Genomic DNA, 57,398 nt, shown 5'->3' with positions numbered 1-57,398 from the left:
CTCGCCCTGGATGTTCAGCGAAACGGCCCGCTCGATGCGCACCGTGATGCCCTTGCCGTTCACCGAGACGGATGCGCATTCTCCCGACAGCAGGAACGTGCGCGATTGCCCGTCCAGCTCGATGGACGTTCCAGGAGCGCACGTATGCCTGCCTCCCGTTGAGAGGTGAGTGGTGGCGTCGACCGGAGGGGCAGCCGCCGTGCAGGCGGTCAGACCGAGAGCGAGAACGCCCAAGATGATGGCGGACACGGCGCGGGATAGTGCAGTGGTGCGCGTCGGCATCCGCCCATCCTGGCAGATCGATGCGTCCCCTTGTCCAGGGCACACTTCAGTGACGGATGCTCATGCTTCGCCCCGGATTCGCTGGGCTCACGAACGGACGCAAAAGGCTCCGAGCGTGCCGTTCGGCAGTCTCGGAGCCAGGAGAGGGGATGACGGGAATCGAACCCGCACCATCAGTTTGGAAGCTTGGACAATTCGCTCTCGGAGCGACCAGTCAGGTCGCGGAATTTCCCGCTTCTGACCAGCGGATTAAGCGTATCAGAATCCCGACAGGGGGTGACTCAAGCCGACGTGAATCGACACCAGCCGACACCGAGATAGCCCACGTTAGCCCACGACTGATGACCGCGATTTCGGCGTCTCCGAGTCGCTGCTACCGTCCGTGTCATGACAGTGGCATATGCCGATGGCGATGGCATGACACCGGTCGTTTGGATGACGGTCGAGCAGTACTGCGCGGCATCCGGTGCGAAGGATCGCACCGTGCGGCGGTGGTTGGCGGCTGGCGAGCTCCAGGGTGCGCAGCTCGTCGACGGCAAGTGGAGGATCCCGCCTGGCGCGCACCGCGTGCCGGCGCCTGCGGATGTCGTCGAGCGGATCGAGACGACAGCGGTCTCCTCGGATGCCGTGGCGATCATCACTGCGGCGCCTGAATTGGTCAGGGCGCCGCTGTGCGGCCTGTACACGCTCGAACAGGCCGCGGATGCCCTCGGGACTACACCGGCGGTCGTTCGACGTCTGGGGAGGGCGGGGAAGCTCGATCTGGGCCGTTACGGGCCACACGGCGCGCTTGCGGTGTGGGCGGACGCGTGATTTACGCGGCGCGTGCGTCCTCGGCGGCTTGGAGTGCGACGCGTGCGGCGGTGTATTCGGGCGCCCACTTGGTGGTGGGTGCGAGGTCTTCGGCGATGCGGATGCAGAGCGCTTGGTATTGCTCGCGCGCGTCGCGTGCGGCTTGGGAGCGAAGCCATGCGGCGTGGAGGTCGGGCGTGCGCTTCATGCCGTCCCAGAACTCCATCTGATCGTGCGATGGCGAGGGTAGGCCGGCCTGCCGAGTGGTGTGATCGATCTGGTAGAGCGCTTGCCGTTCGGTGGGCGCTTCGATGATCTGCCCGTCGGCGAGCCGGATGCGAAGCGGCGCACCGTCGGATGCGTCGTCGACGAACACGGCGCCCTCGAGGAACTGATGCACGACTGCCCGCTCGAGGCGTACACCACTTAGGCCGCCGAGTCGGTGCTCCCGCATGAACGATTCGTACCGGTCAAGGTGCTTATGAAACTCGTTGTAGAGGCGTTCCGCTTCGGGGGTGTGGGCGGTGGTCCGCTCTCCGTTGCCGACGTCGATGTAGGCGGGCAGCAGCGCGTAGATGGCCTCGAGCTCGGCCGCCGCGGATGCAGGAATGCGGGCGACGACCTCGGGTGTGTCGATGAGGCGGGGGAGTCGGACGGAGACGGTCTTGGGGTGCATGGGAGGCAGTTAAACACCCGCCGCTGACGGCATCCGTAGAGAACGCGCGATAGTGCGACGGTTCGCGACTCACTCCCAGCGAACTCCCAGAGCGGGTCGTGAATGCGCCGCCTTCAGGTGGTCCGTGGGTCGGGCCGCTCGAGGTCGCGACGTTGGCGTGGTCGATGCCGACGGCGAGTGTGCGGGAGCCGATGCGGGGATCCTCCGCGAACGCGGAGAGCTCGAGTGATCCGTCTGCGTCATCCATCGTCGCGAGTCTCGATACTCCCGGTGCCGCGCATCCGCGCCGCGCGGGCAGTGTCGCCGGTGACGCCGAGGAGCGCGCCGTGCGCAAGTGCGCGCAGCGTTTCCCGGATCTGCCCCGCCCATGTCGTTGTATCGCGGTGCATTGCGCTGCGGAACGCGGCCAGTCGTCGTGATGAGTCCAACTTGATCGTCTCCGTGCCCTGGGGGAGGTGGGGGAGAGGCGGGAACAAGGGGTTGTTCATCGGACGCCGAGGATTGTCGCCTCGGTGTAGGCGGGGGTGTTGACCAGGGCGACGTGGTGTAGGCGGGCTTTGGTGATGACGCGGAGGCCGGCTTCGCGGTGTTCTTCTTGCGCGACGAAGCCGATGCTGCATCCGCCGTAGGTGTTCTCCATCGCGTTTTCGAGTGCGCCGCGACCGGAGGGGGTGTCGTAGAGCCTAAAGCTGCCGTAGAGGCCATCGGCGCGGTCTTGGAAGTGTTGCGCGACGCCGACGGGCCGGTTGCTGATCGCGTGGTCTTCGACGAGTCGGATCTTGCCGGGGTCCGCGGTGGTGACGGACGCGAACGCGTGGGTGGCGATCTTCTCCGGCGGCTTCGTGTACATGGTGGGCGTGTTGTACGGGACGCATCGCAATTCGATGTAGTGCATCCCGTCGGCCGATCGCACCTCGAGGCCGGCCAACGCCGTCACGAGCTGCTCGGGTGCGTGCCGCGGCTCCAACGCCAGCGGTTGCGCGGGCGCGTAGACGGGCTGTGGGACGTCGAAGCTGGGGAGCGTTGCTTCGTGGCCGAGTAGATCGAGCTCGAGCGCGTACGGGCCGGGGACGGCGTGCCAGGGCTGCCCGCCGGGTCGCGTCGCGAACACTTCGGGGCCGAGGAATCCGCGCACTTCGGAGCCGGTGAACGCGGGCGAGGGGACGAGGGATGCTTCGTGCACGGCGGCGCGGCTGCTGCGGGTTGCTCGCCGATAGCCGATGGAGAGTGCGTCGCTGCCGTCTCTGAGCGCGTCGAGGACCGCGATGCGCAGGGTGGGATCGTTCTCGATTTCCCAGAGGACGTCGAGGCCGGCGGGGGTCTCCTCGATCTGGACGGAGCGGCCCACCATTTGTCCGTCGTGCCCGATGGTGAGCGGGATGCCGTGGTCGGGTGACCATTCGGCGGAGGTGACGATTTCGCCGTCGTTGCGGCTGCGGGTGCCGTAACTGACGGCGCGGCCGTAGACGAAGCTCTTCCGGAATCGGTCGATCCCTGACGAGGCGATCGTCTTCGCGACCGCACTGAGGCCGGGCGTGCCGATTCGGTACAGCCTGCCGGTGTCGATGGCGGGCATGGATCCTCCAACCCTCGGGGTGGTGGCCGTACCGGGATGCTCTCGCGCACCGCGTGCGCCGGCGATTCCCCTACTCCGGTCGTGCCAATGGTGCCCAGCCCGAACCGGGGGCCATGACCCCGGTTGTGCCCGAGGTAGTCGGGGCCGCGGTGCGGCTGGACAAAGATGCTCGGCCATCCGTCGATGGCGTCGCGGGTGCACGGTCCACTACCTGGGCCGTACGGGTCGCCCTAAAGGCTGGCCGGCTTTGCCCTTGCGACGCCGCCGGTTGCTTCCGAGTCTGCTCGTCACGTGTGACAGGCAGCTCGCGACACGCTGTGCTGATCGTCAACATTCGTGCTCGGATCGTTGACGACGAGAACAATACGGCTATCGGTTGCCTGCTGCTCGCTGGGCCCGGTACCGCGCTTGCCGGCGGGCCCGGTTGAGGCGGTGTGCGTGGAGCGCCAACTGCACGATGCCGGCAAGGACGGGATTGTCGAGGTCCGGCTTCGGTGACACGCCGATGACGTTAGAGGTCTCACACCCGAACAGGTCGACCAGCTGGGTCAGCGCCCTCGTGCGGGTGCTGTCGCGGAACAAGATCTCTGACGTGAACCTCGCCGACTCGAGCACGTAGTCGGTGCGGCACCGCGGCTCCACGTACCAGGTGCCACCCTCTTCGTCCCAGTCGGCCAGTGGGTAGTTCGCCGGCGGTTCGACCGGCGCGCCCGCGTCGACGCCCGTCGTGGCGTCGGTCATGATGCGTCCGCCTTGCGTGCTGCCCAGTGGTTGACGAACTCGGCGGCGGCCTCCCGTCGGGTGCGTCCGTCGGGGAGCCGGTATCCGGCGCGCAGCTCGTCCTCCACCAGGGTGACGCAGCCGGCGCAGACACGGCGGGGTCCCGGCAGGTCGGGGACGGCGCCGGCCTTGAGGTCGCGCCAATACTTGTCGTCGGAGACCAGGCCGCACACCGGGCAGGGACGGACGTGGATCCGCGCGTACTCGGCCGCGTGCTGCCGGTTCTTGACCATCCGGTCCGCTTCGGCGAGCCGGCTGCGGTGCAGCAGTTCGTCGTACGGCATCTCCTGACCGCGGGGACCGAACGCGTCATCGGCCTGCCGGCGTATCTTGTCGTGCTGGATCTGCATCTTGTTCACGTTTGCGGCGCGGTATTCCTCGCGGCGACTCACCGGCACGAACCACTTGGCGTCCTTGCCCGTCTCCGGCGCCCAGTCAGTGAACGGGTAATCGATGGGCGTCACCCGGACCGGGTTGCGGTGAGGGTCGGTGTCGCCGGCCGGATGTATCGCCGTGCGGTGATTGTCGAGCATGCTCATGGTCGCCAGGATCCTCACGAATCCGAACATGCCGGGCCGCACGCCTCGGTGTGTCGCCGGCGGCGGAGAATCGGGAACATGAGCGTGGACAAGCTCGACGATGCCGCCCGGCTGGCGCTCGACCGAGCGCGGAGCTGCCCGCGATGCGGTAGCCGGCCCGATCGCGTCTACCAGTACAGCTGGCACGGATCGCAGCTGCGTCGCGCGTACTGCGGCAGGTGCCGGCGGACGTACTCGCTGACACAATTCGGCAGATGACCACAGATCCAACCTGATCGCCACGCCTTTTCGAATTCGCCCGATTTTGTGGGGGCTTCCCGGGAAAAAACGAATCAGCGCGGGCTGACGGCGGCCGTCCTCGCCTCAGAAAAACCGGCTCAGAAGGCCGTTCCGCTCAGGGTGTGCCGGGACGATGTTGGATGCCGGGGCCACAATCGGGGCGCGCACTCCCCGGCATCCACTCGATCGACCGATCGAACTTGCAGCACCTCCCGGCTTACCCGGGACCACCGACGGACCGTCCTCGAGCTCGTCATCCATCGGCTGAGACTGCTGAGTCTGCATCGGTCGGCACCAGGCGGGTCAGCCGATACAGCAGCAGCGCCTTGGGATCCCTGATTCGACCGCCATCCATGGCCTCGTTCGTGACTGCGTCCATCCGTTGCCATCCTGCCCAGGGATCTCCCTTGCCGATCCGGTACGCCCATGCCATCAGCTGATCGACCGACAGCGGCAGCTTGCGAGGTCCGACAACGCTCTCGATCTTGCGTCGAGCATTGCTGTCGTGCTCGTGCTCGGGATATCCATCCCGTGCCTCGAGGAGCTTCTTGTTTCGCATGCTGCCCTTCAACCCACGGGGGGTAGGGGGGTTAAGGGGATGGAAGGGAGGGGAAGGGCGGTGACCGCTTTCCGCGGTCAGGTCGGCGGTCAGGTCGGCGGTCAGGTCGGCGGTCAGGTCGGCGGTCAGGTCGGCGGTCAGGTCGGCGGTCAGGTCGGCGACCGGAACGTGACCGCTTTCCGCGGTCAGGTCGGCGGTCAGGTCGGTCAGGTCGGCGAAGATGACGTGACCGCTTTCCGCGGTCAGGTCGGCGAAGAGGAATCGGAATCGCGTGCGCCGGCCAGTCCTTTCACGAGCGAGAATCGGCGGACGACCGTCGGTCCCTTCCACCATCGAGCGCACTGCGCGGAGCACCGACGACCGAATGAGTCCGGTCCACCCGGCGAGGTTGTCGTAGGTAGGCGTGGATGTCTGCCCGTTGTACGAGTCGAGAGCCAGCCAGGTGAGCACTTGACGCTCGGCGTCCGTGAAATGCCACCGTGCCCAAAGCGACGGAAGCAACTCGATCGCCGGACGATTCTCGAGGATCATCTGATCCGTCATGGTCACCGGTCCGCGTTACGATCATGCGAGGTCTGGCGGACCGCTTCTTGGGCCCCGGTCGCTTCCGGCGGCCGGGGCCTTTCCTTGCCCGATCGGTTTCCGGTGCGGCTCACGCACAGTCGCTCCAGCTCGCGGCGCGAGCACGGGATGCGGCCGGGGTAGGAAGCGTAGATCGCTGTGCGAAGCTGGCGGCCGCGCGGGTGATCGAAGAGTGCCGGGTCGATGCCATCGAGGACGCGCTCGAGCTGCGCGTCTTCGGCCGGCGTCATGAGCTTGCCTTGACGTCGGCCCAGTCAATGCGCCACGCGGCGCCGACCTTGCGGGCCGGGAGTTTGCCGGCGTGGATCAGCCTGTAGACGGTGTTGTAGTGGACTCGCCAGTACCGGGCCACCTCTTCGATGGTCGCGAACTGGTCGGGCTCTGGCTTGCCGTCGTCTGGCGTCGCTGGAGTGGTCGTTGTGGTCACGGGGTTGCCTCTTCTCGAGAAACACGAATGGGGGATCGTGTTGGTCGAGCGCGCGACAGCACGCGGGGATCCATTCCCCGGGAGCGGTGCTGTCGATGCGGTCGACCGCTAGTAAGCGGCCGGCGCGCGAGGTGCTAACGCGAGTGTGACGTGATGTCTTGGCGGTGGTGTTGGCGGGTCGACGTTGTGGCGGCGGTGATGCTCCGGACTCGTTTCTTCGGCCCATGTCGATGATGTCGACTGTCGAAGCTCCGCGTGAAGTGCAGCGATCCGTTCTTGCGCGTTGCGCAGGAACGTACGTGCCATGCTCACGGCGCGCTCCCCGGCGGCGTCATCGCCAGTGAGCTTGCTGCGCAGATCGATGGCCAGAAGCGCAGTCGAGTCCCACGGATGGAAGCTGTACGCGAACCTGATTCGGAGGAGCGCGCGACGGCTTAGGCCATGACCGAGGATTCCCGGTAGGTCGTCGACAGGGCGGGATCGCAGCTCGCGGGCCAGGAAACGCGCACGGATCTGTCTCGACGGCGGGATTGGGTGGCGTGCTCTCATGGAAATGTCCGGCTGCTATGCGGTGTGACCGATGGTAATCACAGGTGCGTCGGCTGAAGCTGTCGACCGCAGCGTGTCGAGGCCAGCGGCGATCGCGGCGTCGGCGTCTTCGGCGGCGTGGGCGTAGATCATCGCGGCGGCTGTCGTGGCGTGTCCGAGGCGATTCATGACGGCGCGCTGCGATGCGCCCGTGCGGTAGGCGAGCGTGGCGCCGGTGTGCCGGAGGTCGTGCCACGTCACTTCGGGCCGATCGATCGCTTGCAGCGCGGTCTTGAGCCTTCGGCTGACGAAGGTGCCGGAGACGGGCCCGCCGGTCGAGGCGATCGTGAAGATGAGAGCGTTCGGGCCGAGGGCGGTGTGGTGCGCCATGTGGGTGCGGAGCTCGTTGATGACGAACCCGGGCAGGTGCACGATGCGCTGCGACTTCGCGGTCTTCGGCTTGCCGAACTTCGTCGTGTGGCCGGCGCGGGCGACGAGGGCACGCTCGACGCGCACAGTGCCGGCCGCGAGGTCGATGTGTCGGCGGGCGAGCGCGAACAGTTCCCCGTAGCGCAGCCCGGACCATGCGGCGAGGTAGACGGCGGCGCGCAGGCTCGTCGGGCGTGGACCGAGGAAGGTGTCGGCATCGATCGCGGCGGCGACGGCTTCGACTTCGGCGGCGGTGAGGATCGTGCGCTCACGGCGTTGCACGGTGCGGGCGCCGCGCACCTGGCAGGGGTTCTTGTCGATCAGCCCGTCGCGTTCGGCGGTGGCGAGGATGGTGTGCAGCAGCCGGTACGCCTGCGCGGCGACGGTTCGGCCGGCGTCGTCGGTGTCGGGTACCGGCGTTGGGGATCCGGCTGCCTTCCACGCCTGAAGCAACCGGGCAGGCATCTTGCCGGTCGGTGCCACCGCGTGGCCGTTGGCCTGAGCCCACAGGCGGGCAGGGTGGATGCGGCCCCGGCGGCCGGCGGCGCGTTCCTGGCCGGCGTCGCGAGTGGCGTTGACCAGGTGCCCGTGCCAAGTGGCGACCATCGCCGAGGTGATCGCGCGCAGAGGCATCCGGCCGAGCTCGAGGCCGTGCAGCTCGTCGGTCGACACGCGGGGGAGTACCCAGCGATGCAGGGTGTGACGGTAGAGGTCGAGGGTGCGGGGGCGGAGGTCGGCGCGGTTGGCGATCCAGGTCGCCGCATAGTCGCGCAACAGGATCCGATCGGCGTCGGGGTCGCGCCACGTACCGCGGGCGCGGTCGGCCCGCTCTTGCGCGAGCCACGCGGCCGCCTCTGCGCGCGTGTCGAACGTGCGCCGGCCAGGCGGCCGATACGTGGTCGTGACGCCCGTGTCCGGGTCGGTGATCCGGTACGAGGCGGAGAACCGGCCTGAGCGTTCCTGGCGCACCGTGCCGAGGTCGCTGGGGGATCGGCGCGCCTGGCGCTTGCGGGGGCTCATGGTCACTCCTTCGACAGCTGCTACTCCCGCCGGAATACTCCGGGAGGGAGTGCGCACGAGTGTGCGCACAGACTGCGAAAGGGGCCGAGCTCGTCATTCACAGAGTGGAAGAAAACCGCCTGTTACCAGGTGTTTCCTCCGTGGAGGGGATGACGGGAATCGAACCCGCACCATCAGTTTGGAAGACTGAGGCTCTACCATTGAGCTACATCCCCGAGCGACCCGGATGACGGATCCTGGGAGCGGTCGATGACCGCGCTGGCAAGCATAGTGCATGCCGGCTGGGGGTTCGGAATCGGCGGGATCTGCACCGCACCGGGCGTCCTCTATCATTCGCTAGACTGTTCGAGGTCATTTCGGCTTGCTGTACGCCTGGCGCGTGCCCGGCTGGTCGGACCTCGCGGGTCCACCACGATCCGGGGCGTAGCTCAGCTTGGTAGAGCGCCCGCTTTGGGAGCGGGAGGCCGCAGGTTCAAATCCTGTCGCCCCGACAACGTCGAGACTGACCGAACCACTTTCAATAACAGGAGATCTCCCACGTGAAGACCACGGTCGAACAGCTGAGCCCGACGCGCTCGAAGCTCACCATCGCAGTGACCCCGGAGGAGCTGCAGCCCAGCATCAAGCACGCCTATGAGCACATCGCCGAAGAGGTGAGCATTCCGGGCTTCCGCAAGGGCAAGGTGCCGCCGCCCATCATCGACCAGCGAGTCGGCAAGGCCGCCGTTCTCGAGCACGCGGTCAACGAGGGACTCGAGGGCTTCTACCGCACCGCGGTCGAGGAGAACGATGTGCGTCCGGTGGGCCGTCCCGAAGCGGACATCACCGAGTGGCCCAGCGACAAGGATTTCTCCGGTGACCTGATCGTTGCGATCGAGGTCGACGTGCGTCCCGAGATCACGCTTCCGGAGTACAACGGACTCGAGCTCACGGTCGAGGCGGCCGAGGTCACCGACGAGGACGTCGAGGCGGAGCTCGAGCGCCTGCGCAGCCGCTTCGGCACGCTTGTCACCGTCGACCGTCCGGCCAAGAAGGGCGACTTCGCCCAGCTCGACCTCGTCGCGGCGATCGGCGAGGAGCAGGTCGACACGGCGAGCAACGTGTCCTACGAGGTCGGCTCCGGCGAGCTGGTGGACGGCATCGACGAGGCGCTCGACGCCCTGTCCGCCGGCGAGACCACGACGTTCACGTCGAAGCTCCTCGGTGGTGACCACGAAGGCGAAGACGCCGAGATCACGGTCACGCTGAACGCCGTCAAGGAGCGCGAGCTTCCGGATGCCGACGACGACTTCGCGCAGATCTCCAGCGAGTTCGACACCATCGCCGAGCTCCGTGAGTCGCTCCGTGGCGAAGCGGCCCGTGGCAAGACCTTCAACCAGGGCAACGAGGCACGCAACCTCATCGTCGACCGTCTGCTCGAGCTGACCGAGATCCCCGTTCCCGAGGGACTCGTCGAGGACGAGGTGCACCGTCACCTCGAGGCCGAGGAGCGCCTCGAAGACGACGTGCACCGCGCAGAGGTCAAGGAGGCCAGCGAGAAGGCCTTCCGCACGCAGGTTCTCTTCGACGAGATCGCGCAGAAGGAGAACATCCAGGTCAGCCAGGATGAGCTCAACAACTACCTCGTGCAGGCCGCTGGCCAGTACGGCATGGACCCGAACGAGTTCGTGCAGGCGCTCGGCGAGAACGGTCAGCTCGCGCAGATCTTCGGCGAGGTCGCCCGCAACAAGACGATCGCCGTTCTGCTCGGCCGCGCGGTGGTCAAGGACAGCAACGGACAGCCGGTCGACCTGGCAGAGTTCGCCGCGGTGAACGAGCCCGTCGAGGAGTCGGCGGATGACGAGTCCGCCGAGACCGAGAACGCTGCCGGCGACGCTGAGCCAGCCGCCGACGAGGCGGAGGCTGCCGACGAGAAGCCGAAGAAGAAGGCCGCGAAGAGCGCGAAGGCCTAGCCGCGATAGAGTCGTGCAAGGGGGTGGATGCTCGGCATCCGCCCCCTTTTCGCGTCCATCGGCCCGGCTCCGGCTGGTCCGCGGATGCGTGTGCGGCGATGGTGCGAGACGAGTGCGGAGGGTGCAGCGGTGACCGACTGGGACAGCCAGTTCGACGCGGTCTGGGCGGACGAGGAACTGAGCGACGCGGAGCGAATCGAGCGTATCGACCGCCTGGCCGGAGTGTGGGGCGACAATGCGATCGCACTGTTCCACAGGGCGGGAGCACGGGATGCCGCCGGACGCGAGTCCGAGGCTGAACCCCTCTATCGCAGAGCGCTCCTGATCGGACTCGACGATGACCACAGGGTGAGAGCAGTCGTGCAGCTGGCGAGCACGCTGCGCAACCTCGGACGGGTCCACGAAGCCGTGTGGATGCTCGGCGACGAGTACACGAAGCACGCCGATTCGCCTTACCGGGACGCGGTCGCCGCGTTCTACGCGCTGGCCCTCGCCTCAGCGGGGGAGTCGCGTCGTGCCACGTCAGTCGCGCTGATGGCGTTGGCGCCGCACCTCCCTCTCTATACGCGTTCCGTTTCCGAGTACGCACGCGAGATCGCGTACTGACGCCATCTGATCTCCGTCGCAGGTCGAGGCTGTTGAAACCACTGCAGGGTTGCCGCGGTTTCGACAGGCTCGAGCCGCGACCGACGGATCGTCGGCCCCGCTCTTCCGAAGGCCCGTGCTTGTCCGGTTCACCGACGGCACTGTGCTGGTCCGGTTCGCCGACGGCTCTGCCGACGGCGAACAACGCCGTGGGCCCGTGACCCCTTCGATAGATTCGAGAGCACGTACGAAGAAGGAGCACGTTCATGGCCGAACCGACACTGCAACCCAGTGTTTTTGACCGACTGCTGAAGGATCGCATCATCTGGCTCGGCTCGGAGGTGCGTGACGATAACGCCAATGAGATCGCCGCGAAGCTGCTGCTGCTGGCGGCGGAGGATCCGAAGCGCGACATCTACCTGTACATCAACTCTCCCGGTGGTTCGATCACCGCTGGCATGGCCATCTACGACACCATGCAGTTCGTTCCGAACGACATCGTGACGGTCGGCATCGGCATGGCGGCGTCCATGGGGCAGCTGCTGCTGACAGCAGGCACGAAGGGCAAGCGGTACATCACGCCGAACGCCAGGGTGCTGCTGCACCAGCCGCACGGTGGATTCGGCGGAACGGCCAGCGACATCCAGACGCAGGCGCAGCTCATCCTCGACATGAAGAAGCGTCTCGCCGAGATCACCGCGTCGCAGACCGGGAAGACGGTCGAGCAGATCAACTCCGACGGTGACCGCGACCGCTGGTTCACTGCGCAGGAAGCCCTGGACTACGGCTTCGTCGATCACATCCGCGAGTCGGCGACCGACGTCATCGGCGGCGGCGGAACCCAGGAGTAGGCGAGAGAGAAACGAAGGACACGACACAGATGGAAACCCCGAACTTCTCGTCTCTGGCCGGCGCATCACGCGTCGCCATGCCGAGCTCCCGCTACATCCTGCCCAGCTTCGAGGAGCGAACGGCCTACGGCTACAAGCGCCAGGACCCGTACGCGAAGCTCTTCGAGGACCGCATCATCTTCCTCGGCGTGCAGGTGGACGACGCCTCGGCCGACGACATCATGGCGCAGCTGCTCGTGCTGGAGAGCCAGGATCCCGACCGCGACATCGTCATGTACATCAACTCTCCCGGCGGATCCTTCACGGCCATGACGGCGATCTACGACACGATGCAGTACATCCGTCCGCAGATCCAGACGGTCGTGCTCGGTCAGGCGGCGTCCGCCGCCGCCGTGCTCACCGCGGCAGGCACGCCGGGCAAGCGACTCGCGCTGCCGAACGCGCGCATCCTCATCCACCAGCCCGCCGTGGGCGAGGCCGGGCAGGGGCAGGCGTCCGACATCGAGATCCAGGCGAACGAGATCATGCGCATGCGTACCTGGCTCGAGGAGACCCTCGCTGCGCACACCGGCAAGGATGTCGCCCAGGTGAACAAGGACATCGACCGCGACAAGATCCTGTCGGCCGAGGAGGCCCGCGAATACGGGCTCATCGATCAGGTCCTGACCAGTCGCAAGAGCCTGCCCGCACTGACCGCGAAGTAGGAGCACGACCCGCGGATGACGGCGGAGGACGACATGTCCTCCGCCGTTTCGCGTCCTCTCCGCACCGTGCCACACCGGTGTGGAGAGCTACCCATCATTGTCTGCACCACAGGTTAGGCTCGTAAGAAGCAGCCCACCCGGGAGGTTCCATGGCTCGCATCGGAGAAAGCGCCGACCTGCTCAAGTGCTCGTTCTGTGGCAAGAGCCAGAAGCAGGTCCAGCAGCTCATCGCGGGCCCCGGCGTGTACATCTGCGACGAATGCGTCGAGCTGTGCAACGAGATCATCGAAGAGCGGATGGCGGAGTCCGGTGAAGAGAACACCGGCCAGTTCGACCTTCCCAAGCCGAAAGAGATCTTCGCCTTCCTCGAGGAGTACGTCATCGGTCAGGAGGCCGCGAAGAAGGCGCTCTCCGTCGCCGTGTACAACCACTACAAGCGGGTGCGCGCGCGCACCACGCTCGGTCCGGCCGAGCAGGTCGGCGAGGACATCGAGATCGCCAAGTCCAACATCCTGCTCATCGGTCCGACCGGGTGCGGCAAGACCTACCTGGCACAGACGCTCGCGAGGCGGCTCAACGTGCCGTTCGCCTTCGCGGACGCGACGGCGCTCACCGAGGCCGGTTACGTGGGAGAGGATGTCGAGAACATCCTGCTGAAGCTCATTCAGGCCGCGGATTACGACGTCAAGCGGGCCGAGACCGGGATCATCTACATCGACGAGGTCGACAAGATCGCCCGCAAGGCCGAGAACCCGTCCATCACGCGCGATGTCTCCGGCGAGGGCGTGCAGCAGGCACTGCTGAAGATCCTGGAGGGGACGGTGGCGTCGGTTCCGCCGCAGGGTGGACGTAAGCATCCGCACCAGGAGTTCATCCAGATCGACACGACCAACGTGCTGTTCATCGTCGCCGGCGCGTTCGCGGGACTCGAAGACATCATCTCCTCGCGCGCAGGCAAGAAGGGCATCGGCTTCGGCGCCCCGCTGCACAGCAAGGGCGACGACATCAACATCTTCAGCGAGGTGCTTCCGGAAGACCTGCACAAGTTCGGCCTGATCCCGGAATTCATCGGACGCCTTCCCGTCGTGACCACGGTGACGCAGCTCGACCGCGAGGCGCTCATCCAGATCCTCACCGAGCCGAAGAACGCGCTCGTCAAGCAGTACCAGCGCATGTTCGAGCTCGACGGCGTCGAGCTCGACTTCGACCAGCCGGCGTTGGACGCCATCGCCGACCTCGCCGTGCTGCGGCAGACCGGCGCCCGCGGCCTCCGGGCGATCATGGAGGAGGTGCTCGGGCCGATCATGTTCGAGGTGCCTTCCAGCGACGAGGTGGCGCGCGTCGTCGTCACGCGTGAAGCGGTGCTCGACAACGCGGCACCGACGATCGTTCCGCATCGTCGTACCCGCCGCGAAGAGAAGTCGGCCTGATCGTCAAACCGCGGCGGTTGCGCCCGGGGGACCGGGTGGCGATCGTCGCAACATCGTGGCCGGGATCGACAGTCTTCCCGCACGTGTACCGTGCGGGGCTCGCGACGCTCGAAGACCGGCTGGGACTGATTCCGATCGAGTATCCGTCCACACGTCTGACCCCCGACGAGGCGTGGCGGAGTCCGGAGGCCAGGGCCGCAGACGTGAATGAGGCGTTCGCCGATCCGCAGATCTCCGCCGTGTTCAGCGTGATCGGCGGAGACGACTCGATCCGCATCGTGCCGCATCTCGACGTGGATGCGATCGCTCGGCATCCGAAGATCATGCTCGGCTATTCCGACACGACCACTCAGCTCATCTGGCTGGCGCAGCATGGACTCGTGACGTTCAACGGACCTTCCGTGATGGCCGGATTCGCTCAGGCGGCCAACCTCCCCGGAATGCTCGAGCACGTGCGCGACATCCTCTTCACTCCAACAGACGCCTACGACTACCGACCGTTTCCTCAGTGGTCGGCCGGATATCCGGACTGGTCCCAGCAGGACGGAACGCGGGTGAACCGGCTGCGCCGGAACAGTGGATGGCGGTGGCTCCGCGGATCCGCTCCCCGAAGCGGTCGCCTCTTCGGCGGATGCATCGACGTGCTCGACATGATGGTCGGCACGTCGTTCTGGCCGGCGCCCGAGTTCTTCGACGACACGATCCTGTTCCTGGAGACCTCCGAGGACAGGCCGTCGCCCGCTCAGGTGGGCTATTGGCTGCGCAACTACGGTGCGCAGGGAATCCTGCAGCGGATCGCCGGCCTCGTGATCGGTCGGCCGAACGGATACAACGCCGACCAGGTGCGCGAGCTGGATCGGATCATCCTCGAGCGGCTTGACGAGTGGGGAGTCGGCGGCATTCCGGTGCTTGCCGGCGTCGACATCGGCCACACCGACCCGCAGTTCGTCGTGCCGAACGGCCTACGTGCCGAGCTGGATCCGGTCCGCGGACGATTCCGGTTGCTCGAAGCCGCAGTTTTGTGAGCAGGACCGTGGTGGGCGACTCCGGGCCCGGCGTAGCATCGCCGGTGACATCTCGATTCGCTTCAGACACGGGGGACCCGATGAACACGAACATGACAGCCGAAATGATGCAGAACATGTCGATGGATGCGATCGGCATGCCGGCGATGGATGCGATGACGATGCAGGCGTGTATCGAGGCGTGTTCGGCGTGCGAACAGGCGTGCACGATGTGCGCGGACAACGACATGGCCGACGGCATGATCAAGTGTGCTTCGATGTGCATGGACTGCGCCGACGTCTGCAACACGATGATGCGCATGATGATGCGCCCGAGCGGATACGACATGACGGCCATGCAGGCGATGCTGCGGGCCTGCATCGCCATGTGCTCCGCCTGCGCCGACGAGTGCGGGAACCACGCGGAGATGAGCGAGACCTGCCGCATGTGCGCGATGGCGTGCACGGAGTGCATGAACGCGTGCCAGGCCATGCTCGACATGATGCGCGACGCCGAGACGGTCTGAGCCGTCACAGGCGCTTGCCTCCGGAGCCGAGACGATTCAGGCTGCGGAAGCCAGGACGTTGAACCGACGGGATCCTGCGGCGAGCACGTTGTACATCGTGTGCAGCGCGATGGGCTCGCCCGGGGTGACCGAGTCCGTCAGGTCGCCATGGTTCCAGAGGGACACGACGGATCCGTCGAGAGTGACGACGTCGACCCAACCGTCACGCACGCCGACGACGAGGGCATCCCGCCAACGCGACGGTGTCGCCGCGGCAAGGCGGAGCTGCAGCGCGTGCAGGCCGTGCCCGGGACGGATGTCCGCGCACATCAGCCCGGACTCGCACGCGCACGTTGCGGTGTGATCGAGTTCGGGGAGCTGTGACATGGCTTCTTCCTGAGCTGTTCGTCAGTCTGCGGATGGGATGTCGCGGCGGATCATCCACCTGACGACCTGATCACAGTACGAAAAGCGGCGCGAGCGCGCACGTCGCTCCGTCACGCTCCGCAACAAACGGGCCGGCAGACGTCGTGTCCACCGGCCCGTTCCACGCGGATCGGATCAGTCGAGACCGCGCCGGCGCAGCAGGGGATCGATCACCGCATCGCGCCCGCGGAAGTCGCGGTACGCCTCCAACGGATCCTTCGAGCCACCGACGCCGAGCAGCCTGCGCCGGAAGCGTTCGCCGCCATCCCTGGAGAGTCCGCCGTTTTCCTTGAACCATTCGACGGTGTCAGCATCGAGTACCTCGCTCCAGATGTAGGAGTAGTACCCGGCGTCGTAGCCGCCGGAGAACGTGTGCGCAAAGTAGGTGCTGGAGTACCGCGGCGGCACTGCCCCGTCATGTACGCCCGCCTCATCGAGTGCCGCCGACTCGAAGTCCTCCACGGAATCGACGACCGTGTCGGCGTCGATGCGATGCCAGGCCTGGTCGAGCATCGCGGCGGCGAGGTACTCGCTCGTCGCAAAGCCTTGGTTGAAGGCCTCCGATGTGTGGATACGCTCCACGAGTTCCCCCGGCATCCGCTCTCCGGTCTCGTAGTGTCGCGCGTAGTTGTCGAGCACCTCCGGCCAGAGCATCCACATCTCGTTCACCTGGCTGGGGAACTCGACGAAATCTCGGAAGACGCTGGTTCCCGCGAACTTCGGATAGGTGGTGCGACCGAAGAGCCCGTGCAGCGCGTGCCCGAACTCGTGGAACAGGGTGCTCACCTCGTCGTACGTGAGCAGTGTGGGCTCGCCCACGGCAGGCTTCGGCACGTTGTGGTTGTTGACCACGACCGTGCCGCCGCCCAGCAGCCCCGTGCGCTGTGCGAGGTCGTTCATCCAGGCACCGCCGCGCTTCGAGTCGCGCGTGTACAGGTCGTAGAGGAAGAGCCCGAGGGTGGAGTCGTCCGTGTCGAAGACCTCGAAGACGCGGACGTCGGGGTGGTAGCCGGTGAGCTCGGGACGTTCTTCGAAGCGGATGCCGTACAGCCGGTTCGCCGCGAAGAACACGCCGTCGTGCAGCACGCGCTCGGCTTCGAAATAGGGTCGCATCACGGCGGTGTCCACGTCGTACTTCGCCGCGCGGACCTTCTCGGAGAAGAAAGCCCAGTCCCACGACTCGATGTCGAATCCCGCGGCCTCGCGGAGATCCGCCTTCTCGGCTGTGGCGTTGCGGGCGGCGGCAGGGGCGAGGCGTCCCAGCATGGCGGCGACGGCATCCGGGGTCTTCGCGGTCTGGGAAGCGGTGACGTACGCTGCGTGGTTCGTGAAGCCGAGGAGCCGGGCGCGCTCAGCGCGCAGCGCGGTGATGCGCAGCACCAGCTCGCGCGTGTCGTGATCACCGCCGTGGATGCCGCGGGACCGTGACGCCTCCATCACGCGCTCGCGTACGTGCCGGCGGGTGAGCCTGGCCAGGTACGGGTGGCCGGTGGGGAGCACCAGAGTGATCAGATATCCGTCCAGCCCGCGATCGGATGCAGCAGCCTCGGCCGCAGAGATCTCGGCGGCACTCAGGCCGTCGAGATCGGCGACATCGGTGATGTGCACGGCGAGGTCGTTGGTGTCGGCGAGCAGGTTCTTCTCGAACCGGGTGGAGAGGATGGAGAGCTCGGCGTTGAGCTCCTTGAGTCGATCCTTCTCGGGCTCCGCGAGGGCTGCTCCGGCGAGCGTGAACTCCTCGTGGTACCGCTCGACCAGGTAACGGGATTCCGCGTCGAGGCCGAGTTCGTCGAGTCGCGAATGGATGGCGTCGATACGGGCATACAGGCGCGGATCCAGCCGGATGGCATCCTCGTGTGCGGCGAGCTTGGGAGCGAATTCCTCCTCGATGGCGCTGACCTCGTCGTTCGAGTCGGCGGAGCTCTTGTTGTAGAACACGTCGGCCACGCGTCGCATCAGCTGTCCGGATCGCTCGAGGGGGAGGAGCACGTTCTCGAACGTGGGCTCGGCGGTCTCTGCGGCGATGGCCTCCACCTCGTCGCGCTGCTCGGCCATGCCCTGTTCGAAGGCAGGCGCGTAGTGCTCGTCCCGGATCTCGGAGAACGGCGGAAGTCCTTGCGGCAGCCCGCTAGGGGCCAAAAGCGGATTGGTCGTCATAATCACCAGCCTAAGCGGGCCGATTTCCTAGGCTGGGCCCATGGCATCCCACGACAACGAGCGCTACCTTCACGGTCACCACGCGAGCGTCCTGCGGTCTCATTCCTGGCGCACGGCGGAGAACTCGGCCGCCTATCTGATTCCGCATCTGTCGCCGGGGTCGGACGTGCTCGACGTCGGCAGCGGACCAGGCACCATCACGCTCGACCTCGCCCGGCTGGTCTCGCCGGGACGTGTCGTCGGCATCGACGCGTCAGAGGAGGTCGTCGCGAACGCGAACGGTCTGGCGTTCGACAACGACCTCCACAACGTGGAGTTCCGCACGGGCGACGCTTACGCGCTCGACTTTCCGGATGCCACATTCGACGTCGTGCACGCGCACCAGGTGCTGCAGCACCTCGCGGATCCGGTGACTGCGCTCCGCGAGTTCCGGCGGGTGCTGAAGCCCGGTGGCATCGTGGCGGCGCGCGACGCGGATTACGGAACGCCTGCCTGGTATCCGCTGCTTCCCGGCATCGCCGAATGGCTGCGGATCTACGTGGACGCCGCGCACACCAGCGGGGGAGAGCCTCTGGCGGGGCGGCGTCTGAAGGCATGGGCGCTGCGAGCGGGGTTCGAGGAGGTGGCGGCATCCGCTTCGGTGTGGTCGTTCGCCTCGGATGCGGATCGCGAATGGTGGGGCTCGTCGTGGGCCGAGCGGACCACAGAGTCGGACTTCGCGACGCGGGCGATCGAGGGCGGGCACGCGACCCTGAGCGATCTGCAGGGCGTGGCAACAGCGTGGCGCGAATGGGTCACGGCGAAGGACGGATGGTTCGCGTTGACCCACGGGGAGATCATCGCCCGCGCCTGAGCCCGCGCACTTCGGAACGGGATGCGCGGAGTGCCCGTGCACCCCGCTCGCCACCGCTCCACAGCTCTTCTTGAAAAGAGCAGTTTGCAAAGGAAAGGTTGCAAAGAGATCCTTGCAAAGAACTCTTTGCAAGAGTAGCCTCGTCTCATGAGCACAGAGGACGAAGGCCGGGCACGGGCTGTCGAGCAGCCGCGCCGCCTGGATGCGACAGCGCTGAAGGCGCTCGCGCATCCGCTCCGCATGCAGATCTTCGAGGAGCTCGTGCAGTTCGGACCTCTCACCGCCAGCGGGCTCGGCGAACGCCTGGGGGAGTCGAGCGGGTCGATGAGCTATCACCTGCGCGAACTCGCCAAGCACGGTTTCGTGCAGGAGGTCGAAGGCAAGGGCACTGCCCGCGAGCGGTGGTGGGAGCGCACCCCGGGTGCTGTCGCACTGAGATCGTCGGACGAGCAGAGCGAGGCCGAGAACGCGGCCGCCGACCTCATAGCCACGACGTGGCATCGCCGCTGGTTCGGCCAGACCATGCAGTTCATCGAACAGGGCGACGAGGTGTTGCCGAAGCGCTGGATCGAGGCGAGCACGATCAGCCACACCTCGCTGCCGCTCACCATCGACCAGCTCGAGGACCTCAAGACGGAGCTCGACTCGCTCTTCCTGCGTCTCAGCGACCGCTATCGCGGCCAGGAGGCCGACGGCACGCGCCGCGTGCAGATCCAGTTCAACGTCTACCCGCTCATCGATCCGAAGGAGACCAGCTCATGAGCACCGCAATGCTGCACTACAGGGAAGCGTCCTTCGTCGAACGCACTGCCGTGCGACTCGGCGCGCTGATGGTCGAGTGGGGCAACGCCAGTGCCCAGCGACGCGAGGACCGCGCGGAGCATGCCACACGTGTCCAGGCCCGTCTCGACGAGGACGCGGCACGCCAGGCGGCAATCTGGGGACGCATGATGCCCTGACGATCGACCCGCGCATCCGCTCGTCCTGTGCTCGGCCGGCCGCATCGGCCGCCGAGCACAGTGCGTCAGTCGGCGTCGAGCGCTTCCTCGTCGGGCTGTGACACTGTCGCAGAGTCTTCTTCGGGGTGATACCGGATGACGGTGCCGTCGTCCAGCTCGACCACCGGTCTGCCCTCGAGCCAGGTCAGCGTCCAACGCCACGTCGATGCGTCGACGTCGAGCGCCTCCAGCTCGTCCTCAACGGATCGGACGGCCGACACGACCACGGACGGCAGGGCTTGCGGCGCCGCTCCTCCGACCGGCCAACGGGTGCCAAGCTGCATGGCTCAGCTCTCCGTCGTCGACGAGTCGGTCGTCTGGCTGTCGGCCGGGGAATCGGATGCCGAAGCATCGGTCGTCTGCGCGTCGGACGCCGCGTCACCCTGCGCAGTGTCACCTTGCGGAGCGTCACCCTGAGCAGCATCGGCGGAGGCGTCGTCCGCTGCGGCTGTCTCGACGGCGTCGTGCGTCGAGGAGGCTCCGACGGCGTCGTCGTCCGTGGTGACGTCATCGGCGGACGGCGCTTCGGCAGAAGCCGGCTCGACCGGCGCCGGCTGCGCGGTGCGAAGCCGGTACACGACAACGCTCGACGCGTCGGCGATCTCGTCGTAGAAGCTGCGAGCATCCGGATCGTCCGGCTTCGCCAACCATTGGACGAGCGGTGTGCCGAACTCCGCGCCGACCGTCGCGACCGCCTCGATCAACGCGCGTCCGTAGCCCTGCTCGCGATGCTCCTCGAGGACGAAGAGGTCGTCGATGTGCAGAGCGTGGTCGCCGTCCAGCGGGCGCGGAACCTCGTGATAGTGCACGAGTCCGATGAGCGCGCCACCATCGTCGACCGCGACGAGACCGCGTTCGGCGCGGGCGGCATCCGTCAGCCAGCTCCAGACGAGTAGAGCTCCCTGGTCGGTCAGCGCGCGTTCGTAGTAGGTCGCGTAGTCCTCGTAGAGGGCGAGCCACGAGAAGAAATCGCCCTCCGCGGGCTCGCGAATCGTGATACCCATCAGTCCCCCTCCGTGTATTCCGACGTTGGAATGTACACCGTGATGTAAAACCTAGTTGCCGAACGTGCGGCTGAGCTATGCCGTCTGCTCATCATCGGCAAGCTCGACGTCGACGGACAGTTCCTCGCCCGGCACGAACTCGAGCGTCGCGATGCGCCCGACCGCGCGGATGTCGGCACCCGCCTGCTCGATGGCCCACAGCTCTTCCTCCGGTGCCGTGACCACCGCACGGGCGATCGGAGCCTTCTGCGACGCCTTGGCAGCGGTCTTGGCGCGACGGATGCCGATCAGCACACCGGATGTGGCTGACAGCACCAACGGCGTCGCCTCACCGGCGGCCTCGCCGACCTGGTCGGCCGACGGCCACGGGGCACGGTGAACGGAACCCTGCTGGAACCACGACCACGATTCCTCGGTGGCGAAGGGGATGAAGGGCGCGAACAGTCGGAGCAGTGTGGACAGCGCGAGTCGCAGTGCGGCGGCCGCGGACGCAGCGCCGGGACCCTCGCTGTACGCGCGCTCCTTCACCAGCTCGAGGTAGTCGTCGCAGAACGTCCAGAAGAAGGACTCCGTCAGCTCGAGCGCGCGGGCGTGATCGTAGTTCTCGAGCGCCTTCGTCGCCTCGGCGACCACCACGGACAGCCGCGCGAGCATGCTGCGGTCGAGGGCCTCGGTGATGGCGCCGTCTGCGGACGGGAATCCGAGGATGAACTTCGCTGCGTTGAGCACCTTGATCGCGAGCCGGCGGCCGATCTTGATCTGCGTCGGATTCTGCGGGTCGAAGGCGGCATCCGTTCCGAGGCGACTCGATGCGGCCCAGTAGCGTACGGCATCCGATCCGTGCTGCTCGAGGATGTCCGCCGGCGTCACGACGTTGCCCTTGGACTTGGACATCTTCTTGCGGTCCGGGTCGACGATGAAGCCCGAGATGGCCGCGTGCGCCCAGGGGGCGACGCCGTCCTCGAGCTGCGCGCGCAGCAGGGTGGAGAAAAGCCAGGTGCGGATGATGTCCTGTCCCTGCGGGCGCAGATCGTACGGGAACACCGCCTCGAACAGCTCAGGATCCCGCTCCCAGCCGCCCGCGATCTGCGGCGTCAGCGACGAGGTCGCCCACGTGTCGAGGATGTCCACCTCGCCGACGAATCCGCCGGGGACTCCTCGCTGTGACTCCTCGTAGCCCGGTGCCGTGTCGATGGTCGGATCGATGGGCAGCTGCTCGCGCGCGGGCAGGATAGGTGCGTCGAAGACGGTCTCGCCCGCGTCGTTCACCGGATACCAGACCGGGATCGGCACACCGAAGAAGCGCTGCCGGGAGACCAGCCAGTCGCCGGAGAGGCCACCGACCCAGTTCTCGTAGCGCACGCGCATGAAGTCCGGATGCCAGTCGATGCCCTTGCCGAGCTCGATGAGCCGGTCAGCGAGCTTCTGGTCGCGGGCGCCGTTGGTGATGTACCACTGGCGCGTGGACACGATCTCCAGTGGACGGTCGCCCTTCTCGTAGAACTTCACCGGGTGGGTGATCGGTTTCGGATCCTCCAGCAGGTCGCCGGATTCCTTCAGCAGCTCCACCATCGCCTGCTTCGCGGAGAACACGGTCTTGCCTGCGAGCTGCGCGTAGGCATCCTTCGCCGCTTGGGTGGCGAGCGCCTCTGGCGGCTCGGGCAGGATGCGACCGTCGAAGCCGATGATCGGACGGGTGGGCAGGTCGAGTTCGCGCCACCACGTGACATCCGTGATGTCGCCGAAGGTGCAGACCATGGCGATGCCGGTGCCCTTGTCGGGCTCGGCGAGGTGGTGCGCGAGCACGGGCACCTCGACGCCGAACACCGGGGTGCGCACGGTCTTGCCGAAGAGCGGCTTGTACCGCTCATCGCTCGGGTGAGCCACGAGGGCGACGCAGGCCGCGATGAGTTCGGGGCGCGTGGTGGCGATCACGACGGGGTCGGCGTCGCCGTGGAACGAGATGGTGTGGAAGGCGCCGGGCTGGTCGCGGTCCTCGAGCTCCGCCTGGGCGACGGCACTGCGGAACGTGATGTCCCAGAGCGTCGGAGCCATCGCCTGATAGGCCTCGCCGCGCTCGACGTTGCGCAGGAACGCGAGCTGCGAGACGAACAGGGACTCGTCGCCGATCGTGCGATACGACTGCTGCCAGTCCACCGACAGGCCGAGCTTGCGCCAGAGCGCCTCGAACTGCTTCTCGTCCTCGACGGTGAGCCTGGCGCACAGCTCGATGAAGTTGCGGCGCGAGATGGGCTTCTGGTCGGCCGCGCGCGAGCTCTTGTTGTCGCCGCCCTCGTACGGCGGCACGAAGTCCGCGTCATACGGCAGTGACGGATCGCAGCGCACGCCGTAGTAGTTCTGCACGCGGCGCTCGGTCGGCAGGCCGTTGTCGTCCCAGCCCATCGGGTAGAACACGTTCTTGCCGTTCATGCGCTGGAAGCGCGCGGCGATGTCCGTGTGCGTATAGCTGAACACGTGGCCGATGTGCAGTGACCCGGAAGCGGTCGGCGGCGGGGTGTCGACGGAGTAGATGCCGCCGCGGCCCGCTGTCAGGGCGCCCTCACGGTCGAAGTGGAACGTACGATCACGGCGCCACCGCTCATCCCACACCTGCTCGAGGCCCTCGAGCGCCGGCTTCTCGGGGATCCGCCCGAAGGTGTCGGTCGTGGCTGCGGACGAGGCTGCGTCGGCGGACTGGGCGGCATCGGTCATGGCGGATCTCCGTTGCGGTATGTACGGCACCGTGTCAACTGGTGCCTGAGTGTGGGATGCCCGTCAGTCTACCGTGCGCACGTTCCGCTCCCTGAGAGAGCGGCAAGACCCGCCCGAACCGTGATCAGGCCGGTGTCGCCTCCGCCAGCTCCTCGTCCTGGAGCACGTCTGTCGCGTCGGCGGTGTCCTCGTGGCGCCTTCTGGCGATGTACGCCGCTGCCAGAGCCGCGACGAGCGTGATGGCGGAGAGCACGGCGAGAACGACCCCGGGGTGCCACCACGCCTGATGCGTCGCGTTTCCGAACGCCTCCGTCACCAGTGGGATCAGGCCGGACAAGGCTGCCGCGATCGCGTACGCGATCGACAGTGCGCTGTAGCGGATGGACTGTCCGAAGATGTCGGCCATGAGGCCGCCGAGGCCCGCCCAGCTGAGGGTGGGGAAGATGCCGCCAACGATCATCGTGCCGACGAGGATCGCGAACGTCGCCTGCTGCAGCAGGAAGTACATCGGGAACGCGATGATCAGCGTGGTGAGCGCACCGATCCACACGACCCGCGCCGACCCGATGCGAGTCGCGAGCACGCCGAACAGCGGGATGGTCACGAGCTGCAGCAAGCTTCCGATGGTTGTCGCGATGAAGAGCTGCGTGTAGTCGAAGTGCAAGACGGACACGCCGTAGCTGATCGTGTACGTGTTCATCAGGGAATACGAGCCGATGCCCAGCATGGCGGCGCCGACCGCGACCAGAAGAGCCACCGGCTGCTTCGCGAACACGTCGGCCACAGGGATCCGCGTGCGCTTCTTCTCCGCCACCAGATGGGAGAAGACCGGGGTCTCGTCGATGGAGAGCCGGAGGTAGAGCGAGACGGCCAGCAGCGGCAGGGCGAGCAGGAACGGGACGCGCCAGCCCCACGCGAGCATGGCGTCCTGCGGCAGATTCAGGCTGAGCGCGAGGTACAGCACGGCGGTCACGATGGTGCCGATGGGAGAGCCGAGCTGGGGGAGCGCGGCGTAGAAGCCGCGCCGCTTCGCCGTCGAGTGCTCGACGCCCACCAGAATCGAGCCGCCCCACTCGCCGCCGAGCGAGATGCCCTGCACGACGCGGAGCGTGACGAGCAGGATCGGCGCTGCGATGCCGATCGTCGCGTAGCCGGGCAGAACACCGATCAGCGCCGTCGCGACACCCATGATGCCGATGGTCCAGATGAGCGTCGCGCGTCGGCCGATGCGGTCACCGAGGTGTCCGAAGATGATCGCGCCGATCGGGCGGACGAAATACGAGGTTGCGAGGGTGAGGAAAGCGAGAAGAGTTCCGGCGACCTTGTCCTGAGTGGGAAAGAAGACCGCGGCGCTGAACACGGCGCTGAAATAGCTGAAGACATAGAAGTCGTAGGACTCGAGGGACGTGCCGACGACGGAGGCGAGGGTCACCCGCCAGGCGTTGCGGTCGGCGTTGCGTGCTGCGATGGCTGTGGAATCGGTCACGGGCTCCAAGTGTGGCGGGAGTTCGCCGTCGCGTGGCGAATGTTTCCTCCAGCGTTACGCGGCGTCGGTTGTGGCGAGTTCCCAATCGTCGGCGCCCCAGGGGCTCGCCGCACCGGACGACAGGCACCGGGGAGTCGGGAGCCGTCAGATGGAGGCGTCCAGCCAGGTGAGCACAGCAAGGACGCGGCGGTGATCCGCGCCGGAGTCCTCGAGCCCGAGCTTCACGAAGATGGACGTCACGTTCTTCTCGACCGCTCCCACTCCGACGTGCAGTCTGGTGGCGATCGCGGCGTTGGTGCGGCCCTCCGCCATGAGCTGCAACGTCTCGCGTTCGCGAGGCGTGAGGGCGGACAGCGGGTCGGCGCGACGTCCGACGAGCTGGGCGACGACCTCGGGGTCGAGCACGGTGCCGCCGGCGGCGACGCGGGTGACGGCATCCGCGAGCTCGTCGAGGGAGGCCACGCGATCTTTCAGCAGGTACCCCATGCCGCCCGCTCCCGCGCCGAGAAGCTCACGGGCGTACGTCGTCTCGACGTACTGGCTGAGCAGCAGCACGCCCGCCTTCGGATGGCGTGTGTGCACTTCCAGCGCCGCGCGGACGCCCTCGTCGCGGAACGTGGGCGGCATCCGCACATCCAGGATGGCGACGTCGAAGGGGACCGTCTGCGTCGCGGCAAGCAGGGCGTCGGCGTCACCGAATGCGCCGACCGTCACGAAGCCGGCCTCGTCGAGCACGCGGCTGAGCCCTTCGCGCAGCAGTACGGAATCGTCCGCCAGGAGTACGCGAAGGGCATCGGTCACGCGTTCACGATATCGGCACGCTCACCGACACCGTGGTTCCCGTTGGGCCGGAGGTGATGCTCGTCGTTCCGCGCATCGCCGTCACCCGCTCGCGGATTCCGGACAGCCCGTGTCGCGGGCTCTCGCCGACGCCGCCGACACCGTCGTCCGAAACGGTGAGCGTCAGCGTGTGCCCCGCGACGCCCAAGGTGAGCCGGGCCCCGGCGGACTGGGAGTGCTTCGCCACGTTCGTGAGCAGCTCGGCAGCGACGAAGTACAGATTGCGTTCCACCTCGGGCGGCAGCGCCGTGTCCTTCGGGACGTCGTTCGTGACGGTCACGGGAACCGTGCTGCGTGCGGCGAGGGAATCGATCGCGACAGCGAGTCCGCGATCCTGCAAGATCGGCGGCGCGAATCCGCGGGACAGCGCACGGAGCTCGTCGAGGGCGTCCTGGGCGCGGCCCCCCGCCTCGTCGAGGAGCCGAGACGTGGCATCCGGGTCGTCGCCGAGGCGCCGTTGCGCGGCCGCGATGTCCATGCGGAGACGGATGAGCTGCTGCTGCGGTCCGTCGTGGATGTCGCGTTCGAGGCGACGCAGCTCGCGATCCTCGGCGGCGACGGCAGCAGCACGAGAGGCCGACAGCTCGTCCACCTCCTCGCGCAGACGGTCGGACGACCAGGATCCGAGCAGCCCGTGGGCCACGGCCCAGTGCACGGTGATGAGCCCTCTGGTCACGAGCGGCAGCGTGAACAGGCACAGCAGCCCGACGATCAGGTAGAGCACCATGTCGCCGGTGACCGGATCGAACGTGGCGGGCGTCCGCGTCGCCCACTCCCAGATGACCGTCGACAGCCACACGGAGCGGCCGCCCTGCGGGATGAACCCTCCCCAGATCCAGTAGGTCGTGCCGCCGAGCGCCGACGACACCCAGGCGATGAGGATCCCCCAGGTGACAGTGGTCACAGCGATCTGGGCGATCATCGCGTCGAAGAGGTAGACCCAGTAGTGTCCGTCGGCGAGCGGCCCGAACACTCGGCCGATGAAGCCCGTTCCGACCCGCTTGCGCCACACGGGACGCGAGATCCGGGGCCGACCCGCCGCTTCGAGCATCGCGAGCGTCAGAGTGCCGTAGCCACGCGCCACGTAGAGAGCGGCGAGCACGAGGAAGAATCCCGCGATGAGCACGAGGAGCCCCACGCCGGTGAAGAAGACCGGCCACAAGAGGCTGGTGGCGATGACGGCGAGCGGGAACGCGACGAAGAGCACGCCGACCTCGGCGGGGACCTTTCGCCAGAGACCGCCGTACCAGCTCCAGAACCCGGATCGTCGGGGCGCGGACAGTACAGACTCGCGCTGGTCGACGGCGGTGCCCATGCCGACAGTCTCGCGGACAGGGTCGCCCCCGGCGATCCCCGTGCCGCCGCTGAGCGACGGCTCACTCGTGGTCGGCTCGATGTCGAACGGCACGGTGTTGTCGAACGGCACAGTGTTGTCGAACGGCTGCGTGTTATTGAACGGCTCGGTGCTGGTCATGATTCATTCCTTGTGGCAGCGACGGTCGTCGCGCGTTGACGGTAGAGGTGACGGACAGGGCAAGAACACGCTTCCAGACTCGTCGGCCGAGGCAGCGCGACCCATCCGGCGGAACACCGAATCCGGTCGGGGGTTATCCCCACGGATGCCCGACGGGTTCCGGCCCGCAGAACCATCCCGCCGGGTCGTTCCGGCCCATTCGCGACCGTGTTCACCACCTGCGGCGCGACTGTAGACTTGTCGGCAACGACTGCGATCCGGCCATCACCGGGGAGTCTCCGGAAGAACCGCGAAGCGTCCCACCAGTGGGATGACGAGTCCAGTAGAACCGGACGGGCCGGCCCGTCACAGCCTTGAACGAGTGGTCGCGCTCCGCCGACGGATGTCGGAGCGTGGCAAACGGGGTGGTACCGCGTCACCAGGGCCGAATCGGCCGGGCGGCGTCCTCGCGCAGAAGCACTCGCCTGCCAGGAGAAGCATGCCGTACCCCAAGTCCGACGATCCGTCCCGTTCCGCCGCCCCCGACGGACAGGATGTGCAGCGCATCACGCCGTCCCCGCGCTTCCCGCAGATCGAGGAGGACATCCTCGCGTTCTGGAAGGGTGACGACACCTTCCGCGCCTCCGTCGATCAGCGCGAGGGCGCTCCCGAGTGGGTGTTCTACGACGGCCCGCCGTTCGCGAACGGTCTCCCGCACTACGGGCACCTCCTCACCGGGTACGCGAAGGATGTCTTCCCGCGCTACCAGACCATGCGCGGAAAGCAGGTGCATCGGCGATTCGGCTGGGACACGCACGGCCTGCCCGCAGAGCTGGAGGCCGAGCGGCAGCTCGGCATCACCGACAAGAGCCAGATCGACGAGATGGGCATCGCCGCGTTCAACGCGGCGGCGAAGTCCTCCGTGCTGAAGTACACCAGGGAATGGCGCGAGTACGTCACACGTCAGGCCCGCTGGGTGGACTTCGACAACGACTACAAAACGCTCGATGTCACCTACATGGAATCCGTGATCTGGGCGTTCAAGCAGCTCTACGACAAGGGCCTCGCCTACCAGGGCTACCGGGTGCTGCCGTACTGCTGGCGCGACCAGACGCCGCTGTCCAACCACGAGCTGCGCATGGACGACGACGTCTACAAGATGCGGCAGGACCAGACCGTCACCGTGACGTTCCCGCTCGTGGGGGAAAAGGCAGAGGCGCTCGGCCTCACCGCAGTGCGCGCCCTGGCGTGGACGACGACTCCGTGGACGCTGCCGACCAACGCGGCGCTCGCCGTCGGCCCCGGCATCCAGTACGCGGTCGTTCCGGCCGGCCCGAACGGCACAGCGGATGCCGAGGTCCGTCGCGAGGGCGGCGACGCATCCGAGGTGCTCGGCGGCGAGTACCTGCTCGCACTGGACCTCGTCGGCTCCTACGCGAAGGATCTCGGCTACGGCTCGGCGGACGAGGCGCGCGCCGCCGTCTCCCGCATCGTCACCGGATCCGACCTGGCCGGCGTGCGCTACGACCGCCTCTGGGACTACTACGCGGATGTCGAGAAGTACGGCACCCAGAACGCGTGGCAGATCCTCGTCGACGACTACGTCTCCACCGAAGAGGGCACCGGCATCGTGCACCAGGCGCCCGCCTACGGTGAGGACGACCAGCGCGTGTGTGCTGCTGCGGGCATCCCCGTCGTCATCTCCGTGGACGACGGAGGGCGCTTCCTGCCCGAGGTGACCGACGTCGCGGGGCAACAGGTCTTCGACGCGAACAAGCCGCTCACGCAGGCACTCAAGGCGATGGGACGGCTGCTTCGCCAGGCGTCGTACGAGCACAGTTACCCGCACTGCTGGCGCTGCCGCAACCCGCTGATCTACAAGGCGGTGTCGAGCTGGTTCGTGCGCGTTCCGGAGTTCCGTGACCGCATGGTCGAACTCAATCAGCAGATCGACTGGGTGCCGGAGAACGTCAAGGACGGCCAGTTCGGCAAGTGGCTCGCGGGCGCCCGCGACTGGTCGATCAGCCGCAACAGGTACTTCGGCTCACCGATCCCGGTATGGGTGAGCGATGACCCCGCCTATCCACGAACGGATGTCTACGGCTCGCTCGCCGAGCTGGAGCGCGACTTCGGGCGCCTCCCGCGGAACGAGAACGGCGAACCGGATCTGCACCGTCCGTTCATCGACGACCTGACGCGTCCGAATCCCGACGACCCGACGGGAACGGCCACGATGCGCCGCATCCCCGACGTGCTCGACGTGTGGTTCGACTCCGGATCCATGCCGTACGCGCAGGTGCACTATCCGTTCGAGAACCGCGAATGGTTCGACGGCGTGCCAGGCGATGCCTCACGACCAGGACACAATCCTGCCGACTTCATCGTGGAGTACATCGGGCAGACGCGTGGCTGGTTCTACCTCATGCACGTGCTCGCGACCGCGATCTTCGACCGTCCTGCGTTCAAGCGAGTGATCAGCCACGGCATCGTGCTGGGCAGCGACGGGCAGAAGATGTCGAAGTCGCTGCGCAACTACCCGGATGTGGCAGAGGTGTTCGACCGCGACGGCTCGGATGCCATGCGCTGGTTCCTCATGTCGTCTTCCGTGCTGCGCGGCGGCAACCTCGTCGTCACCGAGGAGGGCATCCGGCAGGGCGTGCGCGAGGCGCTTCTTCCGCTGTGGAGCACGTGGTACTTCTTCTCGCTGTACGCCAACGCGTGCGGATACGACGCGCAGCGCCGCACCGACTCCACCGACGTGCTCGACCGTTACCTGCTCGCCAAGACGCGTGAACTGATCGAGGCCGTCACCGCGGACCTCGACAACCTCGACTCGACGCTGGCCGCTGCCAAGATCCGCGACTTCGCCGACGTGCTCACCAACTGGTATGTGCGACGCTCGCGCGACAGGTTCTGGGAGGGTGTGACGCCGGACGGCGGCAACACCGAGGCGTTCGACACGTTGTACACGGTCCTGGAGACGGTGACCAGAGTGGCGGCGCCGCTGCTGCCGCTGGTGACCGAGCGCATCTGGAAGGATCTCACCGGTGGCCGCAGCGTGCACCTCACGGACTGGCCGCAGGCATCCGAGTTCCCGGCCGACGAGGGACTCGTCGCGGCGATGGACCGGATCCGCCAGGTGAGCTCCTCCGCCCTTGCGCTGCGCAAGGCCGCAGGGCTTCGCGTGCGCCTGCCGCTGGCGGAGCTCACTGTGGTGACGGAGGGCGCGGCGGCTTTGCAGCCGTTCGAGGGCATCCTCCGGGATGAGCTCAACGTGAAGGCCGTGCGCCTCGTCGGGCTGACCGACGACAGTCCGGCCGAATACGGCGTCAGCAAGCGGCTCACGGTCAACGCCCGCGCCGCGGGTCCCCGGCTCGGCAAGAACGTGCAGGCCGCCATCCGAGCCGCGCGGGAAGGCGAGTGGAGTGATGCCGACGGCGTCATCGTCGCCGGTGGCATCCCGCTGCAGGAGGGCGAGTACGAGCTCGTGCTCGAGACCGCGGATGCGGAGGAGACCGGCCGCGCGCTCGCGCTGCTGCCCGGTGCGGGCTTCGTGCTGCTCGACACTACGACGACGCAGGACCTGGAGGATGAGGGTCTGGCCCGCGATGTCATCCGCGTCGTGCAGGAGAGCCGCAAGAACGCGGGCCTCGACGTGAGCGACCGAATCAGGCTGCGTCTCGTGCTGGACCGTGCCGGAGCGGATGCGGTGCGCGTCCACTCCGACCTGGTCGGCGCCGAGACGCTCGCCGTCGAACTCGACGTGGACGTGGACGACGCGGTCGCTGACGCTGCGGACTCCTCGCCCGTCGGCGCGGGATCCGCCCTGCTGGTGAGTCTGGAGAAAGCACTGTGACCGACGTGACCGACGACGACGAGTTCCGCGAGGCGGCTGACGCCGTCTACGACACGCTCCTGACCCGTCTCGGCGAGGGAAGCCCGCAGCACCGCCTCGGACCCACCCGCAAGGCCGTCGAGCTGCTGGGCGATCCGCAGCGGGCGTACCCGATCATCCACATCACGGGGACCAACGGCAAGACGTCGACGAGCCGCGTCATCGAGAGCATTCTGCGGGCGTACGGCCTCCGTGTCGGACTGTTCACCAGCCCGCACCTGCTCCGTTTCAACGAGCGGTTCATGATCGACGGTGTGCCGATCACCGATGAGGCCCTGGTGCGCAACTGGGATGACATCGCGCCATACGTGCAGATGGTCGACGCCGAGCTCGAGGCGCAGGGCGAGCAGAGACTCACCTTCTTCGAGGCGATCTCGGTGCTCGCGTTCGCGTGCTTCGCCGACGCCCCCGTCGATGTCGCGGTGATCGAGGTCGGCATGGGCGGCGAGTGGGATTCCACCAATGTGGGAGACGGCCAGGTCGCCGTCTTCACGCCCATCTCGCTCGATCACACCGAGCGGCTCGGAAAGACCATCACCGAGATCGCGCGCACGAAGAGCGGCATCATCAAGCCGTCCGCCACCGTGGTCAGCTCGGCCCAGGTGCCCGATGCCGTGCGGGAGCTGCGTCGCGCGGCCGAGCTGCGCGAGGCATCCATCGCCTTCCAGCCCGACGACTTCGACGTCGAGAAGGATGCCGTCGCCGTCGGCGGTCAGCTCGTCACCGTCCGCGGGCAGGCCGGCACGTACAGCGACCTGTTCCTTCCGCTCTACGGTGCGCACCAGGCGCAGAATGCCGCGGTCGCTGTCGCGGCGGTCGAAGCGTTCCTGGGCGACGGCAAGGAAGCGTTGCGCGAGCCACTGCTCGAGGAGGCGTTCGCGACGGTGACGTCGCCCGGTCGTCTGCAGCTGATCGGCATCGAGCCCACCGTCCTGGTGGATGCAGCGCACAACCCGGCGGGCGCCCTCACCCTGGCCAGAGCGCTGCCCGAGTTCTTCGACTTCGACGAGATCGCGTTCGTCATCGGCATCCTCCGCGACAAGGATGCCCACGGCATCGTCGACGCGCTGGCGCCCGTCGCGGCGCGCATCCTCGTGACCCAGTCACACTCGGAACGTTCGACGTCGTCCGGCGAGCTGGCCGACAACGTCGAGGAATGGACACACGAGCATGCCGACGCGTATCACGACCTCGGCGACGCCGTCGAGGCGGCCCGTGCGTGGGCGTCGGCGGATCCGCGCCGCGCGGTCGTCGTGACAGGATCCATCGCCCTCATCGGCGAGACGCTCGCTCTCGCCCAGGAGCGCGAGTGGAAGGCGACGGCAGAGTGATGATGGTCCTCACCCCACCACCTCGGAGCGTGATGCGATGAGCGAGAGCGATCACGCACCCCGTCGCGCACCGCGTCAGCGGAGGGCTCGCGGTGCGCAGGAGAGCCTCGGCGCGATAGTGCTCGGCTTCGAGCTCGTCGTCGTCTTCCTCGGCACCCTTGTGGTGTTCGGACTGCACGCGCTTCCCGCGGCGGCGGCACTCGGCGGCGGCGCGGCGCTCATCGTGCTGATGATCGTGGCGATCCCGCTGCTGCGCTTCCGCATCGGCTATTGGCTGGGCTGGGTCGTGCAGCTCGCCGTCGTGGCCGCCGGATTCCTCGTGGGCATGCTGTTCATCGTCGGCGCCATCTTCACCGCCATCTGGGCGTACGCCATGATCGCTGGGGCCCGCCTGGACCGCCGTAACGCTGAGGCTCGCGCTGCCGGCCAGGCCGCCGACCATCCGTCCGATTCCGTCGGAGATTCCGAACCGACCAGCAAGGAGAACGAATGACCACCATCGAAGAGACCCTCGTGCTCGTCAAGCCAGACGGGGTCGCCCGTGGACTGACCGGCGAGATCCTGCGCCGCGTCGAAGCGAAGGGCTACGCCCTCGTCGACATCAAGCTCGTCGAAGCAGATCGCGACCTGCTGGCCCAGCACTACGCGGAGCATCAGGGCAAGCCGTTCTACGAACCGCTGGTGGAGTTCATGGAGTCGGGGCCGATCGTGGCGATCCGTCTCGCCGGCAACCGCGTCATCGAAGGTTTCCGCTCGCTGGCCGGAGCGACGGATCCCACCACCGCAGCACCCGGCACCATCCGCGGCGACCTCGCCCGCGACTGGGGTCTTGCCGTGCAGCAGAACCTCGTGCACGGGTCGGATTCGCCGGAAAGCGCAGCGCGAGAACTCGCGCTCTGGTTCTGAAACCGAGCAGCGTAGCTGCTCCGGCGCTGGCGTCGCGAGGGAGGCCCACTGGGCCTCCGCTTTCAGCTCCAGCGCGCCTACCGGAACGCGTTCGGAATCCACTCCACCTGGATCTGCGCGAAGACCGCCACGATCACGTAGCAGACCAGGGTGATGAGCGGAATCCAGGAGTACGCGGCCGTGAAGAACGCACGAACCCTGTCGTTCGTCGGGATGTTGCCCTCTTTGAGGTTGTAGAACGTCACCGTCCAGAACGTCGGGATGGTCACCACCCAGGTGATCATGCAGTAAGGGCACAGCACGTAGAGGTCGTAGAGGCTCGAGACGATCAGGAAGATCACGAGCACGAGCGCGCCGAGCACGCCCAGGTTGAACAGCATCCAGAACCAGCGCTTGAACCGGGCTCCGGCGAGGATGCCCACGCCGACGGCGATGGGGGCGACCCAGCAGGCCAGTCCGATGAGCGGATTCGGGAAGCCGAGGACCGATCCCTCCCAGGAGGCCAGGTTCTTCGAGCATCCGATGAGCGGGTTGATGTTGCACGTCAGGTTCGCAGCCGGATGCTCGAGCACCGTGAACTTGTCGAGTGTCAGCGCGAATGCCGCCAACCATCCGATGACGCCGGCGATGATGAGGAAGATCGCAAGCCCGATCGGCTGCTTCGTTTCGGTGGGGGAGTCGAGCGACACCCTCGCATTATGGCAGAGCGACACACGGGCTCAGCTGGCGCCTGAAAGGGCGGGGCGGGCAGTCGTGCGATAATGGCAGACAGCCGTTCGCACACCGTGCGGGCGGCGGTGAAGAAGCTTTTCCAGGCATCGTGCATGCACGGATGACTGGCCGCGGGGTAGCGCGCAACCCGACGAGAAGACGTAGATGACCACGTGAGACAGTTCACGCAAGAGACAGGGGACAGGCGAACGAAAGCGAGAGCAGCGACGGGAGCGCCACGAAGCGCGATGTCCGTTGCGCACCCTTTCGAACGCCGAACCGAGGATTGGCGGACGAGCGCCGTGCGCGCCGCCCGCATGATTACAGCCGTACCCGGTGCGCGCGTGCATCGTACGGTCGAGGAGTGCACCAGCGATGGTGGAGAACGATCAGAATTCATGGGACGAAACAGGGGCACGAGGCAACGAGGAGGCGTCGCCGCGTAAGCGTGGGCGACTCTTCGGCGGCCGGCGGGCGAACCGCAGGGGCGACAGCAGCGCATCCGTTGTTCAGAACGACTCGCAGGCGAGCACCGCGCCTGCTGGGCCGGTGACGGGTGGAGCATCCGCTCCGGCAGCCACTCACGACACTGAATTGCCGGCGGCGCGAGCGCAAGCCTCTGCGGTGGCATCCTCGGCGGATGCGTCGTCCTCCGTGTCGGAGAAGGCACCGGCTGTTCCGGTTGTTCCGTCGGTCGCGACCAACGCAGAGCCCGGCGATGCCGACCGGGTGTCCGAGTCTGAGAACGGGGTCGAGGCGCAGGATGCCGCGGCATCCGCTCTCGACGCGGCGCACTCCGCACATGCTCCCGGCCTTCCCAGCACGGCTCTCCTGTTCCAGGCGCCCCCTATCCTTCCTCCGCTCCCCGCACCCGCTGCGCGCGAGGAGACGCAGGAGCGTGAGGAGGGCAGCTCGTCGCGTCGTCGCACCCGTCGCCGGGGCGGTGCGGATGCTCCGCGCGAGGAGGAGCCGAAGCGTCAGCGTGAGCCGGAACTCATCACAGAGCCGCAGAAGGTGAAGGGCTCGACTCGGCTCGAGGCCAAGAAGCAGCGCCGTCGCGACGGACGGGATGCCGGTCGTCGTCGTCCCGTGATCACCGAGGCCGAGTTCCTCGCCCGCCGCGAGGCCGTCGATCGTCAGATGATCGTGCGGTCGAAGGGCGGTCGCATCCAGATCGGCGTGCTCGAGGACGGCGTCCTCGTCGAGCACTACGTCGCCCGCTCCCAGGAAGCGTCGCTCATCGGCAACGTCTACCTCGGCCGCGTACAGAATGTGCTGCCCAGCATGGAGGCGGCGTTCGTCGACATCGGACGCGGCCGCAACGCAGTGCTCTACTCGGGCGAGGTCGACTGGGATGCCGCGGAGACCGGCAACCAGCCGCGCCGCATCGAGCTGGCGCTCAAGCCGGGCGACCGCGTGCTCGTCCAGGTGACGAAGGATCCCGTCGGCCACAAGGGTGCGCGCCTGACCAGCCAGGTCAGCCTGCCGGGTCGCTACCTCGTCTACGTTCCCAACGGATCCATGAACGGCATCAGCCGCAAGCTCCCCGACACCGAGCGCGCCCGGCTCAAGAAGATCCTCAAGGAGGTGCTCCCCGAGAACACGGGCGTCATCGTGCGCACCGCGGCCGAGGGCGCCACCCAGGAGCAGCTCACTGTCGATGTCAATCGGCTGACCGCCCAGTGGGCCGACATCTCGAAGCAGGCGGAGACCGTGCAGGCGCCCGCACTCCTGCACAGCGAGCCCGACCTGTTGATCAAGATCGTGCGGGACGTCTTCAACGAAGACTTCCAGAAGATGATCATCGCCGGTGACGACGCCCGCCAGACCATCGAGAGCTACCTCCGTCAGGTCGCGCCCGATCTGCTGGAGCGCGTCGAGCCGTTCGAAGGAACGCGCGACGCCTTCGACGAGTTCCGCATCACCGAGCAGATCGAGAAGGCCCTCGATCGCAAGGTGTGGCTGCCCTCCGGTGGTTCGCTGGTCATCGACCGCACAGAGGCCATGACCGTCATCGACGTCAACACCGGCAAGTTCGTGGGCTCCGGCGGCAACTTGGAAGAGACGGTCACCAAGAACAACCTCGAGGCCGCTGAGGAGATCGTGCGTCAGCTGAGGCTGCGCGACATCGGCGGCATCATCGTCGTCGACTTCATCGACATGGTCCTCGAGTCGAACCGCGACCTCGTGCTGCGCCGCCTCGTGGAGTGCCTGAGCCGCGACCGCACGAAGCACCAGGTCGCAGAAGTGACGTCACTGGGCCTCGTGCAGATGACGCGCAAGAAGCTCGGTCTCGGTCTGCTCGAGACATTCAGCGAGCCGTGTGAGGTGTGCGCGGGACGTGGCGTGATCGTGCACCACGATCCGGTCAGCAGGCACCGTGCGCCGCAGCCGCCTGAGCGTCGCCGAGGGGGCAAGACGGGTCAGGCATCCGCGCCCTCGAATGGCGGCAACGGGAACGCGAACGGCGCGAGTTCCAACCACGCCGGGACGCACGCGATCACCGACGACGCCAAGAGCGCCCTCGCGCAGATCGCGGCGAGCACGCTGCACGCGCACCACGACGAGTCGACGCCGGAGCAGGCATCCGACGCCGGCGAGCAGGGGACCGCGGATGCCGCATTGTTCGCTCCACGGCACCTCGCGTCCGACGCCTCCGGTCAGCCCGGTGACAAGCAGGACGCCCCTCGCACGCGTCGCGGCAGCCGTGGTCGCGGCGGCGCACGTCGTGCGGCCGGAGCGGATGTGGCCCGTGCCGACGACCTCGGCGTGGACAGCACCGACACGGCCCCGCACGAGCAGCCGGCGCCTGCGTCCGAGGCGGGCGCCGCACCGGAAAAGCGTGAGCCCCTGAGCTCCGAAGCGTCGGCGTTCCCGGATGCGACAGCGGCATCGGCCGGCGAGGATGCGGCGCAGCTGTCCATCCTCGACATCCCGGTTGCAGTGCACGCCGAGCCGAAGGCGCCGATCGATCGCGCACAGGCGCAGGAGCTCCTCGGCTCCGTCCTCGATGCACTTCCCGAGCCGAAGCAGCCCGGCCAGGGACGTGCGCGCAGGCGCGTCACCACGGCCGGTCTGACCGGGGGCGCGATCGCGGAGCGCGACGACTCTCAGGCGAGCTGAGACGTGTGGGCGACGGTGCCTGCCATCGTCGTCCGCACGCCAGTCGGACGCGGGTTGTGCTGCGCGGCGAGCGACAGGGTCAGTGCCTGTGTCGCTGAGCTGCCGTGATGCGCAGCCCGCTGTCCCGCAGCCGTTCCACCAGCTCCCTGTTCGTCACCGGATGCGCACCCGCGGACACGAGGTCGTCGTGCAGCCGTGCGGGCACGTCGTAATGGTCGAGATCGAAGGCGCGCTCGGGAACACCGTTCCCGTGCGCGAACGCGTGGAGTTCGTCGAGAGAGGCGTCGCTGACCAGATGCGACCACAGGGTGCCGTGGTTCGGCCACATCGGTGTGTCGATCAGGATCGCCATGCCGGCGAGTCTACGTGCGGCGCCCGCACAGCCTTCGGCAGACGGTCGCCGCAGTCGGCGCATCGTCCGTGCGACTCGCGGACCGGTGCACGGTTTGACCGCCTTGGTGCCGTCCGGTACGATTAACCCTTGGTGTGCGCCGACTTATCACGGCTAACGCCCTTTCGTTTTCTGGCACGAACCCTTCTCCCACTGGGGGCGTGACCGGCGACATCCAACGTCAGTCTGGGACGAATCAGTCCCTCTTCAGATAGGTACGAGTAGTGGTTTACGCAGTTGTGCGCGCCGGCGGTCGGCAGGAGAAGGTCGAGGTCGGCACCATCGTGACGATGGACCGCGTGAAGGCCGGAGAGAACGGCACCATCGAGCTCCCCGCGGTGCTCCTCGTCGACGGTGACAAGGTCACCAGCGACGCCAAGGCGCTGGCCAAGGTCAAGGTCACGGCCGAGGTCCTCGGCGACCTCCGCGGCCCGAAGATCGTCATCCAGAAGTTCAAGAACAAGACCGGCTACAAGAAGCGCCAGGGCCACCGTCAGGAGCTCACGCGCGTCAAGGTCACCGGCATCAAGTAAGCGGCAGGAGCAGAACTCATGGCACACAAAAAGGGAGCGAGCTCCACTCGCAACGGCCGCGACTCGAACGCGCAGCGCCTCGGCGTCAAGCGTTTCGGCGGCCAGGTCGTGAACGCGGGCGAGATCATCATCCGTCAGCGCGGCACGCACTTCCACCCGGGCGCGAACGTCGGCCGCGGTGGCGACGACACGCTGTTCGCCCTCGAGGCGGGCGCTGTCGAGTTCGGCACGAAGGGCGGCCGCAAGGTCGTCAACATCGTGGCGGTCGACTGACAATTCCTGTGCGAACACAGCCGATGGGCGGGCCTCGTGCCCGCCCATCCGTGTTTCCGAAAGCACCCGACCAGCGGATGTCCGCGGTCACCCAGATAGCGTAGAAGCGCCGCGCGGCGGCGAAAGGGAGAGCACCATGGCGACATTCGTCGACACCGTGACGTTGCACCTCCGTGCCGGCCACGGTGGAAACGGATGTGTGTCCGTGCGGCGCGAGAAGTTCAAGCCGCTCGCCGGCCCGGACGGCGGCAACGGCGGACACGGCGGCGACATCGCGCTCGTGACCGACCCCGGCGTGACGACGCTTCTCGCGTACCACAGGCATCCGCACCGCTCGTCGGCCAACGGCGGCTTCGGCATGGGCGACAACCGCAGCGGCGCGTCCGGGGACGATCTCGAGCTGCCGGTGCCGATCGGAACGGTCGTGAAGGGTGCCGACGGCCTCCCGCTCGCAGACCTTGATCAGCCGGGCATGCGGTACGTCATCGCTCCTGGCGGACAGGGCGGTCTCGGCAACGCCGCGCTCGCGTCTACCAAGCGCAAGGCCCCGGGATTCGCGCTCCTCGGAACGCCCGGCTGGGAGGGCGACATCGTCCTCGAGCTGAAGACCGTGGCGGATGTCGCGCTGGTGGGCTTCCCGTCTGCAGGCAAGTCGAGCCTCGTCGCAGCACTTTCGGCCGCCAAGCCGAAGATCGCGGAGTACCCGTTCACCACGCTGCACCCGAATCTCGGCGTCGTGCAGGCCGGCGAGGTGCGCTACACCATCGCGGACGTTCCCGGGCTCATCGAGGGGGCCAGCGAGGGCAAGGGACTCGGGCTCGAGTTCCTCCGTCACGTCGAGCGCTGCAGTGCGCTGCTGCACGTGCTGGACTGCGCCACGCTGGAGCCGGGACGCGACCCGGTCACCGACCTCGACGTGATCCTCGGCGAGCTCGCCGCCTATCCGGTGCCGGAGGGTCAGGTTCCGCTGCTGGAGCGCCCGCAGCTCATCGCGCTCAACAAGACGGACGTGCCGGAGGCCGCCGAGCTCGCCGAGTTCGTGCGCCCCGACCTGGAGGCACGCGGCTACCGCGTCTTCGAGATCTCCACGGTCAGCCATCACGGCCTTCGTGAACTGTCCTTCGCCCTGGCGGGGCTCGTCGAGGAGGCTCGCGCTCGCGAGGCGGCAGAGGCGGAGATCAAGCCGCGCATCGTCATCCGTCCGCGCGCCGTCGACGAGGCGGGCTTCACCGTGAAGGCCGAAGGCGGCACGGACGGCACCATCTACCGCATCCTCGGCGCGAAGCCGGAACGCTGGGTGGCGCAGACCGACTTCGCCAACGACGAGGCTGTGGGATTCCTCGCCGACCGGCTCGCCAAGCTGGGCGTGGAGGACGAGCTCGTGAGGGCCGGCGCCATCGCAGGTTCGACGGTCGTGATCGGCGCCGGCAACGGCGTGGTCTTCGACTGGGAGCCGACCCTCACATCCACGGCCGAGCTCATGACCTCGCCACGTGGTACGGATGCGCGCATCGACCAGAGCCATCGCCCAACGCGCGGCCAGCGTCGCGAGGAGTACCACGAGCGGATGGACGCGAAGGCGGAAGCCCGCGCCGAGCTCGTGCGCGAACGCGATGCCGGCCTGTGGCACGACGTAGACGAGGACGAGTGATCGGATGGTGATCACCGACCGTTCGCTGATACCCGCCGCCCGCCGCATCGTCGTCAAAGTGGGATCCTCGTCGATCAGCGGCGAGAACGCCCACCAGATCGGGCCCCTCGTCGATGCTCTGGCCGAAGCGCACGGCCGCGGAACCCAGGTGGTGCTCGTGTCGTCCGGTGCGATCGCCACCGGCATCCCGTACCTTGCGCTGTCCGAGCGGCCGAACGATCTCGCCACGCAGCAGGCGGCGGCCGCTGTCGGCCAGAACGTGCTCATCTACCGCTACCAGGACAGCCTCGACCGCTACGGCATCGTGGCGGGCCAGGTGCTCCTCACGGCCGGAGACCTGGAGAACCCGACGCACCGGTCGAACGCGCGTCGCGCGATGGAGCGGCTGCTCGACCTGCGCATCCTCCCGATCGTGAACGAGAACGACACGGTGGCAACGCACGAGATCCGCTTCGGCGACAACGATCGTCTTGCGGCGTTGGTCGCGACCCTCATCCGTGCCGACCTCCTCGTGCTGCTCTCCGACGTCGACGCCCTTTACACGAGACCACCGCACGAGCCCGGCGCAGAGCGTATCGGCCACGTCGCGGCGGATGACGCACTCGACGGAGTCGAGATCGGCTCGACCGGTCTCGCCGGCGTCGGCACAGGGGGAGCCGTGACGAAGGTCTCCGCTGCCCGCCACGCGGCCGAGGCGGGCAGCGCAGTGCTGCTCACCTCGACGCAGCTGGTGCGCTCCGCTCTCGCGGGTGACCCGGTCGGCACGTGGTTCGCTCCGCGTCAGCAGGACGCGGCCGTTGTCGCGCCGCCGTTGAGCGCCTAGACCCGGAGGCCCGCAGGGCTCACGCTCTAGACTGGCTCGATGGTCCCCACCGTTGTCGAGTCGGTTTCGTCGTCCCTGGACGCGGCGTCGACGGATGCCGCTTTCGCCCGCAAACTCGAGGCCGCGAAGGCTGCATCCCTGCCGCTGGCCACGGCGACGACGGCGCAGAAGAACGACGCACTCGAGCAGATCGCGCTGTCCCTGACGACTTCCGCCAGGCGGATCATCGACGCCAACGCGGAAGATCTCGATCGGGGCCGCGAGAGCGGCCTGTCCGTCGGGCTGCTCGACCGCCTCACGCTCGACGAGAAGCGGATCGCGAGCCTTGCGGGAGCCGTGCGCGACATCGCCGCACTGCCGGATCCGGTTGGCACGTCGGTGCGCGGCAGCAGGCTTCCCAACGGCGTCAGCATCCAGCAGGTGCGGGTTCCGTTCGGCGTCGTCGGCGCGATCTACGAGGCGCGTCCCAACGTGACAGTGGACATCGCGGCCCTCGCTCTGAAGAGCGGCAACGCCGTCGTGCTGCGCGGCGGACGGGCGGCGGAGTCCAGCAACCGTGTGCTCGTCGCGCTGATCCAGGAGGCGATCGAGCACGCTGGTCTGCCTGCGGATGCCGTCCAGACCGTCGACGAATTCGGTCGCGAGGGCGGCACCATGCTGATGCAGGCAAGGGGCCTGGTGGACGTGCTGATCCCGCGCGGCAGTGCGGATCTGATCCGCACCGTGGTCGAATCGGCCAAGGTCCCTGTCATCGAGACGGGTGCAGGAGTCGTGCACATCGTCCTCGACGAGAGCGCCGATGAGCAGTGGTCCGTCGACATCGTGCGCAATGCGAAGGTGCAGCGTCCCAGCGTGTGCAATGCGGTCGAGACGGTTCTCGTGCACAGCGGGGCCGCGTCCCGCCTGCTGCCGGCCGTGCTGGGTGCGCTCCGCGCCGAAGGCGTCACGGTGCACGCGGACCAACGTGCGCTGGCGATCTTCCCGGACGCCGTCCCGGTCACCGAAGAAGACTGGGCGACCGAGCACATGAGCCTCGACGTCTCGGTCGGCGTGGTCGACTCCCTGGATGAGGCGATCGCCCACATCCGTCTTTACTCGACGCAGCACACCGAATCGATCATCACCGACGACCTCCGGAACGCGGAACGCTTCCTGGCGGAGGTGGACTCGGCCGTCGTCATGGTCAACGCTTCCACCCGGTTCACTGACGGCGGCGAGTTCGGCTTCGGAGCGGAGGTCGGCATCTCCACGCAGAAGCTGCACGCCCGAGGACCCATGGGTCTGCCGGAGCTGACGAGCACGAAGTGGCTGGTACGGGGGAGCGGCCAGATCCGGGCCTGACCTCGGCGTGACACGACGCGGGCGCGGTTCGGGGCCTGCGTTCATGAGTAGACTGGCACTCTGGCATCCGCCACGAAAGGAAGAGTCGCATGACGTTCGTCGCAGCAGCCATCGCAGCCGAGGAAACCACCGGTGGTGCCACAGTGCAGCCCTGGGCGCTCGGTGTCGTCGTGCTCTGCGTGTTCGCCGCACTCGCCTTCGTCGTGTGGACGTATCGCGACGTGGCCAACCGTCACAGCCACAAGGCTGAAGCGGATGCCGCTCAGCACGCTGGCGCTCCCGGTGCCTATCACCACGGTGCCGGCCACCCCTCGACGCAGGAACACTGACCCTCGGGTTCCATGCAGCCGACTGCGTCCACGGGACCGTCCGGGCAGCGTCGCCAACGCGTCGGTGTGATGGGTGGAACGTTCGACCCCATCCACCACGGCCACCTGGTCGCCGCGAGCGAGGTGGCCCAGTCGTTCGACCTCGACGAGGTCATCTTCGTTCCGACCGGACAGCCCTGGCAGAAGGGCAACGTCACCGAGGCAGAGCATCGTTATCTGATGACGGTGATCGCCACCGCGTCGAATCCGCGTTTCACCGTGAGCCGCGTCGACATCGATCGACTGGGTCCCACGTACACCATCGACACGCTGCGCGAACTGCAGCACGCACGTCCGGAAGCGGATCTCTACTTCATCACGGGAGCGGATGCCATCGCCCAGATCTTGAGCTGGCGCGATGTCGAAGAGCTCTGGAAGCTGGCCCACTTCGTCGCTGTGAGTCGACCGGGACATCTCCTCGAGGTGACGGGTCTCCCCAACGGCGACGTAAGCTTGTTGGAGGTTCCGGCATTGGCGATCTCCTCCACCGACTGTAGGGACCGTGTCAGCCGGGGTTTCCCCGTCTGGTATCTCGTACCCGATGGAGTTGTCCAGTACATCTCCAAGCATCACCTTTACCGGAGTGTGGCATGACGTCGTGGCAAGACCAGCCGCCACAGACTCGGCGCCAGGCAAGAGAGAATCAGCGCGCCGCTGAGCGCGAACTCGGGCCCGTCGAGGGCGAGCAGCCTCCCGTCTCTCGCCGCGCCGCCACCGTCGCGCCCACGCCGGGGGGCGAAGTCCCTCAGGTCGCCACACCGTACTCGTTCGCTTCGACGCAGCGGGATGCCGGGCCTCAGACTCCCTCGTCTCCGATGGATGCTCCGCCGACGCGGCCACGCGCGCCTCGTTACGAGGAACTCTCCTTCGACAGTCTTCTCGCGGCGTCGCACGCCGGGGGACCGGCCAACGCCGCACCTGCCGACGATCGTGCCCCGGCATCCGTGGTCTACGCGCCGGGCGGACAGCAGCCGGCAGCCCTTCCGCAGGCTGCACCGTCACGTCCGGCGGCGTCACCAGAGGTACCGTTCGGGCAATCCGCGTACGCAACGCAGCCCGGTGCGTATACCCGGCAGCCGGCGGTGCCACAGCAGGGTTCGCCTCAACAGGCTCCGGCGCCTGCCAGCGCACCGTGGAACGCACCCGTGAGCCAGCAGGCTCCCGCGGCAGCGTCCGAGCCTCGCAACGGTGCCACGTATTCTCCGACGCAGACCGGCGCGGTCCCTCAGCCCGTCGACGGGCATCCCCTCACTCGGCGTGAGCTTCGCGCCATGATGCAGGCCCAGGCGGCAAGCGAGGCGACACAGGCGGAGGCCGGCGGCCAGCAGCAGGCAGCCGGCGGGCAGCAGCCCGGTGGAGTTCCGTTCACCGCAGCCCAGCCCACCGCGGGTCTGCAGAACGTGCCCCAGCCGATCGCCACACAGCCCACTGGTCAGCAGTTCTACGGCGGGCAGCCGGGCGGCACTCAGTCGGGCGGTGGGCAGTTCGGCGACCGTCAGTTCGACGACGGCCGGTTCAACACGCCTCAGGCGGGAGCACCGCAGGCCGCGCCGTCCGCTTTCGCCGGTCCTCAGGTCCCGGCAACCTCGCCGCAGCAGTCTGGCGTCGGCGCTCGCCAATCGTCACCCGCTGCGCCCTTCACGGCTGCCGGCACCCCGCAGGGTGTGCCCGGTCAGAGCGGGCAGGAAGCATCATTCGCGTCGCTGCTCAACGGCGGCGCGGAGGCGGCCATTGCGCCTCCCGCGACACACCGGGTCATTCCGCCGGCGACAGCCCCACGGGAACAGGCCGCAGCCCAGGTGCCGATCACCGTTGCCCCGTCTCAGGCACCGATGCAGGGCCGGTCCGTGGCCGCGGCGCCGACGGCGGTTCCTCCGGCAGCAGCGGGGCAGCGCGCTTCGACCGGGCAAAGCGGTCCGGCGACGGATCCGCAGCTCGCAGCTCGCGCTGCTGGCCACTGGTCGACCATGAACGACGACGATGCGGCGTCGCCCCGGTCCGCCGTCTCGACGGGAAGCGTGACGACCGCGAACGCGCTGATCCTGCCGTCCGTGCCTTCCGCGGGACTCGCGACCGCACCACTGACGAGCACCGGCGAGGTGATCGTCACCGGATCGATCGAGCTTCCGCGGTCGCTCGGATCGACGGGGCAGCATCCGGATCACTTCGATTCGTCGGACATCGACAGGTTGTTCGAGGAGTCGGATGCCATGCCGAACAGCAGCGTCGCTCCCGTTCGCGCGAGCAAGGCGGTTGCGACCCACACGTCCACTCGAGGCATGATCACGCCGCCGACCAAGCGCGGGAACAGGCTTCCGGTCGTGCTGGCCGTCACCGCCGGATTCCTGGCGCTGGGCGTCACGGCTCTCTTGGTGGCGGGTTACGTCTTCCATGCATTCTGACCCGATCGACGCCGAGTCCTCGTACTCTGCGGGACGCGTCCGATCCGGATTCCCACAACTCAGATCACACGAGGTGACTACCGTATGACCGCGTCCGCGCGTGCGCGCGAACTGCTCCAGCAGGCGGCCGAGGCCGCCGATTCGAAGGCCGCAACAGACCTGATCGCCCTCGACGTGTCCGGTCCTCTGCCGCTCGTCGACGTGTTCCTGCTCGCGACGGGCAATTCGGAACGCAACGTGGTGGCGATCGCCGCGGAGGTGGAGGATCGCCTCAACGAGGCCGGTGCGAAGACGCTGCGGCGTGAGGGCCGGTCCGAGGGCCGCTGGATCCTGCTGGACTTCGGCGATCTCGTCGTGCACGTCTTCCATCAGGAGGATCGGGCCTACTACGCACTCGAGCGCTTGTGGCGGGATTGCCCGACCGTGCCGTTCGAACTGCCGGTCGCCAACGAGGCGTGAGGGGCGGCATCCGATTCGTCTCCCAGCAGTCGGATGTAGTACTCTAGTGAGGTTGCTCCGCTCCGCGGAGTGACAGGTAAGGGTCTGTGGCGCAGCTGGTAGCGCACCTGCATGGCATGCAGGGGGTCAGGGGTTCGAGTCCCCTCAGATCCACCAAAAGAATCACCAGAGGTCCCGCTGAGGCGGGGCCTTTTCGTTTCACTGCGGCCACGGCGGTGCGTCAGCATCGACGGGTCGGGCTCGCGTGGCGGCCGAGGCCGACGGCTGAGTGTGGTGGCCCAGCGTGGTGGCCGAGTGTGGCGTTCCTGAGCGGTCAGCCTCGGAGAACGGGCACCTTGCGAAGCGCATAAGATCGCGGACTAGCCTCGAGTGTCATGGACTCCGTGGTCAGAAGCGAGAACGTGGATCATCACTTCGCGGACGGCGGTGTGAAGCGGCTCTTCATCGGCGGTGAATGGGTTCCGGCGGCTTCGGGGGAGACCCTGGAGAGTCGCAATCCGGCGACCGGGGAGCTGCTGGCGATGATCGCGGCGGGCGGATCATCGGATGTCGACAGCGCGGTGTCCGCGGCGCGATCGGCGTTCGAAGGGCCGTGGAGCAGGTACACGCCGTACGAGCGACAGCGGCTGCTCGAACGGTTCGGCGAGCTCGTCGAGCGCGACTTCGATGAACTCACCGTGCTCGACACCCTGGACATGGGCGCGCCGCTTCAGCGCACGCGGGGGCTTCGCGGTCGGGTGCTCGGAATGCTCCACTACTACGCCGCGCTGGCCTACTCGGTCGGAGGGGAGACCATCCCGAACTCGCTGCCGGGCGAGATCTTCTCCTACACCGTCAAGGAGCCGGTGGGCGTGGTCGGAGCGATCATCCCGTGGAACACGCCGCTGGCCGCCGTGGTGTGGAAGCTCGGTCCCGTGCTCGCCACGGGATGCACCATCGTTCTGAAGCCTGCGGAGGAGGCCTCCATCACCGCGCTTCGCCTCGCCGAGCTTGCGCAGGAGGCCGGCGTGCCCGACGGCGTGGTCAACGTGGTCACCGGAGTGGGCGAGGTGGCGGGCGCGGCCCTCGCGGCGCATCCGGGCGTGGACAAGAGATCGCGTTCACCGGTTCGCACGTGACGGGTCAGTCGATCGTGCGTGCCTCGGCGGGAAACCTCAAGCGTGTGTCGCTCGAGCTCGGCGGAAAGTCGCCGGACGTCGTCTTCGCGGATGCGGATCTGGACGCGGCGATCCCGGGCGCAGCCATGGCGGTGTTCGCGAACTCCGGTCAGGTGTGCAGCGCGGGTACGCGGATGTTCATCGAGCGTGGCATCTACGACGAGTTCGTCGAGCGAGTGGGTGAGCACGGTCGCTCGCTTCGGATCGGCAATGGGATGGATCCCGAGACGCAGATCGGGCCGCTGGTATCCCGTCAGCAGCTGGAGCGGGTCACGGGATACCTCGACCTCGGTCGCGCGGAGGGTGCCGTGCCGATGGCATGATCCATCGCGTGCCGTCCGGAAGCGCTTACGCCCGAACGGATCGCACCGGCTGCACCAGATCGGTGACCCACTCCGACTGCGGACGATCGCCTGGCGTCCAGTACACCTCTCGGCACACGTCGTCGAGTTCGTATCCGTTGTCGCGTGCCCAGGCGATGAGCGCGTCCCATGACTCGCCGATTCCGGCGACCTCGCCTCGGTGGACCGTGACGGCGGCTTGGGCGATCCCGGGCAGCGTGTGCACGTCGAGTCCATCGACGGATGACGTGTCAGCAGGCACGATGAATCCCGCCGTGACGATGGCACCGGTTCCGTCCCCGGACTCGTCGGCCTCGTAGAGAGCGATGGCCGGGCCGAAGTCCTCGATGCCTGCCGCGGTGAGCAGATCGGCCGATTCCGGGAACATGGGACCGACGACGGGGGAGATGTTGACAGGGCCGAAGCCCGGGGCCTTGCGGCTGAGGGTCGCGACACGTTGCGGCTCGATCGAGCGGATGTCGGCGGTGATGGTCTGCGAAGTGGGCATGACGGTTTCTCCTCGGATCCGGCGGAGGCTCGCATCGATTCGCCTCAGCCGCCCCTCGGCGTCGGCGACGGTGGCCTCCAACTCGCGACGGGCTGTGGTGAGCATCCGCTCGACCTCGCCGTCGTCCGCGTCGCCCCAGACCACGCGTGAGACCTGCTCGAGCGTGAGGCCGAGGCCCTTGAGCTCGACGATGCGGGTGAGCGCGGTGAGCTGGGTCGGTGCGTACGCGCGATATCCGGTCAGCGGATCCACCCGTGCGGGTCGGAGCAGGCCGATCTGGTCGTAGTGCCGCAGCATCCGCACGGACACCCGGCCGATCGACGCGAACTCTCCGATGGTTAACACGACGCCTCCGAGAATGCAGCCTGACACCGTGTGAGAGTCAATGCCGACCGTCCACTTTCTCAGGCGAACTCCCGCGACCCGATTCGTGACGCGGGAGCGTAGTTCAGCCGAGCGCCGGCTTGATGTCGCGCACGATCGATTCGAGGATGCGCGCGTTGAAGTCCACGCCGAGCTGATTGGGCACTGTCACCAGGATGGTGTCGGCATCCTGCACCGCAGCATCCTGGGCCAGTTCGTCGGCGATCACGTCGGGTTCGCCGATGTAGCTGCGGCCGAAGCGCGCCAGCTCGTCGCCGATGTAGCCGACCTGGTCGCGGGCATCCGCCTGGGCTCGAAGACCGAAGTAGTGGCGCGTCTCGTCGTCGATGATCGGCAGGATGCTCCGACTCACCGACACCCGCGGCTCGCGTTCGTGCCCGGCCGCCGCCCATGCCTCGCGGTAGAGCCGCAGCTGTTCGGCCTGCAGCTCCGCCAACGGAACCCCGGTGTCCTCGGTGAGGAGCGTGGAGCTCATCAGGTTCATGCCCTGCTCCGCTGCCCACACCGCGGTGCCGCGGCTGCCGGCGCCCCACCAGATGCGCTCGGGAAGCGTTTCGGAGCGCGGCTCGATGGCGAGCGGCACACGTTGTCCCGTCATCTGCGGATCGGAGTACACCAGCCCGGCGCCGGAGATCGCCGCACGGAACAGTTCGGTGTGGTTGCGTGCCATGTCGGCGTCGGACGCGTTTTCGCCAGGCAGGAACCCGAACGCCTCGTATCCCTTGTCGGCGGTCTCGGGTGAGCCCCTGCTGATGCCGAGCTGCAACCGTCCGCCCGCGATCAGGTCGGCAGCGGCCGCCGACTCGGCTGCGTACAGCGGGTTCTCGTACCGCATGTCGATAACGGCCGTCCCGATCTCGATACGGGAGGTGCGGGCTCCGATGGCCGCCAGCAACGGGAACGGCGAGGCCAGCTGCGGAGCGAAATGGTGCACGCGCACATACGCGCCGTCGGCACCGACGTCCTCTGCCGCCTGTGCCAGCTCGATGGTCTGAAGGAGAGCATCCGCCGCGCTGCGCACGACCGAGCCCTGTGCGGGCGACCAGTGCCCGAAGGAGAGGAAACCGATGCGTTTCACTGCAGATTCAGCCTTTGAAGGTTCCCGGGTATTCCCGCACGCGACGGGCGACGCTGATCAATACCAGTGCGGATTGTGCGACATCTCGTGGTCCCACGCGGCACACGGGGTGCCGTACACCGCTGAAATGTACCCGAGTCCCCAGTTGATCTGCGTGTCGCCGTTCGTCTGCCAATCGCCACCAGCAGAAGCCAACTTTTCAGCGGGCAACGATTGAGGGATGCCGTAGGCGCCGCTCGAGGAGTTGTACGCGTTCCAGCGCCAGCCGGACTCCTGGTTCCAGAGGTCGACGAGGCAGGAGAACTGGCTGCCGTCCCAGCCGTAACTGCCCATGACGCTCTGCGCGTACGACTGGGCCGCTCCCGGACTGCACCCGCCGGTGCATGGTGCCGAGAAGTCGATCGTGGAGTCACTGGGGCCAGCCGAGGCTGCGGCCTTCCTGTTGTTGTAGCCGACCCAGTACTGTGCCTCGATGTCGGACGCCTGTTGGTTGAGGCTCGCCGCCTGCGCCTGCAGGACCGCACCCTGCGTCTGCTCTGCGGCGAGCGCCACATCGGCCGCGGTCTTTGCCGCTTGCGCGGCGAGATATTTGGTGTTCGCGTCCTGTTCGAGACCGGCGCGGATGCTTTCGGCCTGTTTCGCTTGCTCCTGCAGCGAAGAGACCACATTCTGCTTCTGCTTGGCGTAGGTCTGCAGCTGGGCGACGTGGCCAGTGAGCTGGCTGACGGCACCGAGTTGGTCGAGCAGGTCGCTGGCGTGACCATTGCTCAGCAGGAGCTTCGCGGTCAGATCGCCGCCACCCGACCTGTATAGCTGGCTCGTCAGCTTGCCGTACTGGGTCTTCGCTTGTGATGCGTCCTTCTGGGCTGTGCCGACTTGGCTATTGATGGCATCGAGCTTGGTGGTCTGAGCATTCAGGGCATTCTTGGCGGTGGTGTATTCGAACTGCTTCTTGAGCTCGTCCGCTGCCGCCGTCTGTGCCGCCTGCTGCAGCTGTCCGATCAGAGCCTCGATCTTGTCGTACTCCGCCTGGGCCGCAGCCGCATTCGCCTTCGCGGCCTGCACCTGATCCCAACTGGGGTAGTCGTCGGCATGTGCCGGTGCTGCCGTCAGCAGCGGAATCGCCACGGCGGCAGCAACGCCGAAGACGACCAATCGAAGGCGGCCTCCCGGCCCCTTGTCCGGGTTCGCGGATCGGGTTCTGCGCACAGCCACGCTTTCCACCATAGGCAGGCATTCGGCAACGTCAACGCGAAACGCCCGGCCGGGCGAACCTCGGCGGAGCGCGCCGTGCGGCCCGAACTCGGGCTCCACGCGTCGGTGGACGGTGCTTGACTGATCCGATGAGCACCTTGCAGCGTGCCGTGCTGACCGTGGCGATCCTGGCATCCCTCGTGGCGTTCCTCGACGGATCGGTCGTCAACGTCGCCCTTCCCGCCATCGAACGAGAACTGGGCGGAGGCCTTGTGCTGCAGCAGTGGGTGGTGGACGCCTACCTGATCACACTCGGCGCTCTCATCCTGCTTGCGGGGTCGCTGTCCGACGCGTTCGGGCGCAAGCGGATCCTGATGATCGGCCTCTTCGGTTTCGGGATCGCGTCGATCGCCTGCGCCGTGGCCCCTGACGGTGTATCGCTCGTCGCGTTCCGGGCCATCCAGGGCATCGCCGGTGCGCTGCTGGTGCCGAGCTCTCTGGCGATCATCATCCAGGTCTTCAGCGAGAGCGACCAGCCGAAGGCGATCGGACGCTGGACGGCATGGACCTCCGCCGCCATGCTCGTCGGGCCGTTGCTCGGCGGCCTCTTCGTCGACACTCTGTCGTGGCGGCTCGTGTTCGCCATCAATCCCATCCCGATCGCGGTGACCATCGTGATCCTGTGGCGCATCCGGCTCGACCACGAGCATGCGCACGGCCACATCGACTACCTCGGCGCGGTGCTCGGCGCGGTCGGGCTCGGCGGCGTGGTCTTCGCGCTGATCGAGCAGGGCCAGGTCGGCTGGGGAGATCCGCTGGTCTGGGGCGTCGGGGCGATCGGTTGCCTTTCCCTCGTCGCGTTCACCGTCGTCGAGCTGCGCTCGACGCAGCCCATGCTGCCGTTCGCGCTCTTCCGCATCCGCAACTTCGGCGTCGGCAACATCGCGACGCTCGCCGTCTACGCTGCGCTGTCGCTCGGAACCCTCATCGTGGGCATCTATCTGCAGGAGGTGGCCGGATTCAAGGCGACTCTCGCTGGGCTCGCGCTCGTGCCTGCGACGGTGGTCTCGCTTCTCCTTTCCGGTCGGTTCGGTGCGCTCTCCGGCACATGGGGTCCGCGTCTGTTCATGGCTGTCGGTCCGCTGGTCGCGGCGGGTGGGTATGCCCTGCTGCTCACCATGGGGACGGAGGTGGACTACTGGCTCGAGGTGCTGCCCGGCATGCTCGTGTTCGGCCTCGGCCTGTCGATCACTGTCGCTCCACTGACGGCCGCGATCCTCGGCGCGGTGCCGCCCGAGCATGCGGGAATCGGATCGGCGATCAACAACGCCGTCGCGCGCATCGCGGGGCTGGTCGCCGTCGCCTGTGCTGGGCTGATCGTGGCCGGCCCTCTCGATCAGGCGGGCATGCGCCGCGTGCTGGTGGTGTGCGTGGCGCTCCTCGTCGCTGGAGGCGTGGTGTCGGCGATCGGCATCACCAACAAGAAGAGGAGGGCCCCGACCGTGGCGCAGGCGGCTATGCCGACAGCACAGGGCCCGCTGCCACCAACGCGATGACATCGATCACGGCGGATGCCATGATGAGGCGCATCAGCCACCTCGACCGCACGCCACGCAGGGTGAGCACGACGCCGAGACACGCGATCCCCACGGTGAGCACCGATCCGGCGATGACGAGGACGGACGGCCATCCGCTCAAGCCGGACACAACGACGGCGCCGACAGCGATGAGCACCCCGACGGCGGCGAGCAGGCCGAACGAGACCAGTCCTCCGATCCGCGGTCCGAGGAGATGCCCGAAGCCGCGCACACCGGTGAGGCGGTCCTGTTCGAGGTCGGGGAGGACATTGGTGACGTGCGCGGCCGCGCCGAGGAGGCATCCGGCGGCCACGACCCACCACGCAGGCCACTGCGGTGTCGGCGCGCCCAGCGTGACGATCGCGGGCAGCGTCCCGAAGCTGACGATGTACGGGACAACGGAGAAGAGTGTGCGTTTCAGGCCGGCGTTGTAGCTCCACGCGCTTGCGAGGGCGACGACGTGGGCGATGAGGGCGGCGGGGCCCAGCGGGAGCGTCAGCAGGAGGGCGAGGGCGAGGGCGACGAACGCCGCGATCCCGACTGTTCGCCGCGCGATCGCGTGTGCGGCGATCGGCTTGTCGGCCCGCGCGACCGCACTGTCGCGCGCCGCGTCGATCCAGTCGTTCGACCACCCGACCGACAGCTGGTCCGCCAGCATCGCCGCGGTGATCAGGACCACCCGCCACGCCGGATAGGCGACGCCGATGGCGAGCACGGCCGCGACCAGGGTCACCACGATGGCCGGACCCGGATGGCTGGCCAGCGCCAGGGCCCGCACCGCTTTCGGCATGGGGACATGCTAGGGCCAGAGTTCGTCGTCGCGACCGCGGACGCTCGCGTGGGCATCCGAGGATCTGGTCCGATTCGGCTGAGAGCGACCTCATCGTCGCGGCAGCGGTGCGGGGGAGGCGCCGACGTGGACGAATGGGTGCACACCACTTCTTGCGAACAATTGCAAGAGATTGCGTAGAATCGAGCCATGGCCAAACGACTAGCCGAAGTCGCCCGCAAGGTGGGCGTCAGCGAAGCCACCGTGAGCCGTGTGCTCAACGAGAAGCCGGGCGTCAGCGAGGCGACGCGGCAGGCCGTGCTGACCGCGCTCGACGTGCTCGGCTACGAGCGGCCCACCAAGCTCCGGGGCGAGCGGGCACGCCTCGTCGGCCTGGTCCTGCCCGAGCTCTCCAACCCGATCTTCCCCGCCTTCGCCGAGGTGGTCGGCGGTGCCCTGGCGCAGAACGGCTACACGCCCGTGCTCTGCACGCAGACGGCCGGCGGCATCTCCGAGGCGGACTACGTGGACCTCCTGCTCGAGCAGCATGTCTCCGGCGTGGTCTTCGCCGGGGGACTGTACACGCAGGAAGCCGGGTCGCACGAGCACTATGAGAAGCTCCGCGACGTCAACCTGCCCACCGTGCTCGTGAACGCTCCGATCGACGGCATCGGCTTTCCCACGGTGTCCTGCGACGACCGGGTGGCGACCCAGCTGGCGGTGCGGCATCTGGTGCAACTCGGCCACACGCGCATCGGATACGTGCTCGGGCCGCGCGATCACGTGCCGTCCAAGCGCAAGTACGAATCGGCCGAGGCCGAGATGAAGCGGGCCGGCCTCTCCTTCGACGACGATCTCGTCGTGCGCTCGCTCTACTCGCTCGAAGCGGGCCAGGCTGCGGCCGCCAAGCTGCTGTCCAGCGGGGTCACCGCGATCGTCTGCGCCAGTGATCCGCTCGCGCTCGGCGTGATCCGCGCCGTACGGCGCTCGGGGCTGCGCGTGCCAGAGGACGTCTCGGTCGTCGGCTACGACGATTCGGCACTCATGGGATGCGTGGAGCCGCCGCTGACCACGGTGCGCCAGCCGATCGAGCCCATGGGGCGCATGGTCATGGAGCTTCTGACGGCTCAGATCACGGGCGAGCGTCCGTCGATCGACGAGTTCCTCTTCGAGCCGGAGCTCGTCGTGCGGGCGTCGACGGGGCCGGCGCCGCGCTGACTGACGGCCCGGCGGGGCGGTGATGGCGCCCTCTCGCCGGATTCAGTGCTGCTGACAGGCAGAAACCGCGCGGAGACTGGCGCAAGGGATCGCAATTTCACGCAAGTGGATTGCTGTTTGTTTAGTTCTTGCATCATTCTGTCGAGTTGATTACTTTGTGATCCAGCGCCGATCGCGACCCGAACCGACCGGCCACGACCTGCAACGCGTCCTCGGCACCGCCGCCCTTCTGCGGTGGCTGCCGCCGCCCAGAAAGGCTCCATCAGTGGACCTGTCCTCCGTCGCCGACACGCTCCGCGCCGGCCCCGCCGACACCGTCACCCCGTCAGCGGCTCACGTGCGTCGTGCGCCATCGTCATCCGATCCGCTGTGGTGGCGCAGCGCGGCGATCTACCAGATCTACCCGCGCAGCTTCGCGGACGGGAACGGCGACGGCATCGGCGACCTGGCCGGCGTGCGCCGGCATCTCGGGTACCTCAAGGATCTCGGGATCGACGCGATCTGGTTCACCCCGTGGTATGCGTCCCCACTGGCCGACGGCGGATACGACGTGGCGGACTACACGTCCATCGATCCGCGGTTCGGGACGCTGGAAGAGGCGGAGGCGCTGATCCAGGACGCGCTGGCACTGGGCATCCGCACGATCATCGACGTCGTTCCGAACCACATCTCGGACCACCATCCGTGGTTCCAGTCGGCTCTCGCTGCGGGTCCGGGATCGCCGGAGCGCGAGCGCTTCTGGTTCCATCCGGGGAAGGGCGTCGACGGATCCGAGATGCCGACGCACTGGGAGTCGAACTTCTCCGGTGAGACGTGGACGCGCACGACGAACGCGGACGGAACGCCGGGCGAGTGGTACCTGCACCTCTTCACGCCACAGCAGCCGGACCTCAACTGGAACCATCCCGACGTGCGTCGCATGCACGAGGACGTTCTGAGGTTCTGGTTCGACCGGGGCGTCGGGGGAGTGCGCATCGACTCCGCCGCCCTGCTCGTCAAGGACGACACGCTGCCCGAGGTGCCCGAGAATCCGGGACCCGGCGGGCATCCGAACCAGGATCGCGACGAGCTGCACGACATCTACCGCAGCTGGCGGGCCATCGCGGATTCGTACCCGGGCACCCGCGTGCTGGTCGGCGAGATCTGGCTGCCGGACATCGATCGGTTCGCCAAGTATCTGCGTGACGACGAGCTGCACACCGCCTTCAATTTCGACTTCCTCGCGCGGCCGTGGAATGCTGCCGAGCTTCGCGAGTCGATCGATGCCACACTCGCGGCGCACGCGCCCGTCGGCGCGCCGTCGACGTGGGTGCTCTCCAACCACGACGTCACGCGTCCGGTGACCCGATACGGGCGCGAGGACAGCTCGTTCGCCTTCCTCAAGAAGCGAACGGGCACGCCCACCGATCTCGCACTCGGCGAGCGGCGGGCCCGAGCCGCCGCCCTGCTGACGGCAGCGCTGCCTGGTGCGCTGTACATCTACCAGGGCGACGAGCTCGGACTTCCCGAGGTGGAGGACATCCCGGAAGAACTGCTCGAGGACCCCATGCACTTCCGCTCCGGCGGGGTCGATCCCGGACGAGACGGATGCCGCGTCCCGCTCCCCTGGAGTGGCTCGGAGCCGCCGTTCGGGTTCAGCCCGGCGGGAGCATCCGCGTCACCATGGCTTCCGCAGCCATCGACCTGGGCTGCACTGACGGTGCAGGCGCAGCAGGCCGACCCGTCGTCGATGCTCTGGCTGTATCGGCAGGCGCTGCGGATGCGTCGCGTGCTGAACGCGACAGCCGAGGGTGAATTCGCGTGGCGATCGCTCGGCGACGACGTGCTCGCGTTCGACCGCGGTGCGGAGTTCCTCTCGGTGACCAACCTCTCGGACCACAGCGTCGAGCTGCCCGACAACGGCGGCATCCTCCTCTCCAGCAGCCCGCTCCAGCGCGGAAAGCTGCCCCCAGACTCCACGGCATGGCTACGAACACAGCACGAGCCGCCGGAGATCCGTTCCTGACGTCCCAGGTGCGGAATCGACATGAAACAACAGGCAACAGCCACCTTGAAAGGACACAGACAATGAAGTCACCAGGAAAGATCGCGGTGCTGACGGCCGCGGCCCTGGTCGGCGTCGGCATCCTCAGCGGATGCTCGTCGAACAGCGGCAGCGACGACGGCGGCAAGGTGAACCTCGTCGTCGCCCCGGTGCTGCCCGGCGCAACAGCGGATGCTCTGAGCGCGCTGCACAAGCGCGTTCAGGAATTCGAGAAGGCGAACCCCGACATCAACGTCAAGGCGATCGAATACCAGTGGACCGCCTCCACGTTCGCTGCCGAACTCGCCGGTGGAACCCTCCCCGATGTGTTCAACGTTCCGTTCACCGACTCGAAGACGCTGGCGGACAACGGTCAGCTGGCCGACATCACGACGGACTTCAAGAAGACGTCGACAGCGGACAAATGGAACAAGAACGTGCTGGACGTCGCAACCGGCAGTAACGGCCACGTTTACGGAATCCCGTGGGGTCCTTACGCCATGGCCTTGTCCTACAACCGCGACATCTTCAAGCAGGCCGGCCTCGACCCGGACAAGCCGCCCACAACGCTCGATGAGATCGAGGCCGACGCCAAGATCATCTCCGAGAAGGTTCCGGGCGTCGCCGGCTATATGCAGATGACGACCGACGCGACAGGCGGTTGGGAGCTCGCGACGCTCACCCAGTCGCTCGGCGGACGCCTCGAGAAGGTCGCCTCCGACGGCAAGGTGACGGTCACCGCTGACAACGCGCAGACCAAGCAGGGCCTCGAGTGGCTGCAGAAGATGCGGTGGACCGACAACTCACTGGGCAACAACTTCCTGCTCAAGTGGGACACCACCAACCAGGCGTTCGCGTCGGGCCAGATCGCCATGTACATGAGCGGTTCGGATGTCATCGGCTCGCTCATGCAGGCCAACGGGTTCGACCAGAACAAGTACGGCGTGACGACCTTCCCCGTGGCGTCCGGCTCCAACGCGGGCATCCTGTCCGGCGGCAACGTCGACGTCGTCAACGTGAAGGACAACGCGAAGCAGATCGCGGCTGCCGTGAAGTGGATCGACTTCTACCGCACGCAGCCGAACGTGGACAAGACCGCGGCGGTGAACAACGCGAAGACGCTGGCCGCAGGCAAGCAGGCGGTCGGTGCTCCGACCCTTCCGGTCTTCGACAAGGCCACATGGGAGCAGAACCAGGAGTGGATCAAGCCCTACGTGAACGTCCCGGCAGAGAACGTGAAGCCGTTCACCGACGGAATCTGGAACCAGAAGATCGTTCCCGAACCGCCGTCGCACACGCAGGACCTCTACCAGGCGCTCGACACCGTGGTGCAGGCCGTGCTCACCGACAAGAACGCCGACATCGACTCCCTGCTGAAGGGCGTCAACACCAAGGTGCAGGCTCTGATCGACGCGGACAGCAAGTAGTCCTCGTCACACCAGGGCGTCAGAAGGATCCGGCTGTTCGAACCGTGTCGTTCGAACAGCCGGATCCCGGCCAACACCCACACCG

54 protein-coding genes and 3 tRNA genes (1 of these 57 only partly in view) are annotated in these 57,398 nt (G+C 67.4%); 33 read left to right on the top strand and 24 right to left on the bottom strand.

Annotated elements, in window-relative coordinates:
* On the bottom strand, positions 1-249 hold the 5' portion of the coding sequence (locus ACX9R5_RS13310; protein WP_459409506.1) for a hypothetical protein. Its footprint begins 234 nt before the window's first position; 249 of the gene's 483 nt are visible here — the first part of the coding sequence; it begins with the start codon at positions 247-249; its stop codon lies off the left edge, out of view.
* Positions 250-669: 420 nt separating this feature from the next.
* Here ACX9R5_RS13310 and ACX9R5_RS13305 point away from each other — a divergent pair, with 420 nt between their 5' ends.
* The gene (locus ACX9R5_RS13305; protein ID WP_459409505.1) at positions 670-1,095 is read left to right on the top strand and encodes a helix-turn-helix domain-containing protein; all 426 of its coding nucleotides are present in this window, start codon (positions 670-672) and stop codon (positions 1,093-1,095) included.
* 1 nt (position 1,096) lies between these two features.
* On the opposite strand, the gene ACX9R5_RS13300 is transcribed toward ACX9R5_RS13305, so the two are convergent.
* From ACX9R5_RS13300 to ACX9R5_RS13260, 9 genes are all read right to left on the bottom strand, one after another.
* Positions 1,097-1,750 (bottom strand): hypothetical protein, encoded by a 654-nt coding sequence (locus ACX9R5_RS13300; protein ID WP_459409504.1) that lies wholly within the window; start codon positions 1,748-1,750, stop codon positions 1,097-1,099.
* Positions 1,751-2,234: 484 nt separating this feature from the next.
* Positions 2,235-3,326: an HK97 family phage prohead protease gene (locus tag ACX9R5_RS13295; protein ID WP_459409503.1), complete on the bottom strand. Its 1,092-nt coding sequence runs from the start codon at positions 3,324-3,326 to the stop codon at positions 2,235-2,237.
* Positions 3,327-3,695: 369 nt separating this feature from the next.
* Positions 3,696-4,067 carry a hypothetical protein gene (locus ACX9R5_RS13290; protein WP_459409502.1) on the bottom strand — a complete coding sequence of 124 codons (372 nt, stop codon included), beginning with the start codon at positions 4,065-4,067 and terminating at the stop codon, positions 3,696-3,698.
* The gene (locus ACX9R5_RS13285; RefSeq protein WP_459409501.1) at positions 4,064-4,645 is read right to left on the bottom strand and encodes a hypothetical protein; all 582 of its coding nucleotides are present in this window, start codon (positions 4,643-4,645) and stop codon (positions 4,064-4,066) included. Before ACX9R5_RS13285 ends, ACX9R5_RS13290 begins: the two co-directional genes overlap by 4 nt.
* A 532-nt stretch (positions 4,646-5,177) precedes the next feature.
* Positions 5,178-5,825 carry a hypothetical protein gene (locus ACX9R5_RS13280; RefSeq protein WP_459409500.1) on the bottom strand — a complete coding sequence of 216 codons (648 nt, stop codon included), beginning with the start codon at positions 5,823-5,825 and terminating at the stop codon, positions 5,178-5,180.
* A gap of 203 nt (positions 5,826-6,028) precedes the next feature.
* Positions 6,029-6,295, bottom strand: coding sequence for a hypothetical protein (locus tag ACX9R5_RS13275; RefSeq protein ID WP_459409499.1), 267 nt, complete (start codon positions 6,293-6,295; stop codon positions 6,029-6,031).
* The gene (locus ACX9R5_RS13270; protein WP_459409498.1) at positions 6,292-6,492 is read right to left on the bottom strand and encodes a helix-turn-helix domain-containing protein; all 201 of its coding nucleotides are present in this window, start codon (positions 6,490-6,492) and stop codon (positions 6,292-6,294) included. Before ACX9R5_RS13270 ends, ACX9R5_RS13275 begins: the two co-directional genes overlap by 4 nt.
* 564 nt (positions 6,493-7,056) lie before the next feature.
* Entirely contained in the window at positions 7,057-8,469 is a 1,413-nt protein-coding gene (locus ACX9R5_RS13265; RefSeq protein ID WP_459409497.1) for a tyrosine-type recombinase/integrase, read from the bottom strand.
* A gap of 141 nt (positions 8,470-8,610) precedes the next feature.
* A tRNA-Gly gene (locus ACX9R5_RS13260) sits at positions 8,611-8,684 on the bottom strand.
* A gap of 202 nt (positions 8,685-8,886) precedes the next feature.
* Here ACX9R5_RS13260 and ACX9R5_RS13255 point away from each other — a divergent pair.
* The 8 genes from ACX9R5_RS13255 to ACX9R5_RS13220 all read left to right on the top strand — a co-directional run bounded on the left by ACX9R5_RS13255 (position 8,887) and on the right by ACX9R5_RS13220 (position 15,522).
* Positions 8,887-8,960: transfer RNA gene (locus ACX9R5_RS13255), tRNA-Pro, on the top strand.
* A 48-nt stretch (positions 8,961-9,008) separates the two neighbouring features.
* Entirely contained in the window at positions 9,009-10,421 is a 1,413-nt protein-coding gene (gene tig, locus ACX9R5_RS13250; protein ID WP_459409496.1) for a trigger factor, read from the top strand.
* 129 nt (positions 10,422-10,550) lie between these two features.
* Entirely contained in the window at positions 10,551-11,027 is a 477-nt protein-coding gene (locus ACX9R5_RS13245) for a tetratricopeptide repeat protein (protein WP_459409495.1), read from the top strand.
* Positions 11,028-11,272: 245 nt separating this feature from the next.
* Positions 11,273-11,857 carry an ATP-dependent Clp protease proteolytic subunit gene (locus ACX9R5_RS13240; RefSeq protein ID WP_459409494.1) on the top strand — a complete coding sequence of 195 codons (585 nt, stop codon included), beginning with the start codon at positions 11,273-11,275 and terminating at the stop codon, positions 11,855-11,857.
* A 29-nt stretch (positions 11,858-11,886) separates the two neighbouring features.
* The gene (locus ACX9R5_RS13235; RefSeq protein WP_459409493.1) at positions 11,887-12,561 is read left to right on the top strand and encodes an ATP-dependent Clp protease proteolytic subunit; all 675 of its coding nucleotides are present in this window, start codon (positions 11,887-11,889) and stop codon (positions 12,559-12,561) included.
* 149 nt (positions 12,562-12,710) lie between these two features.
* A complete protein-coding gene (gene clpX, locus ACX9R5_RS13230; RefSeq protein WP_459409492.1) occupies positions 12,711-13,991 on the top strand; it encodes an ATP-dependent Clp protease ATP-binding subunit ClpX in 1,281 nt (426 codons plus the stop codon).
* A 35-nt stretch (positions 13,992-14,026) separates the two neighbouring features.
* On the top strand, positions 14,027-15,016 hold the full coding sequence (locus ACX9R5_RS13225) for a S66 family peptidase (RefSeq protein WP_459409491.1): 990 nt from the start codon (positions 14,027-14,029) through the stop codon (positions 15,014-15,016).
* Positions 15,017-15,024: 8 nt separating this feature from the next.
* A complete protein-coding gene (locus ACX9R5_RS13220; RefSeq protein ID WP_459409490.1) occupies positions 15,025-15,522 on the top strand; it encodes a four-helix bundle copper-binding protein in 498 nt (165 codons plus the stop codon).
* 36 nt (positions 15,523-15,558) lie between these two features.
* Here ACX9R5_RS13220 and ACX9R5_RS13215 read toward each other — a convergent pair whose 3' ends face one another.
* Both ACX9R5_RS13215 and ACX9R5_RS13210 read right to left on the bottom strand, forming a co-directional pair.
* Positions 15,559-15,888, bottom strand: a complete 330-nt coding sequence (locus tag ACX9R5_RS13215; protein ID WP_459409489.1) for a hypothetical protein — start codon at positions 15,886-15,888, stop codon at positions 15,559-15,561.
* 174 nt (positions 15,889-16,062) lie between these two features.
* On the bottom strand, positions 16,063-18,084 hold the full coding sequence (locus ACX9R5_RS13210; RefSeq protein ID WP_459409488.1) for a M3 family metallopeptidase: 2,022 nt from the start codon (positions 18,082-18,084) through the stop codon (positions 16,063-16,065).
* 40 nt (positions 18,085-18,124) lie between these two features.
* On the opposite strand from ACX9R5_RS13210, the gene ACX9R5_RS13205 reads away from it, so the two are divergent.
* The 3 genes from ACX9R5_RS13205 (at position 18,125) to ACX9R5_RS13195 (ending at position 19,896) form a co-directional block, all read left to right on the top strand.
* Positions 18,125-18,937, top strand: a complete 813-nt coding sequence (locus tag ACX9R5_RS13205) for a methyltransferase domain-containing protein (protein ID WP_459409487.1) — start codon at positions 18,125-18,127, stop codon at positions 18,935-18,937.
* Between the two features lie 147 nt (positions 18,938-19,084).
* Entirely contained in the window at positions 19,085-19,699 is a 615-nt protein-coding gene (locus ACX9R5_RS13200) for an ArsR/SmtB family transcription factor (protein WP_459409486.1), read from the top strand.
* On the top strand, positions 19,696-19,896 hold the full coding sequence (locus ACX9R5_RS13195) for a hypothetical protein (RefSeq protein WP_459409485.1): 201 nt from the start codon (positions 19,696-19,698) through the stop codon (positions 19,894-19,896). The genes ACX9R5_RS13200 and ACX9R5_RS13195 overlap by 4 nt, the downstream gene beginning before the upstream one ends.
* Before the next feature lie 65 nt (positions 19,897-19,961).
* Here the strand turns inward: ACX9R5_RS13195 and ACX9R5_RS13190 are convergent, their stop codons facing one another.
* From ACX9R5_RS13190 to ACX9R5_RS13165, 6 genes are all read right to left on the bottom strand, one after another.
* The gene (locus tag ACX9R5_RS13190; RefSeq protein ID WP_459409484.1) at positions 19,962-20,219 is read right to left on the bottom strand and encodes a hypothetical protein; all 258 of its coding nucleotides are present in this window, start codon (positions 20,217-20,219) and stop codon (positions 19,962-19,964) included.
* Positions 20,220-20,222: 3 nt separating this feature from the next.
* The gene (locus ACX9R5_RS13185; protein ID WP_459409483.1) at positions 20,223-20,939 is read right to left on the bottom strand and encodes a GNAT family N-acetyltransferase; all 717 of its coding nucleotides are present in this window, start codon (positions 20,937-20,939) and stop codon (positions 20,223-20,225) included.
* Between the two features lie 75 nt (positions 20,940-21,014).
* Positions 21,015-23,651 (bottom strand): valine--tRNA ligase, encoded by a 2,637-nt coding sequence (valS, locus tag ACX9R5_RS13180; RefSeq protein ID WP_459409482.1) that lies wholly within the window; start codon positions 23,649-23,651, stop codon positions 21,015-21,017.
* Positions 23,652-23,775: 124 nt separating this feature from the next.
* On the bottom strand, positions 23,776-25,137 hold the full coding sequence (locus ACX9R5_RS13175; protein ID WP_459409481.1) for an MFS transporter: 1,362 nt from the start codon (positions 25,135-25,137) through the stop codon (positions 23,776-23,778).
* Positions 25,138-25,281: 144 nt separating this feature from the next.
* Entirely contained in the window at positions 25,282-25,938 is a 657-nt protein-coding gene (locus ACX9R5_RS13170; protein WP_459409480.1) for a response regulator transcription factor, read from the bottom strand.
* Between the two features lie 4 nt (positions 25,939-25,942).
* Positions 25,943-27,451 carry a sensor histidine kinase gene (locus tag ACX9R5_RS13165; RefSeq protein WP_459409479.1) on the bottom strand — a complete coding sequence of 503 codons (1,509 nt, stop codon included), beginning with the start codon at positions 27,449-27,451 and terminating at the stop codon, positions 25,943-25,945.
* Positions 27,452-27,929: 478 nt separating this feature from the next.
* Here ACX9R5_RS13165 and ileS point away from each other — a divergent pair, with 478 nt between their 5' ends.
* Genes ileS through ndk form a run of 4 tightly spaced genes read left to right on the top strand, consistent with a single transcriptional unit; the run spans position 27,930 to position 33,562 of the window.
* Positions 27,930-31,286: an isoleucine--tRNA ligase gene (ileS, locus tag ACX9R5_RS13160; protein WP_459409478.1), complete on the top strand. Its 3,357-nt coding sequence runs from the start codon at positions 27,930-27,932 to the stop codon at positions 31,284-31,286.
* 5 nt (positions 31,287-31,291) lie between these two features.
* Positions 31,292-32,656, top strand: coding sequence for a bifunctional folylpolyglutamate synthase/dihydrofolate synthase (locus tag ACX9R5_RS13155; protein WP_459409686.1), 1,365 nt, complete (start codon positions 31,292-31,294; stop codon positions 32,654-32,656).
* Positions 32,657-32,693: 37 nt separating this feature from the next.
* Entirely contained in the window at positions 32,694-33,149 is a 456-nt protein-coding gene (locus tag ACX9R5_RS13150; RefSeq protein WP_459409477.1) for a DUF4233 domain-containing protein, read from the top strand.
* Positions 33,146-33,562, top strand: coding sequence for a nucleoside-diphosphate kinase (gene ndk, locus ACX9R5_RS13145; RefSeq protein ID WP_459409476.1), 417 nt, complete (start codon positions 33,146-33,148; stop codon positions 33,560-33,562). The genes ACX9R5_RS13150 and ndk overlap by 4 nt, the downstream gene beginning before the upstream one ends.
* A gap of 77 nt (positions 33,563-33,639) precedes the next feature.
* Here the strand turns inward: ndk and ACX9R5_RS13140 are convergent, their stop codons facing one another.
* Positions 33,640-34,251 (bottom strand): vitamin K epoxide reductase family protein, encoded by a 612-nt coding sequence (locus tag ACX9R5_RS13140; protein ID WP_459409475.1) that lies wholly within the window; start codon positions 34,249-34,251, stop codon positions 33,640-33,642.
* Between the two features lie 397 nt (positions 34,252-34,648).
* On the opposite strand from ACX9R5_RS13140, the gene ACX9R5_RS13135 reads away from it, so the two are divergent.
* Positions 34,649-37,396, top strand: coding sequence for an Rne/Rng family ribonuclease (locus tag ACX9R5_RS13135; RefSeq protein WP_459409474.1), 2,748 nt, complete (start codon positions 34,649-34,651; stop codon positions 37,394-37,396).
* Between the two features lie 79 nt (positions 37,397-37,475).
* On the opposite strand, the gene ACX9R5_RS13130 is transcribed toward ACX9R5_RS13135, so the two are convergent.
* Positions 37,476-37,748: a DUF4031 domain-containing protein gene (locus ACX9R5_RS13130; RefSeq protein WP_459409473.1), complete on the bottom strand. Its 273-nt coding sequence runs from the start codon at positions 37,746-37,748 to the stop codon at positions 37,476-37,478.
* Between the two features lie 263 nt (positions 37,749-38,011).
* Here ACX9R5_RS13130 and rplU point away from each other — a divergent pair, with 263 nt between their 5' ends.
* The 12 genes from rplU (at position 38,012) to ACX9R5_RS13070 (ending at position 47,117) form a co-directional block, all read left to right on the top strand.
* Entirely contained in the window at positions 38,012-38,320 is a 309-nt protein-coding gene (gene rplU, locus ACX9R5_RS13125; protein WP_170024028.1) for a 50S ribosomal protein L21, read from the top strand.
* 18 nt (positions 38,321-38,338) lie between these two features.
* The gene (rpmA, locus tag ACX9R5_RS13120; protein ID WP_459409472.1) at positions 38,339-38,593 is read left to right on the top strand and encodes a 50S ribosomal protein L27; all 255 of its coding nucleotides are present in this window, start codon (positions 38,339-38,341) and stop codon (positions 38,591-38,593) included.
* Positions 38,594-38,729: 136 nt separating this feature from the next.
* Entirely contained in the window at positions 38,730-40,244 is a 1,515-nt protein-coding gene (gene obgE / locus ACX9R5_RS13115) for a GTPase ObgE (protein ID WP_459409471.1), read from the top strand.
* Positions 40,245-40,248: 4 nt separating this feature from the next.
* Positions 40,249-41,067 carry a glutamate 5-kinase gene (gene proB, locus ACX9R5_RS13110; protein ID WP_459409470.1) on the top strand — a complete coding sequence of 273 codons (819 nt, stop codon included), beginning with the start codon at positions 40,249-40,251 and terminating at the stop codon, positions 41,065-41,067.
* Between the two features lie 39 nt (positions 41,068-41,106).
* A complete protein-coding gene (locus ACX9R5_RS13105; protein WP_459409469.1) occupies positions 41,107-42,408 on the top strand; it encodes a glutamate-5-semialdehyde dehydrogenase in 1,302 nt (433 codons plus the stop codon).
* Between the two features lie 89 nt (positions 42,409-42,497).
* A complete protein-coding gene (locus ACX9R5_RS13100; protein ID WP_459409468.1) occupies positions 42,498-42,737 on the top strand; it encodes a hypothetical protein in 240 nt (79 codons plus the stop codon).
* Positions 42,738-42,749: 12 nt separating this feature from the next.
* Positions 42,750-43,370 carry a nicotinate-nucleotide adenylyltransferase gene (nadD, locus tag ACX9R5_RS13095; protein ID WP_459409467.1) on the top strand — a complete coding sequence of 207 codons (621 nt, stop codon included), beginning with the start codon at positions 42,750-42,752 and terminating at the stop codon, positions 43,368-43,370.
* Between the two features lie 551 nt (positions 43,371-43,921).
* Entirely contained in the window at positions 43,922-45,178 is a 1,257-nt protein-coding gene (locus ACX9R5_RS13090; protein ID WP_459409466.1) for a hypothetical protein, read from the top strand.
* Positions 45,179-45,262: 84 nt separating this feature from the next.
* Positions 45,263-45,637, top strand: a complete 375-nt coding sequence (gene rsfS, locus ACX9R5_RS13085) for a ribosome silencing factor (protein ID WP_459409465.1) — start codon at positions 45,263-45,265, stop codon at positions 45,635-45,637.
* 80 nt (positions 45,638-45,717) lie between these two features.
* Positions 45,718-45,793: transfer RNA gene (locus ACX9R5_RS13080), tRNA-Ala, on the top strand.
* A 218-nt stretch (positions 45,794-46,011) separates the two neighbouring features.
* Positions 46,012-46,755: an aldehyde dehydrogenase family protein gene (locus tag ACX9R5_RS13075; RefSeq protein WP_459409464.1), complete on the top strand. Its 744-nt coding sequence runs from the start codon at positions 46,012-46,014 to the stop codon at positions 46,753-46,755.
* On the top strand, positions 46,752-47,117 hold the full coding sequence (locus ACX9R5_RS13070; RefSeq protein ID WP_459409463.1) for an aldehyde dehydrogenase family protein: 366 nt from the start codon (positions 46,752-46,754) through the stop codon (positions 47,115-47,117). The genes ACX9R5_RS13075 and ACX9R5_RS13070 overlap by 4 nt, the downstream gene beginning before the upstream one ends.
* A 25-nt stretch (positions 47,118-47,142) precedes the next feature.
* On the opposite strand, the gene ACX9R5_RS13065 is transcribed toward ACX9R5_RS13070, so the two are convergent.
* The 3 genes from ACX9R5_RS13065 to ACX9R5_RS13055 form a co-directional block, all read right to left on the bottom strand.
* Entirely contained in the window at positions 47,143-47,988 is an 846-nt protein-coding gene (locus ACX9R5_RS13065; RefSeq protein WP_459409462.1) for a MerR family transcriptional regulator, read from the bottom strand.
* Positions 47,989-48,091: 103 nt separating this feature from the next.
* Positions 48,092-49,105, bottom strand: coding sequence for an LLM class flavin-dependent oxidoreductase (locus ACX9R5_RS13060; RefSeq protein WP_459409461.1), 1,014 nt, complete (start codon positions 49,103-49,105; stop codon positions 48,092-48,094).
* 57 nt (positions 49,106-49,162) lie between these two features.
* Positions 49,163-50,419, bottom strand: coding sequence for a coiled-coil domain-containing protein (locus ACX9R5_RS13055; RefSeq protein WP_459409460.1), 1,257 nt, complete (start codon positions 50,417-50,419; stop codon positions 49,163-49,165).
* 29 nt (positions 50,420-50,448) lie between these two features.
* On the opposite strand from ACX9R5_RS13055, the gene ACX9R5_RS13050 reads away from it, so the two are divergent.
* Entirely contained in the window at positions 50,449-51,855 is a 1,407-nt protein-coding gene (locus tag ACX9R5_RS13050; protein WP_459409459.1) for a DHA2 family efflux MFS transporter permease subunit, read from the top strand.
* Here ACX9R5_RS13050 and ACX9R5_RS13045 read toward each other — a convergent pair.
* Positions 51,815-52,666 carry a UbiA family prenyltransferase gene (locus ACX9R5_RS13045; protein ID WP_459409458.1) on the bottom strand — a complete coding sequence of 284 codons (852 nt, stop codon included), beginning with the start codon at positions 52,664-52,666 and terminating at the stop codon, positions 51,815-51,817. The genes ACX9R5_RS13050 and ACX9R5_RS13045 overlap by 41 nt on opposite strands.
* Positions 52,667-52,855: 189 nt before the next feature.
* On the opposite strand from ACX9R5_RS13045, the gene ACX9R5_RS13040 reads away from it, so the two are divergent.
* The 3 genes from ACX9R5_RS13040 (at position 52,856) to ACX9R5_RS13030 (ending at position 57,313) form a co-directional block, all read left to right on the top strand.
* On the top strand, positions 52,856-53,863 hold the full coding sequence (locus ACX9R5_RS13040; protein ID WP_459409457.1) for a LacI family DNA-binding transcriptional regulator: 1,008 nt from the start codon (positions 52,856-52,858) through the stop codon (positions 53,861-53,863).
* A gap of 337 nt (positions 53,864-54,200) precedes the next feature.
* A complete protein-coding gene (locus tag ACX9R5_RS13035) occupies positions 54,201-55,868 on the top strand; it encodes a glycoside hydrolase family 13 protein (protein ID WP_459409685.1) in 1,668 nt (555 codons plus the stop codon).
* Between the two features lie 62 nt (positions 55,869-55,930).
* A complete protein-coding gene (locus ACX9R5_RS13030; protein ID WP_459409456.1) occupies positions 55,931-57,313 on the top strand; it encodes an extracellular solute-binding protein in 1,383 nt (460 codons plus the stop codon).
* The last annotated feature ends 85 nt before the right edge of the window (positions 57,314-57,398 follow it).

The sequence above is a fragment of the Rathayibacter sp. CAU 1779 genome (genome assembly GCF_054551755.1).
This window is presented reverse-complemented; position numbering and strand designations above follow the sequence as displayed.

Coding starts and splice junctions, on each gene's coding strand:
- ACX9R5_RS13305 (WP_459409505.1), top strand. CDS start 670: ATGACAGTGGCATATGCCGATGGCGATGGCATGACACCGGTCGTTTGG.
- ACX9R5_RS13300 (WP_459409504.1), bottom strand. CDS start 1,750: ATGCACCCCAAGACCGTCTCCGTCCGACTCCCCCGCCTCATCGACACA.
- ACX9R5_RS13295 (WP_459409503.1), bottom strand. CDS start 3,326: ATGCCCGCCATCGACACCGGCAGGCTGTACCGAATCGGCACGCCCGGC.
- ACX9R5_RS13290 (WP_459409502.1), bottom strand. CDS start 4,067: ATGACCGACGCCACGACGGGCGTCGACGCGGGCGCGCCGGTCGAACCG.
- ACX9R5_RS13285 (WP_459409501.1), bottom strand. CDS start 4,645: ATGAGCATGCTCGACAATCACCGCACGGCGATACATCCGGCCGGCGAC.
- ACX9R5_RS13275 (WP_459409499.1), bottom strand. CDS start 6,295: ATGACGCCGGCCGAAGACGCGCAGCTCGAGCGCGTCCTCGATGGCATC.
- ACX9R5_RS13265 (WP_459409497.1), bottom strand. CDS start 8,469: ATGAGCCCCCGCAAGCGCCAGGCGCGCCGATCCCCCAGCGACCTCGGC.
- ACX9R5_RS13240 (WP_459409494.1), top strand. CDS start 11,273: ATGGCCGAACCGACACTGCAACCCAGTGTTTTTGACCGACTGCTGAAG.
- ACX9R5_RS13235 (WP_459409493.1), top strand. CDS start 11,887: ATGGAAACCCCGAACTTCTCGTCTCTGGCCGGCGCATCACGCGTCGCC.
- clpX (WP_459409492.1), top strand. CDS start 12,711: ATGGCTCGCATCGGAGAAAGCGCCGACCTGCTCAAGTGCTCGTTCTGT.
- ACX9R5_RS13215 (WP_459409489.1), bottom strand. CDS start 15,888: ATGTCACAGCTCCCCGAACTCGATCACACCGCAACGTGCGCGTGCGAG.
- ACX9R5_RS13210 (WP_459409488.1), bottom strand. CDS start 18,084: ATGACGACCAATCCGCTTTTGGCCCCTAGCGGGCTGCCGCAAGGACTT.
- ACX9R5_RS13205 (WP_459409487.1), top strand. CDS start 18,125: ATGGCATCCCACGACAACGAGCGCTACCTTCACGGTCACCACGCGAGC.
- ACX9R5_RS13200 (WP_459409486.1), top strand. CDS start 19,085: ATGAGCACAGAGGACGAAGGCCGGGCACGGGCTGTCGAGCAGCCGCGC.
- ACX9R5_RS13195 (WP_459409485.1), top strand. CDS start 19,696: ATGAGCACCGCAATGCTGCACTACAGGGAAGCGTCCTTCGTCGAACGC.
- ACX9R5_RS13190 (WP_459409484.1), bottom strand. CDS start 20,219: ATGCAGCTTGGCACCCGTTGGCCGGTCGGAGGAGCGGCGCCGCAAGCC.
- ACX9R5_RS13185 (WP_459409483.1), bottom strand. CDS start 20,939: ATGGGTATCACGATTCGCGAGCCCGCGGAGGGCGATTTCTTCTCGTGG.
- valS (WP_459409482.1), bottom strand. CDS start 23,651: ATGACCGATGCCGCCCAGTCCGCCGACGCAGCCTCGTCCGCAGCCACG.
- ACX9R5_RS13165 (WP_459409479.1), bottom strand. CDS start 27,451: ATGACCAGCACCGAGCCGTTCAATAACACGCAGCCGTTCGACAACACT.
- ileS (WP_459409478.1), top strand. CDS start 27,930: ATGCCGTACCCCAAGTCCGACGATCCGTCCCGTTCCGCCGCCCCCGAC.
- ACX9R5_RS13150 (WP_459409477.1), top strand. CDS start 32,694: ATGAGCGAGAGCGATCACGCACCCCGTCGCGCACCGCGTCAGCGGAGG.
- ndk (WP_459409476.1), top strand. CDS start 33,146: ATGACCACCATCGAAGAGACCCTCGTGCTCGTCAAGCCAGACGGGGTC.
- ACX9R5_RS13135 (WP_459409474.1), top strand. CDS start 34,649: ATGGTGGAGAACGATCAGAATTCATGGGACGAAACAGGGGCACGAGGC.
- ACX9R5_RS13130 (WP_459409473.1), bottom strand. CDS start 37,748: ATGGCGATCCTGATCGACACACCGATGTGGCCGAACCACGGCACCCTG.
- rpmA (WP_459409472.1), top strand. CDS start 38,339: ATGGCACACAAAAAGGGAGCGAGCTCCACTCGCAACGGCCGCGACTCG.
- obgE (WP_459409471.1), top strand. CDS start 38,730: ATGGCGACATTCGTCGACACCGTGACGTTGCACCTCCGTGCCGGCCAC.
- proB (WP_459409470.1), top strand. CDS start 40,249: ATGGTGATCACCGACCGTTCGCTGATACCCGCCGCCCGCCGCATCGTC.
- ACX9R5_RS13105 (WP_459409469.1), top strand. CDS start 41,107: ATGGTCCCCACCGTTGTCGAGTCGGTTTCGTCGTCCCTGGACGCGGCG.
- ACX9R5_RS13100 (WP_459409468.1), top strand. CDS start 42,498: ATGACGTTCGTCGCAGCAGCCATCGCAGCCGAGGAAACCACCGGTGGT.
- nadD (WP_459409467.1), top strand. CDS start 42,750: ATGCAGCCGACTGCGTCCACGGGACCGTCCGGGCAGCGTCGCCAACGC.
- rsfS (WP_459409465.1), top strand. CDS start 45,263: ATGACCGCGTCCGCGCGTGCGCGCGAACTGCTCCAGCAGGCGGCCGAG.
- ACX9R5_RS13075 (WP_459409464.1), top strand. CDS start 46,012: ATGGACTCCGTGGTCAGAAGCGAGAACGTGGATCATCACTTCGCGGAC.
- ACX9R5_RS13050 (WP_459409459.1), top strand. CDS start 50,449: ATGAGCACCTTGCAGCGTGCCGTGCTGACCGTGGCGATCCTGGCATCC.
- ACX9R5_RS13045 (WP_459409458.1), bottom strand. CDS start 52,666: ATGCCGAAAGCGGTGCGGGCCCTGGCGCTGGCCAGCCATCCGGGTCCG.
- ACX9R5_RS13040 (WP_459409457.1), top strand. CDS start 52,856: ATGGCCAAACGACTAGCCGAAGTCGCCCGCAAGGTGGGCGTCAGCGAA.
- ACX9R5_RS13030 (WP_459409456.1), top strand. CDS start 55,931: ATGAAGTCACCAGGAAAGATCGCGGTGCTGACGGCCGCGGCCCTGGTC.